At 69.0% G+C, this 57,671-nt stretch carries 46 protein-coding genes (2 of these 46 running past the window's edge); 22 read left to right on the forward strand and 24 right to left on the reverse strand.

What is annotated here, in order from left to right; all coding sequences use genetic code 11:
• The 5 genes from HT102_RS01225 to HT102_RS01245 all read right to left on the reverse strand — a co-directional run.
• Positions 1-384, reverse strand: the 5' portion of a protein-coding gene (locus HT102_RS01225; RefSeq protein ID WP_192037588.1) for a hypothetical protein. The gene continues 642 nt to the left of window position 1, outside the view; the window shows 384 of its 1,026 coding nt (coding positions 1-384); the start codon lies at positions 382-384; the stop codon falls past the left edge of the window.
• 166 nt (positions 385-550) lie between these two features.
• Entirely contained in the window at positions 551-1,798 is a 1,248-nt protein-coding gene (locus HT102_RS01230; protein ID WP_192037589.1) for a saccharopine dehydrogenase family protein, read from the reverse strand.
• A 97-nt stretch (positions 1,799-1,895) separates the two neighbouring features.
• Positions 1,896-2,735, reverse strand: a complete 840-nt coding sequence (locus HT102_RS01235; RefSeq protein ID WP_192037590.1) for an oxidoreductase — start codon at positions 2,733-2,735, stop codon at positions 1,896-1,898.
• Between the two features lie 231 nt (positions 2,736-2,966).
• Positions 2,967-3,590: a hypothetical protein gene (locus tag HT102_RS01240; RefSeq protein WP_192037591.1), complete on the reverse strand. Its 624-nt coding sequence runs from the start codon at positions 3,588-3,590 to the stop codon at positions 2,967-2,969.
• Between the two features lie 28 nt (positions 3,591-3,618).
• Entirely contained in the window at positions 3,619-5,091 is a 1,473-nt protein-coding gene (locus HT102_RS01245; RefSeq protein ID WP_192037592.1) for a wax ester/triacylglycerol synthase domain-containing protein, read from the reverse strand.
• A gap of 276 nt (positions 5,092-5,367) precedes the next feature.
• Between HT102_RS01245 and HT102_RS01250 the strand changes: the two genes are divergently transcribed.
• Positions 5,368-6,351 (forward strand): alpha/beta hydrolase, encoded by a 984-nt coding sequence (locus HT102_RS01250; protein ID WP_408611292.1) that lies wholly within the window; start codon positions 5,368-5,370, stop codon positions 6,349-6,351.
• Between the two features lie 98 nt (positions 6,352-6,449).
• Here the strand turns inward: HT102_RS01250 and HT102_RS01255 are convergent, their stop codons facing one another.
• The 5 genes from HT102_RS01255 to HT102_RS01275 are packed head-to-tail and all read right to left on the reverse strand — an operon-like array spanning position 6,450 to position 20,026.
• A complete protein-coding gene (locus HT102_RS01255; RefSeq protein ID WP_192037594.1) occupies positions 6,450-7,607 on the reverse strand; it encodes a glycosyltransferase in 1,158 nt (385 codons plus the stop codon).
• Positions 7,608-7,609: 2 nt separating this feature from the next.
• On the reverse strand, positions 7,610-8,419 hold the full coding sequence (locus tag HT102_RS01260) for an alpha/beta fold hydrolase (protein ID WP_192037595.1): 810 nt from the start codon (positions 8,417-8,419) through the stop codon (positions 7,610-7,612).
• Positions 8,416-8,766, reverse strand: a complete 351-nt coding sequence (locus tag HT102_RS01265; RefSeq protein WP_192037596.1) for an acyl carrier protein — start codon at positions 8,764-8,766, stop codon at positions 8,416-8,418. Before HT102_RS01265 ends, HT102_RS01260 begins: the two co-directional genes overlap by 4 nt.
• Positions 8,763-13,226, reverse strand: coding sequence for a beta-ketoacyl synthase N-terminal-like domain-containing protein (locus tag HT102_RS01270; protein WP_333473226.1), 4,464 nt, complete (start codon positions 13,224-13,226; stop codon positions 8,763-8,765). Before HT102_RS01270 ends, HT102_RS01265 begins: the two co-directional genes overlap by 4 nt.
• A complete protein-coding gene (locus tag HT102_RS01275) occupies positions 13,220-20,026 on the reverse strand; it encodes an SDR family oxidoreductase (RefSeq protein ID WP_333473227.1) in 6,807 nt (2,268 codons plus the stop codon). Before HT102_RS01275 ends, HT102_RS01270 begins: the two co-directional genes overlap by 7 nt.
• A gap of 447 nt (positions 20,027-20,473) precedes the next feature.
• Here HT102_RS01275 and HT102_RS01280 point away from each other — a divergent pair, with 447 nt between their 5' ends.
• Positions 20,474-20,818, forward strand: a complete 345-nt coding sequence (locus HT102_RS01280; RefSeq protein WP_192037597.1) for a cupin domain-containing protein — start codon at positions 20,474-20,476, stop codon at positions 20,816-20,818.
• Between the two features lie 225 nt (positions 20,819-21,043).
• Here the strand turns inward: HT102_RS01280 and HT102_RS01285 are convergent, their stop codons facing one another.
• On the reverse strand, positions 21,044-21,508 hold the full coding sequence (locus tag HT102_RS01285; protein ID WP_192037598.1) for a DoxX family protein: 465 nt from the start codon (positions 21,506-21,508) through the stop codon (positions 21,044-21,046).
• 267 nt (positions 21,509-21,775) lie between these two features.
• Between HT102_RS01285 and HT102_RS01290 the strand changes: the two genes are divergently transcribed.
• From HT102_RS01290 to HT102_RS01315, 6 genes are all read left to right on the forward strand, one after another.
• Positions 21,776-22,981 (forward strand): lipase family protein, encoded by a 1,206-nt coding sequence (locus tag HT102_RS01290; RefSeq protein ID WP_192037599.1) that lies wholly within the window; start codon positions 21,776-21,778, stop codon positions 22,979-22,981.
• A gap of 465 nt (positions 22,982-23,446) precedes the next feature.
• Entirely contained in the window at positions 23,447-23,845 is a 399-nt protein-coding gene (locus HT102_RS01295; protein WP_192037600.1) for a hypothetical protein, read from the forward strand.
• A gap of 63 nt (positions 23,846-23,908) precedes the next feature.
• On the forward strand, positions 23,909-24,844 hold the full coding sequence (locus HT102_RS01300; RefSeq protein ID WP_192037601.1) for a PKD domain-containing protein: 936 nt from the start codon (positions 23,909-23,911) through the stop codon (positions 24,842-24,844).
• A gap of 96 nt (positions 24,845-24,940) precedes the next feature.
• Positions 24,941-25,384 (forward strand): Fur family transcriptional regulator, encoded by a 444-nt coding sequence (locus tag HT102_RS01305; protein WP_192037602.1) that lies wholly within the window; start codon positions 24,941-24,943, stop codon positions 25,382-25,384.
• An 18-nt stretch (positions 25,385-25,402) separates the two neighbouring features.
• The gene (gene katG / locus HT102_RS01310) at positions 25,403-27,631 is read left to right on the forward strand and encodes a catalase/peroxidase HPI (RefSeq protein ID WP_408611286.1); all 2,229 of its coding nucleotides are present in this window, start codon (positions 25,403-25,405) and stop codon (positions 27,629-27,631) included.
• 119 nt (positions 27,632-27,750) lie between these two features.
• Positions 27,751-28,368 (forward strand): class I SAM-dependent methyltransferase, encoded by a 618-nt coding sequence (locus HT102_RS01315; RefSeq protein WP_192037603.1) that lies wholly within the window; start codon positions 27,751-27,753, stop codon positions 28,366-28,368.
• A gap of 144 nt (positions 28,369-28,512) precedes the next feature.
• Here HT102_RS01315 and HT102_RS01320 read toward each other — a convergent pair whose 3' ends face one another.
• Positions 28,513-29,070: an MOSC domain-containing protein gene (locus tag HT102_RS01320; RefSeq protein WP_192037604.1), complete on the reverse strand. Its 558-nt coding sequence runs from the start codon at positions 29,068-29,070 to the stop codon at positions 28,513-28,515.
• A 131-nt stretch (positions 29,071-29,201) separates the two neighbouring features.
• Between HT102_RS01320 and cysQ the strand changes: the two genes are divergently transcribed.
• The 6 genes from cysQ (at position 29,202) to HT102_RS01350 (ending at position 34,420) form a co-directional block, all read left to right on the forward strand.
• The gene (cysQ, locus tag HT102_RS01325; RefSeq protein ID WP_192037605.1) at positions 29,202-30,035 is read left to right on the forward strand and encodes a 3'(2'),5'-bisphosphate nucleotidase CysQ; all 834 of its coding nucleotides are present in this window, start codon (positions 29,202-29,204) and stop codon (positions 30,033-30,035) included.
• 197 nt (positions 30,036-30,232) lie between these two features.
• Positions 30,233-31,846: a glutamate synthase-related protein gene (locus HT102_RS01330; RefSeq protein WP_192037606.1), complete on the forward strand. Its 1,614-nt coding sequence runs from the start codon at positions 30,233-30,235 to the stop codon at positions 31,844-31,846.
• Between the two features lie 165 nt (positions 31,847-32,011).
• Positions 32,012-32,152, forward strand: a complete 141-nt coding sequence (locus tag HT102_RS01335; RefSeq protein WP_192037607.1) for a hypothetical protein — start codon at positions 32,012-32,014, stop codon at positions 32,150-32,152.
• 121 nt (positions 32,153-32,273) lie between these two features.
• A complete protein-coding gene (locus HT102_RS01340; protein ID WP_192037608.1) occupies positions 32,274-32,813 on the forward strand; it encodes an RNA polymerase sigma factor in 540 nt (179 codons plus the stop codon).
• A gap of 167 nt (positions 32,814-32,980) precedes the next feature.
• Positions 32,981-33,382: a DoxX family protein gene (locus tag HT102_RS01345; RefSeq protein WP_192037609.1), complete on the forward strand. Its 402-nt coding sequence runs from the start codon at positions 32,981-32,983 to the stop codon at positions 33,380-33,382.
• 483 nt (positions 33,383-33,865) lie between these two features.
• The gene (locus HT102_RS01350) at positions 33,866-34,420 is read left to right on the forward strand and encodes a C40 family peptidase (RefSeq protein WP_192037610.1); all 555 of its coding nucleotides are present in this window, start codon (positions 33,866-33,868) and stop codon (positions 34,418-34,420) included.
• 73 nt (positions 34,421-34,493) lie between these two features.
• On the opposite strand, the gene HT102_RS01355 is transcribed toward HT102_RS01350, so the two are convergent.
• Positions 34,494-35,678, reverse strand: a complete 1,185-nt coding sequence (locus HT102_RS01355) for a hypothetical protein (protein ID WP_192037611.1) — start codon at positions 35,676-35,678, stop codon at positions 34,494-34,496.
• Between the two features lie 231 nt (positions 35,679-35,909).
• On the opposite strand from HT102_RS01355, the gene HT102_RS01360 reads away from it, so the two are divergent.
• On the forward strand, positions 35,910-36,968 hold the full coding sequence (locus HT102_RS01360) for a beta-ketoacyl-ACP synthase III (protein WP_192037612.1): 1,059 nt from the start codon (positions 35,910-35,912) through the stop codon (positions 36,966-36,968).
• Here the strand turns inward: HT102_RS01360 and HT102_RS01365 are convergent.
• Positions 36,965-38,167 carry a PrsW family intramembrane metalloprotease gene (locus HT102_RS01365; RefSeq protein WP_225443049.1) on the reverse strand — a complete coding sequence of 401 codons (1,203 nt, stop codon included), beginning with the start codon at positions 38,165-38,167 and terminating at the stop codon, positions 36,965-36,967. The genes HT102_RS01360 and HT102_RS01365 overlap by 4 nt on opposite strands.
• An 81-nt stretch (positions 38,168-38,248) precedes the next feature.
• On the opposite strand from HT102_RS01365, the gene HT102_RS01370 reads away from it, so the two are divergent.
• Both HT102_RS01370 and HT102_RS01375 read left to right on the forward strand, forming a co-directional pair.
• Positions 38,249-38,740: a M15 family metallopeptidase gene (locus HT102_RS01370; RefSeq protein ID WP_192037613.1), complete on the forward strand. Its 492-nt coding sequence runs from the start codon at positions 38,249-38,251 to the stop codon at positions 38,738-38,740.
• Positions 38,741-38,817: 77 nt separating this feature from the next.
• Positions 38,818-39,126 carry a hypothetical protein gene (locus HT102_RS01375; RefSeq protein ID WP_192037614.1) on the forward strand — a complete coding sequence of 103 codons (309 nt, stop codon included), beginning with the start codon at positions 38,818-38,820 and terminating at the stop codon, positions 39,124-39,126.
• A gap of 19 nt (positions 39,127-39,145) precedes the next feature.
• Here HT102_RS01375 and HT102_RS01380 read toward each other — a convergent pair whose 3' ends face one another.
• Complete coding sequence (locus HT102_RS01380; protein ID WP_192037615.1) at positions 39,146-39,871, reverse strand: cupin domain-containing protein; 726 nt, start codon at positions 39,869-39,871, stop codon at positions 39,146-39,148.
• A gap of 232 nt (positions 39,872-40,103) precedes the next feature.
• Between HT102_RS01380 and HT102_RS01385 the strand changes: the two genes are divergently transcribed.
• From HT102_RS01385 to HT102_RS01400, 4 genes are read left to right on the forward strand one after another with little or no spacing between them, the layout of a single operon-like run.
• Positions 40,104-41,936 carry a hypothetical protein gene (locus HT102_RS01385; protein WP_192037616.1) on the forward strand — a complete coding sequence of 611 codons (1,833 nt, stop codon included), beginning with the start codon at positions 40,104-40,106 and terminating at the stop codon, positions 41,934-41,936.
• A 6-nt stretch (positions 41,937-41,942) separates the two neighbouring features.
• On the forward strand, positions 41,943-43,445 hold the full coding sequence (locus HT102_RS01390) for a hypothetical protein (protein WP_192037617.1): 1,503 nt from the start codon (positions 41,943-41,945) through the stop codon (positions 43,443-43,445).
• A gap of 17 nt (positions 43,446-43,462) precedes the next feature.
• The gene (locus tag HT102_RS01395; protein WP_192037618.1) at positions 43,463-44,911 is read left to right on the forward strand and encodes a glycosyltransferase; all 1,449 of its coding nucleotides are present in this window, start codon (positions 43,463-43,465) and stop codon (positions 44,909-44,911) included.
• Between the two features lie 11 nt (positions 44,912-44,922).
• On the forward strand, positions 44,923-46,539 hold the full coding sequence (locus HT102_RS01400) for an ABC transporter (RefSeq protein WP_333473228.1): 1,617 nt from the start codon (positions 44,923-44,925) through the stop codon (positions 46,537-46,539).
• Here the strand turns inward: HT102_RS01400 and HT102_RS01405 are convergent.
• The 3 genes from HT102_RS01405 to HT102_RS01415 form a co-directional block, all read right to left on the reverse strand.
• A complete protein-coding gene (locus tag HT102_RS01405) occupies positions 46,532-47,650 on the reverse strand; it encodes a glycoside hydrolase 5 family protein (protein WP_333473229.1) in 1,119 nt (372 codons plus the stop codon). The two genes, HT102_RS01400 and HT102_RS01405, sit on opposite strands and share 8 nt — an antisense overlap.
• 56 nt (positions 47,651-47,706) lie before the next feature.
• On the reverse strand, positions 47,707-48,042 hold the full coding sequence (locus HT102_RS01410) for a hypothetical protein (RefSeq protein ID WP_192037619.1): 336 nt from the start codon (positions 48,040-48,042) through the stop codon (positions 47,707-47,709).
• Positions 48,043-48,110: 68 nt separating this feature from the next.
• Entirely contained in the window at positions 48,111-49,346 is a 1,236-nt protein-coding gene (locus HT102_RS01415; RefSeq protein ID WP_192037620.1) for an NADH:flavin oxidoreductase/NADH oxidase family protein, read from the reverse strand.
• Between the two features lie 164 nt (positions 49,347-49,510).
• Here HT102_RS01415 and HT102_RS01420 point away from each other — a divergent pair, with 164 nt between their 5' ends.
• The gene (locus HT102_RS01420) at positions 49,511-50,980 is read left to right on the forward strand and encodes a bifunctional phosphatase PAP2/diacylglycerol kinase family protein (protein WP_192037621.1); all 1,470 of its coding nucleotides are present in this window, start codon (positions 49,511-49,513) and stop codon (positions 50,978-50,980) included.
• A 43-nt stretch (positions 50,981-51,023) separates the two neighbouring features.
• On the opposite strand, the gene HT102_RS01425 is transcribed toward HT102_RS01420, so the two are convergent.
• The 6 genes in view from HT102_RS01425 to HT102_RS01450 are tightly spaced (at most 2 nt apart) and all read right to left on the reverse strand, a layout consistent with a single transcriptional unit that may run on beyond the window.
• The gene (locus HT102_RS01425) at positions 51,024-51,524 is read right to left on the reverse strand and encodes a hypothetical protein (RefSeq protein WP_192037622.1); all 501 of its coding nucleotides are present in this window, start codon (positions 51,522-51,524) and stop codon (positions 51,024-51,026) included.
• Complete coding sequence (locus tag HT102_RS01430; RefSeq protein WP_192037623.1) at positions 51,521-52,774, reverse strand: hypothetical protein; 1,254 nt, start codon at positions 52,772-52,774, stop codon at positions 51,521-51,523. The genes HT102_RS01425 and HT102_RS01430 overlap by 4 nt, the downstream gene beginning before the upstream one ends.
• Complete coding sequence (locus tag HT102_RS01435) at positions 52,719-53,528, reverse strand: ABC transporter ATP-binding protein (RefSeq protein WP_192037624.1); 810 nt, start codon at positions 53,526-53,528, stop codon at positions 52,719-52,721. The genes HT102_RS01430 and HT102_RS01435 overlap by 56 nt, the downstream gene beginning before the upstream one ends.
• Entirely contained in the window at positions 53,525-55,156 is a 1,632-nt protein-coding gene (locus HT102_RS01440; RefSeq protein WP_192037625.1) for a dipeptide/oligopeptide/nickel ABC transporter permease/ATP-binding protein, read from the reverse strand. The genes HT102_RS01435 and HT102_RS01440 overlap by 4 nt, the downstream gene beginning before the upstream one ends.
• On the reverse strand, positions 55,140-56,141 hold the full coding sequence (locus tag HT102_RS01445) for an ABC transporter permease (RefSeq protein ID WP_192037626.1): 1,002 nt from the start codon (positions 56,139-56,141) through the stop codon (positions 55,140-55,142). The genes HT102_RS01440 and HT102_RS01445 overlap by 17 nt, the downstream gene beginning before the upstream one ends.
• 2 nt (positions 56,142-56,143) lie before the next feature.
• On the reverse strand, positions 56,144-57,671 hold the 3' portion of the coding sequence (locus HT102_RS01450; protein ID WP_192037627.1) for an ABC transporter substrate-binding protein. It continues 110 nt past the right edge of the window; 1,528 of the gene's 1,638 nt are visible here — the last part of the coding sequence; the start codon falls outside the window, past its right edge; the stop codon is at positions 56,144-56,146.

Consider the following 57,671-nt stretch of genomic DNA (forward strand, 5'->3'; position numbering starts at 1 on the left):
CTTGCCACCCCGGTCGTCGACCGAGATCTCGATCGATCGCCCTGTCGTGTCTCGTAGCGCGATGCGCGCGCGAACCCCCGTGTCGGTTACGTCGAGCACGGCTGGTTCGATCTTGGTGGTCCTCCATTCACCGAGTCCCGCACCGATGCCATATGCCATGCGATCGATGCTTAGTCCGGCTTGGTGATACACGTCGACCTTGCCGTTCTCGCGCCGGCTCATCAGCACGAGGATCCCGGTGCCGTGCTCGGCGTCGTCGAAGTACTGGACCTCGATGCCCTGGTAGACCGGATGATTGTGGATCTCGAAATTCAGCATGGCGGCGATCGTGTCGAGCCGCACGGAGATCGGCCATTGCAGTCCGCTGTCCTGAGAACTTCCCATGACCTCATCATGGTGGTGCGGCTCGGACTCGGACAGGGTCCTTGTTCTCGTGTGCCGGAGCCGAAAGGCCCACGCGGGTCGCGCCGTTCCCCGGTGGTTGGCTACGAAGCTCGGGAAACGGGCTCGGCAGCCGATTCACTGCCTGGGGGCAGCCGCGCCCGCTCGTTCAACCCGTCACCTCGAACCGCATGCCGGCGTGGCGGGTGAGGCGTTCGATGAATCGTTCGTCGAACATGGTGGCGGGTGTCCAGGAGCCGCCTGGCCGTCCGGTCTTGGCGCCGTCCTTGGCGTGGTCGAGGGCGAGGCTGGTGGCGGCCTGGCCGAGTATCTTGCTGCTGGATCCGTAGCCGGGGTCGCCCTCGCCGGTGACGGTGACCCGCAGCATCTCGCCGTTGTCATTGCGGCCGATGAAGCGGATGTCGTAGCGTCCGGCTGCCTGCGCCTCGGGGCTGGGTCCCTCGCCGGGCTTGGGCAGCACGTACCGCTGCAGGAGGCTTCGCGTGGGCTTGATGGCGGCGCTGGCCATGAATGCGCCGAGCCCGGCCACGAGCGCGAGCGCAGCGGCACGGCCTCGGATGCCGGTTCCGGTCAGCATGCCCTCGTTGTAGGTGAACTGGTGGCCGTAGGCCTTGCCGGATAGCGCGTTGGAGCGGTGCACGACGCGCTCGTTGACCGCTGCCATGACGAAGGGTGCAGCCCAGGCGTCGAAGGCGGGGTCGAACTCGGCGGACTTGACCCAGTGCTGCCGCGCGGTGAAGCCATGCTCCGGCGGGCACAGGTAGTAGGGGTTGGTCAGTGCCTTGCGCAATGCGGGATCGGCGGCCGCTTCCTCGACGATGTTGATCATGCTAGCGATGGTCCCGCCGGATGCGCCGCCCTTGAGCGCCTTGACCCGCATCGTGACGTGCGTGGCGGGAGCGCCCCATCGCTCGAGCGCCTGTTGCTGCAGGAAATAGACGCCCATGTCGGAGGGCACTGAGTCGAAGCCGCAGCAGTGGACGAGGCGCGCGCCGGTCCGTTGAGCCGTGGGCTCGTGCTTGTCGATCATCCGCTTGATCCATTGCGTCTCGCCGGTGAGGTCGCCATAGTCGGTGCCTGTTTCCGCGCATGCCTTGAGCAGTGGCTCGCCGTAGAGGGCGTACGGTCCCACGGTCGAGACCACGACCCGCGCCTGGGCGCAGAGCGCGCGCAGCTCGTCCTCGTTCGTGGCGTCGGCGAGGATGATGGGCACGGACTCGCCTGCTGCGCCGAGCGACCGCCTGACGGCCTCGAGCTTTGCTCGCGACCGGCCAGCAATGGCCCACCGGACCGGCTCGGGCTGGCTGGCGAAGTGGTTGGCGAGGTACTGGGTCATGATCGTGCCGACGAAGCTGGTGGCGCCAAACACCACGAGGTCATGGTCCGGGTGGGTCATCGATGAGTCCTTCTCGGGTTGGCTGTCGAGCAGGTGACGGGGCGGCCGCTGTGGTGCCTTTCTACCGGAACCCCGGGCGCGTGCCCACCCCTGGTGATCATTTCGTGCCGGGGACCGGGAACTGGGCGCGCATCGCGAGGTCCCAGAGCTTGTCCGGGGTGATCCGCCGCTGCAGGATGGCCAGGCTGGCGCTGGGAGTGACGGTGTAGCGGGCCCTGGGGCGCTTTCGCTCGATCGCCTTGCGGATGACCTTGGCCACGGAATCTGGCCCGCCCCCGGCGAGCTTGCCGACTCGGCTCGCGTAGACCTCAGCAGTCGCCTCGCCGACGCGCGCGTTGAAGTCACCGTATGGCCCGTCCTCGAGGCCCTGCACCGAGCCGACCGCGGTGCCCGCGAACTCTGTGGTGATCAGTCCGGGCTCGATCAGGACGACCTGGACACCGAATCCTTGGACCTCGAACCTCATCGCATCGGAGATCGCCTCGACCGCGTGCTTCGTCGCGTGATAGATGCCGCCGCCGGGGAAGGTCAGCTTGCCGCCCATGGAGCCGATGTTGATAATCCGCCCCCGGCCAGCTTCGCGCATCCCGGGCAGGACGAGCTGGCTCATCCGGATGAGGCCGAAGACGTTCGTCTCGAACTGCTTGCGGATGTTGTCGAGCGGTATGGTCTCGACGGCGCCCGATTGCGAGTAGCCAGCGTTGTTCACCAGTACTTCGACCGAGCCCTCGTCGCTCTCGACCTTGGCGACCGCGGCGGCCATGGATTGCTCGTCGGTGACATCGAGCGCCAGGGTGCGGCACCCCTTGCTGGCGAGGTCGCGCAGGGTTTCCGGCCGCCTCGCTGTGGCATAGACGGTGTGGCCATGGGCGGCCAGGTCAGCGGCGGTGGCTGCCCCGATCCCGCTCGAGCAGCCAGTGATGAGCACAACGGTCATGGGTTCTCCTTGCTCGGGCGTGAGCGGGACCCGGGCTGGGTTCTCCGTCCTCGGTCCAGTTAACACCAGTTCGCGGTCGAGCAGTGGTCCACATCACAGCCCCATGTGGAACCTGGTGCGCGCGCGGTGCGTCCATATCTGTCGACACCGCCGAAAAGCGCGGTGCATGCCGGTGCTCTTGCCGCGACGAGGATGAACGAGGGGTCGTCGCGGCGAGGCCAGCGGTTGCGCTCACCGCGAGCGTCGCAGCGCCCCGTCGAGGTACGCCGCGATCTCCTCATCAGCGAACAGCCTGCTATCGCGGACGCCGTTCTCGATCAGCTGCAGGTAGGCGGTGCTGGGCTGCCCCACGCCGAGGTCGCGCGCTGTGGTGAGGGTGAGGGCAGGGGTGCCGTCGATGTCGGGCAGCCGGAGGGCGACGTTGTACTTGCCGCGCCAGGGCTCGCCGTGGGAGTGGACGGGCAAGGCCGCGCAGTCGCCAACGCGCATGATGATGATGGCCCAGTCCGGCGTCCAGGAGCAGCCGGTCGCCCCGTTCTCCTCCGCCGCGACGTGGGTGAAATGGTCGAGCTGGATGAGGTAGCCGCGCCCGCAGCTGCCCTGCCCCCTCGGTGCCGGCGCGGGATCAACGAAAGCCACGGCCCCCGTCCAGCGCTGCGAGTGGCCAGCGAAGTAGAGGGCGTGGTCGAGCCAGAGGCACCGGGTATCGAGCGGCGGAACGGTCGTGGGCGCTGGCCGGTGGGGCCCGTAGATGCTGGTCGCGCTCGAGCCGTTGAGGTAGGCGGCGAACCGATCAGCGACAAGGTTCGAGCCGTAGGCGACGTACCAGAGGTGTTCCACGGGGCGAGCTTCCACGGGCCCAGGGTAGGCGGTCCCACCATTCCTAGCTCACGGTTACCGTTCCGGCGTCATCGGACGGGGCTTCGCGGCTCTTCGCGAGCTCGGTGAACGCATCGTGGAGGAGCTGGCGGTAGCGGCGCGGGTCGGGCAGCGAGCTCGCGCCAGCGGAGATCGACACCATGAGCTCGTCGTTGAGGTTGGTCACCTGGTGGGTGAGCGGCGCTCCGCGGTTGAGGCGGGACACGATCTGGGTGCGCACGGCGGGCGCATCGCCGAGGTAGAGGGGGTGCTTGCCGCGGAACGTATTGGTGATCGCGACGTTCGCGGAACGACCCTCCTTGGTGTCCTTGCGGTGCTGGCGCGCGGCAAGCGGCGCGAACATGGTGAGCGCGGCCTGCTCGAGCAGGAACTGGCGACCCGTGCCGACGTTGTTCTTGACCTCGCTCGTCGTGCGGTGGGTGAGCCGGAGGCATTCGATGGGGTCGCTGGCGGTGGTCCACAGGGGGATCGTGCCGCGGGTGATGTTGTTGCCTGCGGTGCGTCCGGCGGCGGCAGGCACGGCGATAGGGATGAAGCATTGCAGCGGCTCGTCGGGAAGCTCGCCGTTCTCCACGAGGTAGGCGCGCAGGGCAGTGGTGACGGCGGCGACGACGACATCGTTGACGGTCGCTCCGGCCACCGCGCGGCGGGCCGCGGCCACGGTGGCGAGCGGCACGGTCAGGAACTCGTGGACTCGCTGTGGCTCGTCGGGATCGGTGTCGATGGACGTGCGCACAGGCGCCTGCTCGGGCCGCGGCTCCACGGGGGCACTGGGCTCCACGGGGGCACTGGGCTCGGTGGCGCCCGCTTCCGCCTCCAGCCCTGCTGCGGGGTCGACGATGCGGTTGGCCTGGCGGACGAGCTGGACGGTGGTGGCCAGCCGAGGCACCAGCCCGGCGAGCGCGCTCAGGAGAATGGGCTGCGGCAGCAGGGAGCGGCGCGCCCGGTATTGCGCCACCGGCTCCTGGGCGCGCCAGTCCTGCGGCTGGGAGGAGAAGAGCTTGCGCTCGATCGCGGCTCGGGCGGTGCCGTCCATCGCCGCATGGTCGGTGCGCAGCACGATCACGATGGAGCCCTGCGGTAGCTCGGGCATGGCGTTGACACCCTCGAGCAGGATCACCTCGAGCGGGACCTCGCCGGCATCGGGCTCGGCGGCGATGGCTTCGAGGGTGGCGATGGTGTCGGCCCAGGTGCCCGCGCCCTGCACGGTCCGCGACGTGACACGGTCCCTGCCGGGCTTAATCGTGTCAGCGACCCAGGCGGGATTGTCGAGCTTGAGCGGTGTGGGCGCGAGCCGCTGATGCAGCAGCGGCTCGTCGCCGATGCGGTTCATGACGTGCTCCGCGAGCTCGTCGCGCGTGGCGGGGGCGGTCGCGGCGGCGCGGGCATCGAAGGCGTACATGGCAACGACGGCGCGACGGAACGACTCGCCGAACAGGTAATAGAACAGTGCCCCGATGCCGTCGATCCGTTCCATTCTGGCTCCCTTCGGCTGGCTCCGGTCCATCCAAGCACACGGCGGCGCGAGCACTGGAGCCCTAGTTCACGACATCGTGCAAAGAACCTGCGCGCCGGAGCGGAACCTGCGCGCCGGAGCGCGCGATTATCGTACGCGCAGGTTGTGGACCACATGGGGCCATGTAAAGTATGGCAGGTCACAGCTATGCATCCGGGGCGTGTGAGCGAGGTTTTTGTGAATGCTGACCTGACGATCCCGCGGGTACCTCGCGTCCGCGTCCCGCGCGCGCTGCGCCTGGCGCTCGCAGCGCTGGCCCCCGCGGTCCTGGCCCCGGCGCTCGTGCTCCCGGTGGCGCTCGTGCCTGCCGCGCACGCAGTTCCCCAACAGGTTGCTCCGGGTTCCCCGGCCTCGATCGTGGCGGTGGAGCAAGTCTCGCCGACGTGGTCGGACATCCTGGTCGATTCCCCCGCGATGGGGCGGACGATCCGGGTGCATGTCCTGCACCCGGCGCATTCGTCGCCACGCCCCAGCTTCTATCTCCTCGACGGCAACGAGGCGAGCGAGGTGCGCAGCGATTGGATCACCAAGACCGACATCGTCGATTTTGCTGCCTCGAAGGACGTCAATGTCGTTCTGCCCGCGGGAGGCGAAGCGTCCTACTACACGGACTGGCAGCGGCCTGATCCCGAGCTCGGCGTGAACATGTGGGAGACGTTCCTGACCGAGGAGCTGCCGCCGTTGATCGACGGCTCCTTCCACGGCAATGGTCGCGATGCGATCGGCGGCATCTCGATGGGCGGTCAGGCGGCGCTGACTCTCGCGTCCCGGCATCCCGGCCAGTACCAGGGCATCGTGGCGATCAGCGCGTGCCCCTTGGTGGCGCAGGCGCCGTACCAGGGTTCGGTTCGGGCGGGCATCGCCTCTCGTGGCGGGAACGCGACGAACATGTGGGGCGAGCGGGATGATCCGGACTGGTTCGCGCATGATCCGTCGATGAATCTCGACGGGCTGCGTGGTACCGATATCTACCTCTACGCTGGCGGCGGGTTGCCGGGCGTGCATGAGCAGGGTTTCGATGAGTCTGTCCAGTCAACGATCCTGGTGGGCGGGCCGATCGAGGCGGGCGCCTCGCTGTGCACGGTCGACTTCGCGGCCCGGCTCGCGGGCGCGGGCATCCCGGCGATGCTGGACCTGCGTCCCACGGGAACCCACTCGTGGCCGTACTGGCAGGATGCGCTGCGCACTGCCTGGCCAACGGTCGAGGCCTCCTTGCAGTAGTTCCCCGCCCGCTCCAACGAGCTCGCGAGTGTGCACGAAACGACAGTTCTAGGCACTAGAGCTGTCGCATTTCGCACACTCGCGCAGCTGAGGAGCCCCTACCCGAGCCCGGCGAGGATGTCCGCGGCGCGCCCCGCTCCCCCGGCCTCGCGGAACGACTTCCCGATGCGGGCGGCAGCAGCCTGGTGGCCGGTGGCGGGGTCGAGCACGGCCTCGAGCGCCTCGGCGATGTGCTGCTCGGTCGCGCGGCGGAATCGCAGCCGCACCCCAGCCCCGGCATCGGCGACCTGCTGGGCGACGACTGGCTGATCATCACGAACCGGAGCGGTCACTAGCGGAAGGCCGTTCCATAGGGATTCGCAAACCGTGTTGTGCCCGGCGTGGCAGATCACCGCATCCATCGCGGGCAGCAAAGCCCGCTGGGGCACGAACTTCCTTATGAGGATGTTGCTGGGCGGGTCCTCGATCACCCCGTCCGGGTCGACGAGAACCGCGCGGTACCGATCCGGGCGCGCGCCGATCGCTGCGGCGGCCTTGCGCAGGAAAGCCGCCCCGGTCGCCCCGTTGACGGTGCCCATGCTGACGAGGATGTTGCGCTGGTCGTTGTCGAGGAAGTCCCAGGGGAAATCGCTGCGCGCCGCGCTAGCCCCATCATCGGCGAGGGCGGGCCCGACCATCCAGCATCGCTCGGCGGCGATGGCAGGCGTGCCCGAGAGCTCGGGAGCGGTGAACGCGAGGATGCCGTGCGGCGAGAAGCGCGGGTCGTGGCCGGTGGCGGGGGCGCCGATCTCGTCACGGAGCTCGTCGAGCAGGCCGAGGACCCAGTCCTTGACCTTGGGCATCGAGCCGAGCGGGTCGGTGAGCTCGGTGGAGGTGGTGGCCGAGGGGATCCAGGTGATGCCCTCGCGGTCGGCGACGAGCGAACCGGCCAGGGCTTGCTGGTCAGCGATGATGACGTCGGGGCGGAAGTGCTCGATGGCAGCGGTGACGTCGGGCGCCATGGCGCGGGCGAGCGGGATGAAGAAGTGCTCCCACAGGAACTTCAGCGCCGCCGGGCCAACGAGGTCACCGCGGTCCTCCAGCGACATCGTCACGCAATCGTAGATGTCCAGGCCGCTGCCGCCGAGCGCATGGATGAAGCGGGCATCCCCGGCCCAGGCGATGTCATGACCCTGCCTCGCGAGCTCGGCGCCGACCGCGAGAGTGGGATTGATGTGGCCGACGAGCGGGGGGACGACGAACAAGTAGCGGCTCACGATCAGGCGCCGATCTGGTGCGCCCCGCCGAGCGTGGCCTGGTGGCCGCCGAACAGCCAGTCGGCGACGAGGGTGCGGGTGAGGGCGGGCTTCTCGACGAGCACGGAGTGTCCCATCCCGTCGAGGATGCGGGCCTCGAACGCGGCGAGCTGCCCGCGCAGCAGCTCTACCTGGTAGGACAGCCCGGTCTGGGTGCCGAACACCCCGAGCACCGGGCAGGTGATGTCAGTCAGGTCCTCGTTGATGAGCTGGCTGGCGGGGATATCCTCGACGATGCTGGTCGTCTGGAGGATCTTGTAGGCGGCCTTCGAGAGCCGCGCGGGGTGCGAGCCATAGTTGGTCGCGATGTGCTCGAACGCGCCGTCGGCGCTGAGTCGCTGCACCGCGTCGTTGAGGCCCTCGTTGATGTGGGTGGCCCATTGCTGCACGGGTGGCTCGGCCTCCATGAAGAGGATGCTGGCGGTGCGCTCGGGGTGGGCGGCGGCGAACCCGAAGGCGATGGTGCCGCCGAACGAGTTGCCAACGAGGTGCACGGGCCAGGTGATGCCGAGCGCGTCGAGCAGCCCATCGAGGTCGTCGACGAAGCGCTCGAGCTGGTATCCGGTGGTCGGCCGGGTGGTGCGCCCGTGGCCACGCAGGTCATACATCACGACGTCGACCCCGAGCTCGGCCAGCGCGGGGCCGACGGTGAAGTAGTAGCTCGCGAGGCTGTCGTAGAGCAGACCGTGCAGCAGGACCACGGTGACGCCCGTGTCGGTGGGCCCCATGCGCTGGACGTGGATGTCGATGTCGCCGACGGTGACCTTGTTCACGCCTGCTCCCCCGCTGGCTGCTCCCCTGGTGCGTGTGCCTCTGTGCTTCTGAGGCTCTCGACGACAAAATCCACGAGCTGCCCGACGGTGACGTGCATGATCTGCTCGAGCTCCATCCCGGCGATGAATTGCGCGAAGTTGACGCGGTCGCCCCAGCGCTCGCGGAGCAGCCCGGACAGGGCCACGAGGTCGATGCTCTCCATCTCGAGATCGTCGTGGAACTCCGTGTCGCGGGTGACGTCGCTGGGGTCGACGTCGAACAGCTCGAGCATCTCGGCCAGCATGCCCACGATCGCGTCGAATACCTCGTCCTCGCTCACGGCGCCGGTGGCTGGGGTGTTGCTCATGGGTTCTGTGTCCCCTCGTCGGTGTGGCTGGTACCGGATTGATCGGTCCAGGCCACCACATAGGTGCGTGGCGGCAAGGGTAGCGGGTTGCGGGTGACCGTCGTGCGCACCGGGTGGTCGATGCCGAGGTGGCGCACGATGAGACTGTCCGGGCTGGCGGTGATGACCTCGAACTGCTTGGGCGCGCCGTCGAGGCCCGTGCGTGCCATCTTGGCCACTGCTTCCTTGGCGGTCCAGAAGCGGGTGAACCACAGCGCCCGATCAGCGCTGCTAGCAAGCGTGTCGAGCAGGCCGCGCTCGTGCTCGGTGAGCGCCGCGTTCTCGGTGGTGGTGTCCCGCTCGAGCACTTCCTCGACATCGACGCCGCACGGGCTGCTCGCGGCGATGGCCACGCCCAGCTCGGCGCAGTGCGCGATCGAGAGGGTGAGTGGCGGCAGCGAGCGGCCGTGAGTGCCAGTCGCGAACGGTGCGCCGCCCGGCTCGTTGCCGATCTCGATCTCCTGCGGGAAGATCCCGGCCGCGGCGGTGCGCCAGAGCAGTTGCCGGATGGCGTCCTTGGCGGCGATGCGCCCGAGCAGCCATTGCCGCTTGCGGCGGGGCGGGACGGCCTCGTACTGGTCGCGCTCGGGGGCACCCAGCATCTTGCGCACCACGAGCTCGCGGGTGGCGAGATCCGGCCACATCTCGGCGACCTCGGCCCACCCCTCCTGATGCAACGTGGCGAGGGTGTTGTGCTCGGGCTCGCAGTCGGTCGCGCGGATGGCGGGGTTGGAGTCGAAGCGGCGATCCTGCCACCCGGTGATCTGCGCCCACACCGCGCCATCGGCGATCATCTGGATGTCGGCGGTGATGAACTGGTGGGTGACCTCGCGGATGAGGATGGTGCATTCGACGATGCTGCCGGGGGCCGGATGGTGGCCGTGGAACTCGATGCGGTCCATGCCGACGGGGAAGACGGTGGAGCGATCGGTCATGGTGGTCTGCACCCAGTAGCCGAGGAGCTGCCCGGCGTTGTCGAGCAGCGCCCCGGGCGCGGCGGGGGCGCGCAGGAGCCCGCGGACGTGCCGGTCCCCGATGGCGGTCAGCTCCGTGACACCCTGGCACTGGGGGCCGTGGAACATCCAGCGGCGGGTGTAGAGCTCGGGGGCCTCGTCGGTGGGAGGCTGCTCGGTGCTGGGGTCGATGTGCCACTTCGCGGGCTGCGCCGGGTACTGGCCATCGAGCGCGATGCGGGCACGGGCATGGCCCTGGAGCGTCACGGTGACCGTCGTGCTGTTCTCCGGCTCGACGATGATGGGCACCGTGGCGGACGGGATGACGGGCAGCCATTTCTGGAAGCGCACGTCGGCCAGGGCCACGGGCACGCGCCCGGGGGCGCTGCTGCTGGCGTGCTCCATCATGTGATGCACCAGCGTGGTGGCGGGCACGACGGGCCAGCGGTCCTCGTCGATGGGCCAGCCCTCGGGCATCTTGAAGAAGCTGTGATCGATCAGGTACGGCATCGCGTCCAGGGACACCTCGAGCGTCGTCCGCGAAGGCCGGGGTGGTTGCTGCGCCGGTGGTTGCTGCTCAGGTGGCTGCGGCATCGGCGGCTGCGGGCGGGGCGCGGCTGGCCGCGCGGCACGAGGAGCGGAAGCGGCCGTCATGAGCTCCTGGGCGACGCGCTGGGTGTCGGCGATGAGCGCGGAGAACTCCGCTCCCCACGCGCTGGCGGCAGGCGCTGCGGGAGGACTGGTGTCGATAGCACCGGCCAGGGGCTGGCGGCGATGGAGAGCGAGGCCAGAGCGTTGTGCCATGGGGATGCTCACCAGGGGGCCGCCCATGGCGATGGCCATGCGGCGGCCTTGCCGCGCGACCGGTGCTTCTGCCCCGGTGCGGTGGCCCTCGACCCACAGCGCGGCGAGCACCCGGTCGAGCTGATCCGCGGCACTGGCCTTCGCGGTGTGCGCGGGGATGGCGAGGTGCTCGCGGTCCTGGAGGATGTCGCCGATGAGCGCGCTGACCTGCCCGGTGCCCATCTGGATGAACACGCTGTTGCCGGCGTCATGCATGCGGGTGATGAGCTCGCGGAAGCGGACGGTCTCCACGAGGTGGCGCAGGTAGATCGCCCGGATCTCGATCGGGGCGGCGGGAAACGGCTCGGTGGTGTTGGCGGACCACACCGGCACGGTGGCGGCGCGGATGGTCAGCGCGTCGAGATCGCGGATGATCGGTTCGAGGAACGGGATCAGCATCGGGGTGTGGAAGCCGGACTGGAACGGCAGGACCTGGCTGATGATGCCCTCGGCGCGGAACTGCTCGACGAGCGCGGTGACGGCCTTGCCCGGGCCGCACACCATGGACTGGTTGGGGGCGTTGTCGTGCGAGAGCACCACTCGAGGGCAGTCGCGCAGTGCCTCGCGCACGCGGGCGGCGGTGGTGCCGATGACGGCGAACTCGACGCCAGGGACGGTGATCGAGGCGGGGTCGAACCGGTCGAGGAATGTGTCGATCTCGGCCTTGTCGAACATGCCGCCCTGAGTCATGGCGGACCATTCGCCCACGCTGTGCCCGGCGAGCGCTCCGGCGGTGACTCCGCGCTCGGCGAGCGCGCGGTGCAGCACCCGGCCGAGCTGGAACACCGCGGCGCCGTGCGCGCCGATCTGCTCGGTGCTCATCGAGTTCCCGCCGAGCTGCATGCCGAGCTCGCGGGCGACCTCGGTGACGTCGGGGGCGAAGTCGGCCTCGAGGCCGGGGAACACCATGGCGACCTTGCCGCCCCCAGGCCCGAGCAGGGGCGCGGGGGTGAACCACATGCTGGAGCGGCCGCGCCACGGGACTCCTCGCGCGACGGCCTTGCGGGCCAGCCCGAGGCGCTTGGGGGTGGGCTCGTCGATGGCGATGCGGGCGGGCCCGGACCCTGTGGCGGGGGTCGCGAGCAGGTCGGCATCGGGCACGTCGAGGGCAGCGGCGAGATCGGCGGCGGTGGGTGCCGCGATGCGCAGGATGCGGCGCGGCTCGCGCACGGTGATCGTGGTGGCGCGGACGGGCGCTTCCTCAAGGATGATGTGGGCGTTGATGCCGCCGAAGCCGAAGGCGTTGACCCCGGCGCGGCGTGCCTGGCCCGAAGCGTGCTGCTGCCACGGCCGGGCCTCGGCGATGGGCGCGAAGCGGGATCCCGCGAGCATCGGGTGGGGCTGCTCGCAGTGCAGCGTCGGCAGGAGGGTGCGGTGGTGCAGGGCCAGCGCTGCCTTGATGATGCCGGCCGCACCGGCGGCAGGCATGGCGTGGCCGATCATCGACTTCACGGTGCCGAGGACAGGTTGGTGCTCGCTGTCGGCGTGGGGGCCGAAGACCTCGGCGAGGGTGCTCAGCTCGGCGGTGTCCCCGGCGACGGTGCCGGTGCCGTGGGCCTCGAGCAGGCCGATCGCCCCGGGCGCGGTGGGGTCGAGCGCTGCGGCCTCCCAGGCGCGCTGCACGGCGGTGACCTGCCCGGAGGGGTCGGGGTTGAACAGGCTCGCGGTGCGCCCGTCGCTGGCCACGCCGGTTCCCGCGATGACGGCGTAGACCCGGTCGCCGTCGCGCTCGGCATCGGCGAGCCGCTTGAGCGCGATGATGCCGGTTCCCTCCCCGATGAGGACGCCATCGGCGCGAGCGTCGAAAGGCCGGATCTGTTGTGCCGGGGAGAGCGCGCCGAGCTGGCTGAACACGCTCCACAAGGTGACGTCGTGGCAGTGGTGCACCCCACCGGCGAGCATCATGTCGCAGCGACCGCTAGCGAGCTCGGCGATGGCCTGATCGACCGCGACGAGGGACGAGGCGCATGCGGCGTCGACGGTGTATGCGGGGCCGCGCAGGTCGAGGCGGTTGGCGATGCGGGAGGCGGAGAGGTTGGGCACGAGGCCGATCGCCGCGTCCGAGGTGGGCGGGCGCAACTGCGCCTGGAAGGCTTCCTTGACCTGCTCGAGCTGATCGCCCGTCAGATCAGGCATGATCTCGCCAAGGGTGCGAACGAGCTGGTGGGCGGTGCGGACCTGCTGGTCGAGGCGCACCAGGCCGGGCGTGAGGTAGCCGCCGCGCCCGAGGACCACGCCGATGCGTGACCGATCGGTGGGCAGCGCGCCCGCGCCGCCGGCGTCGTCGATGGCGTCGGCGGCCACGCGCAGGGCGATGAGCTGGTCGGGCTCGATGTCGTCGACGCTGTTGGGCATGATCCCGAAGCGGGCCGGGTCGATGTCGGCCTCGACGAACCCGCCGCGCCGGCAATAGAAGGCGTCGGCCCGGGGATGATCGCGCGCGCCCGGGTCGTAGAACGTATCGTCCCACCGGTCCGCGGGCACATCGGTGACGCTGTCCACGCCGCGCACGAGGTTGTTCCAGTACTCGGCGAGATTGCCCGCGCCAGGAAAGAGCGCGCCCATGCCGACGATGGCCACCGGCTGGTGGGAGGTCTCGCGATGGGGCACCGCGGCGGTCACCACTCGGAGGCGGTGTAGACGACCGACGGCTCGTTCTCGTCGCCCCAGGCTAGCTCGCGGAGCAGGCTGGTGGTGCCTTCCTCGGGGTCGATCAGGGCGACGCCGCGCTTGGCGTAGGTGCGCATCAGTTCCGGGGTGACCATGCCGTTGTTCTCCCCCGTCGGCGCCCACGGGCCCCAGTGCACGGTGAGCCCGCGGCGCTTGCCGGCGACGGTCCACTTGCGGCCCAGCGTCTCGAGCTCATCGTTGGCGGCGGCGTAGTCGGCCTGGCCCCGGTTGCCGAGCACGGCGGCGATGCTGCCGAAGAACACGAGGAACCGCGGGCCGTTGGCGAGCTCCTCGGCGGCGGTGATCAGCAGCCGGGCCCCCTCGACCTTCGTGGTGAACACGCGCGCGAGCGACTCGGGCGCCTGGTCCGCGATGAGCTTGTCCTCGATGACCCCGGCCGCGTAGACGATGCCGTCGATGCGGCCATGCTCGGCATGGATGCTCGTGACGAGATCGGTGACGGCCGCGGCGTCACGGATGTCGGTGGCGCGGTAGCGGACGGTGGCGCCGAGATCGCGGAGCCGCTGCACGGTGCCGCGGACCTCCCGGGCCGCGAGGATCTGGTTGATCGTGGACTCGATCCCGGCGGGCGAGCGCTGCCCGGCGGCGATGAGGGCGGCGCGCAGCTCCGCCGCAGTAGTGGCCGCCTGGATCAGCGGATCGTCGGGCTCGGTGACGAGCGGGGTGCGGCCCACGAGCTCGATGTGGCAGCGGCTCGCGGCAGCGAGCGTGGTGGCGAAGCGGGCGGTGATGCCGCGGGCTCCCCCGACGAGCAGCACCACGGAGTCCTGGTCGAGCCCGAGCGCGGTGGCCTCGGCGGTGCCATCGCCGCTGGGCCCGGCTCCGGCGGTGGCGACAGCTCCCAGGCTGGTGGGCTGCAGCGCGAGGCCTGACCGGGCGCCGTTCTCGAGCAGGACGACCGGCTGGCCGGGCCCGGCCGCGGTCTCGGTGATCAGCTCGGTGGCGAGCAGCGCGGGATCCGTCTCGGTGGATTCGATGACGGTGGCGTGCATCTCGGGGGACTCGCGGGCGACGGTGCGGAAGAACCCGCGCAGGCCTGCGCCGGGACCTGCGGCGAGGATCCACCGGGGCGAGGCGGCGATGAGCTCCCGCAGCAGCGGGAACGCGTCGGGAAGGGCGGGGGCGGCATCACGCTCGGTGCTCGCGAGGTAGAAGACTCCATCGGCGGGCGTGGCGAGCACGTCGCGGATCTCCGCGAAGGTGGCGGGCACGACGATGGCGGTCGCCTCGTGGGCGCGCAACCGGGTGGCCAGCGCCTCCGCGAGGGCGCCCGCGCCTACGATGAGCACGCGCTGTCCGGCGAGGCTGGGCGCGGCGGGCAGCGGGGCGAGGGGGACGTGGCGCATGAGGAGACGCTGCGGGGCGATCACGAGGGCCGAGGCGTCGGGAGCGGGCGCCTCGGCAGAGCCGGCGCTGGCGGCTACGGTGCTGGCCGGTGCGGAGCTCGCAGGAACGGAGCTGGCAGCCTCCGGTTCGGCATCACCGGGACTTGCGGTATCGGCAGCGCTGTTGAGCTTGGCGAGGAGCAGCCCGGCGATGGCCGCGGCCGTGCGGGCGCGGGAGACTTCCTCGAGCTCGCTGTCGTCTCCGCCGGTCAGTCCGAGCTCGGTGGCGAGTTCCCCGGCGATCTCGGCACGCTTGATCGAATCGACGCTGAGATCAGCCTCGAGGTCGAGGTCCGGCTCGATCATCTCCACGGGGTAGCCGGTGCGGCGCCCGATCACGTCGAACACCTTCGCGAGCACGCTCTCTCCGGTGTGGGCCACCGACTGGGCCGCGGGCGCTGCGGACGCGGACGACCCCACGGGGGCCGGAGCCGGAGCGGCGGCGGCTGGTGCCTGATGGGCCGGGGCGATCTCCGGAGCGGAATAGGCGGGCGCGGCAAGACCGTAGCCGTTGTGCGGCAGGGCAGCCTCTGTCCCGAGGTAGCCGAGCAGCACATCGCGCTGCGCGGCGACCATCTCGCGGCTGTTGCGGAGGAACTCGGTGATGAGCGCTTCTGCTCCGGACGAGGCGTGTGTCATGGGACCTATTCTCACAGGGGTTGCCGGGGCGAGCGCGCCCTCGGGGATGGAACCATCAGCGGTGCGCACCAGGTGCCCGTCCACGGTCCAGCCGGGACGCTTCACTGTTGCCGAGGGGTCGGGCGCCACGGCGCCACGGCCCTCGAACAGCCATTCGGTGCGGAGATCGGCACCGGCGACGGCGAGCCGCGCGAAGCCTTCGAGGAGGCCGCGCAGCCCGGAGCTCTGCCCGTCGTCGAGCGGGATCGCCGCGTGGGGCTGATCGCCGAGGATGGCACCGGTGAGCTTGGTGAGCACTCGTCCGGGCCCGACCTCGATGAAGATCCGCGCCCCGTCGTCGTGCATGGCCTGGATCTGCTCGCGGAACCGCACGGGGGCGCTGATCTGCTCGGCGAGCCCGCGGCGCACCGCATCCGCATCGTCGTCATGCACGGCCGCGGTGGTGTTGGCATACACCGGCACCTCGGCCGCGTAGAGGCGGGTGCTGGCGAGAGTCGCGGCGAACGTAGCGCTGGCCGCGGCGACGACGGGGCTGTGGAACGCGCAGGAGACGTTGAGCCGGGTGACCGACAGCCCCGCCGCCTTGAGCGCGTCCACGGCGGCGTCGATGGCCGCGGTGGGCCCGGAGATGACGTTCTGCTTCGGAGCGTTGTCGTTGGCTATCACGACGTCACCGTCGAGCCCAGCCGCGGACAGGGCCTCGGCAACGTCCTGGGCAGTGGCCGACACCGCAGCCATGGCGCCGCGATCAGCGAGCTTGTCGGCGGCCTCGGCGATGGCGGTGGCGCGGGAGGCACTGAGGTCGAGCAGGGCGTCCGGGTCGATGACCCCGGCGGCAGCGAGCGCCGCGAGCTCCCCGTAGCTGTGGCCGCCCACCATGTCGGGGGTGATGCCCGCTCGGCGCAGCACATCATGGAACGCCATCTCCACCATGCCGAGGGCGGGCTGCGCGACGGTGGTGTCAGTGACCGCGGCACGCTGGCGGTCCGCGGTCTCCTTGGTGAACGCGGCGGGCGGGTAGAGCGCGCGGGCGTAGCGCTCGCCCCGGTGCAGGTGGTGCTGGAGCTCGGGGAACGCGACCATCAGGCCGGCGCCCATGCGGGGCCGCTGGCTGCCCTGGCCGGGGAACAGGAACGCGACCTTGCCGCCGGTGGTGGGCGAGTCGTCGGTGCGCACGTGCACGGCCTTGGTGGGCTCGCCGCTGGCGAGGGCGGTGAGGGTGCGATGCAGCTCGTCGGTATCGGCGGCGACGAACGCGATCCAGGTGGGCTCCCCGCGCACGGCCGCGGCGTCGGCCTTCTTCGCGGCCCCGAAGGCCCAATCGCGGATCGTCCAGTCCGCGCTGCTTGCGGCGTCGATCCGGGCGAGCAGTCCTCGCGCTTCGTCGAGCGCCTTGTCCTGGCTAGTGGAGCGGAAGGTGAACAGCTCGACGGGCCAGTCGTTGCACGCGTGGGCGGGGGCGACGTTGCGGGCGTGGCCGCGCAGCACGGCGTGGAAGTTGGTGCCGCCGAAGCCGAACGCGCTCACACCGGCGATGCGCTCGGAGGGGATCTTCTCCCACGGCAGCGGCTCGGCATTGAACACGAACGGGCTGCTGCCCTCCTGCCATGCTGGGTTGGGGTTGCGCACATGCAGGGTGGGCGGCTTGATGCCGGTGTGGATGGCAAGGGCGACCTTGATGAGCCCGGCAAGTCCGGCGGCGCACTTGGTGTGGCCGATCTGGGACTTGACCGAGCCGAGTGCTACCTGGCCTGCCGCGACGCCGGAATCGGTGAACAGGTTCGTCAGGGTCGTCAGCTCGGTGCGATCGCCGACGACGGTGCCGGTGCCGTGCGCCTCGACGAGGCCGACGGTGCCCGGGGACTCGCCGGCATTGCGGTAAGCGCGCTCGAGCGCAGCGCGCTGCCCCTCGGGGCGGGGCGCGGTCAGGCCGAGGGAGCGGCCATCGCTGGCGCTGCCCACTCCCCTGATGACGGCGTAGACACGGTCGCCGTCGCGCTCGGCATCCGCGAGTCGCTTGAGGACGACGCATCCCGCGCCCTCGCCGAGCGCGATGCCATCGGCGGAGCTGTCGAACGTCGCGGAGCGCCCAGTGGCGGAGAGGGCATGCACCGAGGCGAACATCAAATAGTCATTGATGCCGTTGTGCAGGTCCACGCCACCGCACAGGACAGTGTCCGCGCCGCCGGCGACGAGCTCCTTGCAGGCCGCATCGAGCGCCGCGAGCGAGGAGGCGCACGCCGCGTCCACCGTGTAGTTGGCGCCACCGAGGTTGAGGCGGTTGGCGATACGCCCGCTGATCACGTTCGCGAGCACGCCGGGGAACGAGTCCTCGGTCAAGCGCGGCAGCTGCGCATCGAGCTCGGGCGGCAGGTCCCCGATGTAGGAGGGCAGCACGTTGCGCAGCACACCGGCATTGGACAGGTCACTGCCGGCCTCGGCGCCGAAGATCACGGCGGTGCGCTGCCGGTCGAAGGGGCGGGTGTCATAGCCCGCGTCGCGCAGCGCCTGGTCCGCGACCTCGAGGGCGAGCAACTGGGTGGGCTCGATGCTGCCGAGGGAGCGGGGCGGTATGCCGAAGCGCAGCGGGTCGAACGGGATGGGCGGCAGGAACCCGCCCCACTTCGAGGGGGTCTTGCCCTCGCCGCCGTCGGCGTTGAAGTACACCGCCGGATCCCACCGCGAGACGGGCACCTCGGTGACCGAGTCCACGCCGGCGAGGATGTTGGACCAGAACGTCGAGAGCGTGGGGGCCTGCGGGAACATCGCGGCCATGCCGACGATCGCGATATCGAGCGGCTCGGGCTCGGGCGCATCCTCGACGCTGGTGCCGAGCTCGCTTGCCCGCGTGGTGTACCAGTCCGCGGCACCGGCGGTGAGGGACTCGTGCAGCGCGGCAATGGTGGTGACGGAGTCACGCAGGAGCGCCACGTCCCCCGCCATGAACATGCCGTCGTGGAGCTGCTGCTCCGCGCTCACCTCGACGAGCTGCCCGCCGGAGCGATCGACGCCCTTGCTGGCGACCCGCAGGCGACCGATGTTGAGCTGCTCGAGCTTCTCCCACAGCTCGCGGTCCGGCACGCCCTGCTGCTGCATCTCGAGGCGGGTGCGCGCGAACTCGGCCGCGAAGTGGCTATCGACGCAGCGGGTGGCGTGGCCCGGGGCGGTCTCGAGCAGCACCGTTCGGGTGGCCTCCACGACGTGCTGCTGGAATCCCGGGACGATCGCGCCGGACTCGACGGCCTCCTCGGTGAACAGGTAGGCGGTGCCCGCGAGCAGTCCGACGCGCACGCCGGCCTCGGAGAGCGGGCGGGCGAGCGCGGTCACCATCGCGGCGGAGCGGGAGTCATGGATGCCGCCGGCGAAGAACACCTCGATGCGGGTGGCGGCATCGGGATGAGCGCCGAGGAAACGCTGGAGCTCGCCGATCTGGGCCTGCCACAGCGGAAAGCTGTGCCGGGGGCCGACGTGGCCGCCGCACTCGGCTCCCTCGAAGATGAACTTGCGGGCACCGCCGCCGAGGAACTGCCGCAGCAGGCCGGGCGAGGGAACGTGCAGGAAGGTGCTGATGCCCTCAGCCTCGAGCCGTGAAGCCTGGGCCGGGCGCCCGCCAGCGATGATGGCGTGGCTCGGGCGCGTGGCGAGAACCGCGTCGAGCTGCTCCTCGCGCAGCTGCGCGTCGGCGAAACCAAGGATGCCCACGCCCCAGGGGCGCTCCCCCACTAGATCCTTGGTGGCGGCGAGGATCTCTCGCGAGCGGGCGCCCGAGTTGACGGCGAGGGCGATGAATGGCAACGCGCCACCGTCGGCGACCGCTGCGGCGAACCGGGGGTGATCGCTCACCCTGGTCATCGGGCCCTGCGCCAGCGGCAGGGTCGTGCCCAATGCTTCCGCGAGCGGGGATCCCTCGGCGAGCACCTCGCGGGCCAGGTCCCGGCTGGGTGCCTCGACCGCGGCGGCGATCGAATCCTTCACGGCACGGATCGCGGCCGGCACGGTCTCGAACCGCGACGCGAAGGCTTGCGCGAGGTAGGCATCCTCGCCGACGGGGAGGACCAGGCTGCTACCGTCGCCGCGCCGCAGCGCGCGGCGCACCACGCGGTTGCCGTCCTCGACCACGGATTCCGAGCCGTCGAGCCCGGCGAGCACCCCCCGCTCCTCGGCGGGGATGGTGGACTCGCGCAGCAGGGCGAGCTGCACGTCGAGGACGACGCCCCGTGCCCCGCCCATCACTGCGGCGGCAGCGGTATCGGGACCGATGCCGCCAGCGAGCCACACCGGGATGTCGATCGAGGCATCGGCGGCCACTTGCTGGAGAAGCACGAAGCTGCTGGTGGTGCCCACGGATCCACCGGCCTCGCAGCCGCGCGCGATCACGCCATCGGCACCCGCCTCCTGGGCGGCCCGTGCTTGCTCATGCGATGCCACCTCGACGAGAACGCGCCGGCCCTCGAAGGTGGCGAACCGGTCGAGCGCGTCGAAGGCGAGCACCACGGTCATGGCCTCGGGGGGCAGCGCATCGGCGCCGAGCGCGCAGCGGCCAGCGATGCGAACACCGAATCCACCAGGGATCGCGGCGGCCGCCACGGCGAGCTCACGGCGAGCAAGGGACGAACCAGTCCCGAGGTCAAGAACGCCGAGCGCGCCGACATGGCATGCGGCAGTAACGATTCGTGCATTCGGACGGTCCAGGGGCGTCAGCGCCAACACTTGTTCATCAATTGTGTCGGCGATGCGCATCAATAGCCTCACGAATTCTTCGGGTCAGCACGATGCCTAGTTGCAGGTGCCGCTAGGATCGTTGGGGCTGGTAGCGGGGCTTGGCCCGCTCGGAAAACATCCAGTTCAACTAACATTATGTTAGGAACCGTAAGGAACATCGGTCAAGCCCGCGAGCGTGTGACAAACCACATTCTCCCGGGCAGTGGGACACTGTTCACCATCCGTTCACATGCAGTGTTGCGAGATTGCCTGCGCTAAAGGCCACTGGCGCTAGCGGGCCCCGCGCGCCGGGCTAGCGGGCCCATCCGGGGCCCTGCCGTCGCCGGTGCCCGCGGGCGCCGGACAACCGCGCCGCGCCGTTCTCAAAGGGTGGACACCCTCCGCGTGCGCCGCGTAGTTTCAGACCAGAGCCAGCAGTCAAGCCCAAGGACGGTCATGGCAAATCTGAGGGAACTCGCCGAGTCCCACCTCGCCGCAGCGCGAACGGACAAGCATGGCCGCAGCGCCCTGCTCATCGCCAACGACGGCCCACTCCGGCAGACCGTGATCGCGCTCCGGGAAGGAATCGAACTGGCCGAGCACAATTCGCCGCCCGCCTCGAGCCTCCAGGTACTCGTGGGACGAGTTCGTGTGGTCGTCGACGATGAGCCGCACGGAGAATTCGGCGAGGGGGAATTGTGGATCCTCACCCATGAACGCCATTCGGTGCTCGCCCTCGCCGACAGCGTCTTCCTGCTCACCACGGTCACGAACCAGCAAGGCCAGGATTCATACACCTGATCCGGGCCCGCCAGCCGCCGGGCCCGCGCGGCATCGAGCCCATCCGCCGCCGGGCCCATCCGGTATCGAGCCCACCCGCCGCCGGGCCCGCGCGGCGCAAAAGCACTAGAAACCGGCAAACGCGATGGAAGCAGACCTGGCCATTCGGCTGGATCTATCGCGTTTGCAGCCGAACGGCTTGTTGACCCGCCCCGGACACCGCCGTCGCCTCCAGGCCTGGCGCGTCTAGTCCCGGCGCCTCCGCAGCATTGCGGGCCGCTCCGCCCAGGCCCGCGTGCACCACAACGCCCACACCACGAGCACCGGCTGGAACAGCAAGCGCAGCCCCCGCGCGAGATCGCTCTCCAGGCCGAAAGCATCCGTGCCCGTGACGAACTGCGAGATGTTCCCCGGGAAGATTGCCACGAAGAAGGCCGCGACCACCCAACCAACAAGCACCCGCCAGCGGCCCTGCCGCGCCAGCAGCAACGCGGCGCCCAGCGCGACCTCCACCACGCCCGACGCGATGACCACCAGATCGGCATCCATAGGCACCCACCCAGGCACCTGCGCCAGGAACTCCGACCGCGCCCACGTCAGATGCGAAATGCCCGCGAACAGCAGGAACAAGCCAAGAATCCAGCGACCAACCGTCCGCGCCCAACCACCCGCGCGCGCCCCGGAACGAACCCGACCATGATCATCAGTCATGGAGGTGAGAGTACGCGCGCCGGGGCAGCAGGGCGGGCGACACTGTTCCAGATGCCTCGCCACCGCCTGGCCGCCGTCGGCGCACCCCAGGCCCCAGGCGTATACATCTACCCCAATGGCATACTCCGAAAACTTTTGTGGCCAATTTCGTCAAATCGATAGCTATTCGGCACTAAGTTCGATCTACGTGACCCACATCACAGGAACCCCGCGCGCCAGGCCGGGGACCGCAACGATCACACGGACCGAAGAGCAGGAACCCCACGCATGCGAACCTCCGCTCGCCACACGCTCGCCGCGATTATCTTCGCGCTGCTCGCACTGCTAGTTGCCTCCCCCGCCGCCGCGGCACCGCTCTACCCACCCACCGATCCCGACCCCTTCTACGCCGCCCCCGCAGAGCTATCCCAGGCCGCGCCCGGCGATGTCCTGAAGATCCGACCGCGACCCATCCCGCCCGGCTTCACCGGCGTCGAGACCTGGCAGATCCAGTTCCGCTCCACCGACTCCGCGGGCGCACCGATCGCAGCGACCACAACATTGTTCCTGCCGCACAACCGCATCGACAACGGGCCACTGCTGTCCTTCCAGCACATCATCAACGCGCTGGGCCTGCAGTGCACGCCATCGCGCGCGCTCTACACCAACGACCCGCTCGACGTCATCCGGGAGGCCCCCGCCCTCAACGCTGCCTTCCAGCAAGGCTGGAGCGTCGCCGTCCCCGATCATCTCGGCCCCAAGAGCGCCTACGGCGCCGCGAGGCTCGGCGGCACCATCGCGCTCGACGGCATCCGTGCCGTCCAGCGCGCGACCCAGTTCCAGCTCGCCGAAAGCCCCGTCACCATGGCCGGGTACTCCGGAGGCGGAATGGCCACCGCCTTCGCCGCCGCCCTTGCCCCCAGCTACGCCCCGGAACTGGACATCATCGGGGCCGCAGCGGGCGGAGTACCCATGGACCTGCGCGACCTAGCCAACGCCCTCGGCGACGACCCGCACCCCGCGTTCGGCCTCGCGTTCGCCGCAGCCCTCGGCCTCGAGCGCGAGTACCCCGAGCGATTCCCCGTCTCCACCCAGCTCACCGCCAGCGGACGCGCATTGCAGCACCAGCTCAACGACGGCTGCACCAACGACATCCTCGGCGTCGGCATCAACCGCGGCATCCGCGACATCGCCGTCGACCCCGACCTCGTCGATTCCCCCGAGGCGATCGCGGTCATCGAGGAGAACAGCGTCAGCTCCTACCCCGGCGTCCCCACTGCACCCATGTTCATCTGGCACAGCAGCACCGACCTGCTCGTTCCCATCGATGCCGTTGACCGGACGGTCGCCCGCTACTGCGCCGCGGGAGCCACCGTCGCGCTGCACCGCGTCAACAGCCCCGACCACCTCACCGCGGCCCTCGAAGGCCTCCCCGCCGCCGTGGAATACCTCCGAGCCCGCTACCGCGGAGAACCAGCGCCGTCTACGTGCTAGAGCTGGGGCGTTGCTAAGTCGTTCCTACAGATGATCATTGTTGGGACTCGCCGCACCAACAGCGGCTCAACGCTAGATTATTCGTGTTCACAAGCTTGAACTCGATCGCAGCCTCGGCTGGCGGGATTCGATGAACCGGGGGGGGCTTTGTCTCAGCACAATCAGTGCCGGAATGCGTACCGGGCTGGCGCGGTCGTACTCGTCGCCGTCATGGCGGTCGCGGGTTGCGGCGGGGCGCCCGCGCCACAATCTGACCCAGTTGCGGATGCATTCTCGCAAGCCTCACCGATGCCAACGGCGGAGCCCGAGATCACTACTCGCGCAAGCATTGCCGAAGATGGCGCTACGGTCGGCGGAGAGTTCGGTGGAGTTGTTGTCACAGCTAGGGCGCCTGCTGGTGTCGCGACCAGCGGGACCGAACTTGCTATTGCGCCAGCGAGCAAGCGCCCACCGCTGCCGGCACAGGTGGCGGCCGCCCCCGGGGTGGAGATCACATTGGGAGATGGCCTGCAGCCCCGGCAGCCGATCGAGCTCGCGTTCGATCTGTCGGGCGCTCCGGATCTCGTGGCGCAGCTCAGCGAACCGCGGCGCCCACTCATCGCAGTGGACGATGCCAATGGCGAATCCGATCTGCTGCTGGCCTCCTGGGATCCGGACGCTCAGGTAGTAACGGCGACAACTCCACACTTGAGCAGGTTCACGCTGTTGGTGACGGATCCGGCGAGCGCACTGCGGGAAGGAATCGCGCGAGTCATCGCGGGAAACGATTCAGCAGAGCCTGAGTGCGCGTCCGGCGACAGCGCGATGGTCGGCGAGACAGACGTGACGTTGACTCCTGCGCAGCCCGGCATCGTTCCGGCCTGAATCGAGGCTTCATCTGATGCGGTAGCGATATCCTTCGATTCGGAATCCGAGCACTACTACACCGTGACCTCCGAGCCCGCAGGGAATTTCACCCCCCGAATGCCCGACAACAGCACCGATCTGATCGCAGTCGCCATCCAGGACGCGCGCGGGGATGCGACTCTGCCACCCAAGGGAATGGGCAGGCTCGACCTTCCTGCTTCCACGGTCTCGGGAGCCATCTATCTCACGATCGATCCGGTGGCGCTGCAGTTCGGCACCCTCCTCGCAGCGTTGGATATGTACGGGCTGCGCGGGTCCGCGATCGTTGATGCATTCAAGGATTTGTCCGCGTCGTACGACTGCGCGGGAACGGCGATTCGTTCTGTCGAGGAGCCAGACAAGGAGTCGGTGGACGAGTTCGTGGACGGCCTCGGTGATGTCGCGAACTGCGTCGCTGCCGCAGCAGGCAAGGTCATCGATGCCGACGGAAAGGTGGCCGCACACAAGATCGGCGTCGTCGCATCGTTGCTGACCACTCTGCCTGATCAGCTCAAGGCCAACCTCACCGGGGTATTCTCGCCTTTCTCGGGCAACAGGCGCCTGGTGTATACGATTGAGCCGAAAGTCGTGGAGCAGGTGGCTCCCGAACCCACTGCGGCACCCGAAGCCAGCCCGAGCAGGGTCATCGACCGGATCGACATCGATACCTGGGGCTACGACCGAGTCGGCGAGCACACCTACATCGCGGCCAACAACAACACCAAGAAGCTCGTCATCTACTGGAAATCCTTTGCTGGCGACGAGCAGATCCGGGGCGAGTGCACCTCGAGCGTCACCCTGGTGGGCGCGGGAAGGATGCTCGAGGAGCACGAGTCCAGGTGCGATTCCTACAATCCGGGCACGACTCTCAGGGTCACGGCGCCGGGGACCTACACCGCGACGGTAACGGTGCGCCAGGAAGGGCAGTCGGCTCTCTCCCGGCAGGTGATCGTGACGGTTCTTCCCTTCGGTTCCTAGGCTTCGACGCCTCGTGCGCCCGACCGCAACCGGGGGCTTGCGATCCCACTCCCGCAAACACTTGATTGATTCCAGAAAGTGGTTCACACTTGGGGTGTGAGCACGCGACCGGATTTCGAGCGCTTGTTGCGCGGGGCGGCCCTCCGCGTCACGGCGCCGCGCCTCGCAGTGCTGACGGCGGTGCATGATCACCCGCATTCGGATACCGATTCCATCATCAGCGCGGTTCGCCAGAATCACGGTGCCGTGTCCCACCAGGCCGTGTATGACGTGCTGCGGGCCCTGACATCCGCTGGGTTGCTGCGGCGCATCCAGCCGACGGGGTCGGTGGCGCGGTACGAGACGCGGGTTGGCGACAACCATCATCACCTGGTGTGCCGGAGCTGCGGCGTCATCGCTGATGTTGATTGCGCCACCGGTTCCGCACCGTGCATGACCGCGTCGGATGATCATGGTTTCGAGATCGATGAGACCGAGGTCATCTTCTGGGGCTTGTGCCCCACCTGCTTGGCTTCAGCCCAATCCGAGCAAATCCCTTGACCACTGGAAGGACAAGCCGTGCCTGATCGCCCTGACGGTTTTGATGAGATCAACGACCCCCAGGAGGGGCAGTGCCCGTTCGGGGGCACCAATCCGAAGCACCCTACGGCGGGCGGAGGCAATCGTGATTGGTGGCCGAACCAGCTGAACCTGAAGATCCTCCGCAAGAACACTCCCGCGTCGAACCCGATGGGCGAGGATTTCGATTACGCCGCGGAGTTCAAGACGCTCGACCTCGCCGCGGTGAAGAAGGATATCGCGTCGGTGCTGACCAATTCGCAGGATTGGTGGCCGGCTGATTTCGGGCATTATGGCCCGTTGATGATCCGCATGGCGTGGCACAGCGCGGGCACATACCGCATCAGCGATGGTCGTGGCGGGGCCGGCGGCGGGCAGCAGCGGTTCGCGCCGCTGAACAGCTGGCCCGACAATGGCAACCTCGACAAGGCGCGGCGCCTGCTGTGGCCGGTGAAGCAGAAGTATGGGCGCAAGCTGTCGTGGGCGGACCTGATCGTCCTCACCGGCAACGTGGCTCTGGAGACGATGGGCTTCGATACGTTCGGCTTCGCGGGTGGCCGCGTGGACGAGTGGGAGTCCGATGAGGATGTGTACTGGGGCCCCGAGTCCGAGTGGCTCGATGACAAGCGCTACACGGGCGAGCGCGACCTGGAGGATCCCCTCGCTGCCGTGCAGATGGGCTTGATCTATGTCAACCCGGAGGGCCCGAACGGCAATCCTGATCCGCTGGCCGCTGCGGTCGATATCCGCGAGACCTTTGGTCGCATGGCGATGAACGATGAGGAGACTGTCGCGCTCATCGCGGGCGGGCACACGTTCGGCAAGACCCACGGCGCGGGCGCCCCCGAGCTGGTGGGCCCCGAGCCGGAGGGTGCTCCCATCAATGAGATGGGCCTGGGCTGGCGCAACGCGCACGGCACCGGCAAGGGCAACGATGCCATCACGAGTGGTCTCGAGGGCATCTGGACCAATACCCCCACCAAGTGGGACAACACCTTCTTCGACATCCTCTTCGGCTTCGAGTGGGAGAAGTTCAAGAGCCCGGGCGGGGCGTGGCAGTGGAAGCCGAAGGACGGCGCGGGGGCGAACACGGTGCCCGATCCGCATGATCCGTCGGCCAAGCGCGAGCCCGTCATGCTCACGACGGACCTGTCGCTGCGGTTCGACCCGGTCTATGCGCCGATCTCGAAGCGGTTCCATGAGAACCCTGACGAGTTCGCGGACGCCTTCGCGCGCGCCTGGTTCAAGCTCACCCACCGTGACATGGGTCCCAAGGTCCGCTACCTCGGTCCCGAGGTTCCCGAGGAAGATCTGATCTGGCAGGACCCGGTGCCGCCGGTGACGCACAAGCTGATCGATGCGAAGGACATCGCGTCGCTGAAGAAGCAGATCCTCGGCTCCGACCTCACCGTCGCGGAGCTGGTCTCCACTGCCTGGGCGTCGGCGTCGACATTCCGTGGCGGCGACAAGCGCGGCGGCGCCAACGGTGCTCGCATCCGCCTCGAGCCGCAGCGTGGCTGGGAGGTCAACGAGCCCGAGAAGCTCGCCAAGGTCCTCAGCACGCTCGGCGGTGTCCAGCAGGACTTCAACAACGCCCAGAAGCGGGGCAAGGAAGTCTCGCTTGCCGACCTGATCGTCCTCGGCGGATGCGCCGCGGTGGAGAAGGCAGCCAAGGATGCTGGCCATGACGTCGAGGTGCCGTTCGCCCCTGGGCGCACCGACGCGACCGAGGAGCAGACCGATGCGGATTCGTTCGCGCCGCTCGAGCCGACCGCTGATGGCTTCCGCAACTACATGCGCGACGGCCACCGGCTGCCCGCCGAGTACCTGCTCCTCGATCGGGCCAATCTGCTCACCCTCACTGCCCCCGAGCTGACGGTCCTGATCGGTGGCCTGCGCGTGCTTGGCGCGAACTACCAGCAGTCGCCGCTCGGTGTGCTCACCAGCACCCCGGAGAAGCTCACCAACGACTTCTTCGTCAACCTGCTCGACATGGGCATCGAGTGGAAGGCCACCAGCGAGGACGCGACCACGTTCAACGGCATCGATCGTGCAACCGGCTCCACCAAGTGGACCGGCAGCCGGGCAGACCTCGTGTTCGGCTCCAACTCCGAGCTGCGTGCCGTCGCCGAGGTGTATGCCTGCGACGATGCGCGTGACAAGTTCGTCCGTGACTTCGTCGCCGCGTGGGACAAGGTCATGAACCTCGACCGGTACGAGCTCGTCTGATCCAGTTCGCAGAACCCGCGAGTGTGCAAGAACCGTCAGCAATAAGCGCTGAAGCTGTCGTTCTTCGCACACTCGCGGTCCGCGCGCACGGAGTCCCCTCTTCCCAGTACCCTGGCAGCATGGGCTTCTACGGTGACACGATCCTGCCCCGCATCATCAATGTCGCGTGCGGCACGGCGCTGACCAAGCCGCAGCGCGAGCAAGCCTGTGCCGGGCTCACCGGTGAGGTGGTGGAGATCGGATTCGGCTCCGGCCTCAACATCCCGTTCTATCCCCCATCGGTGTCCCGCGTGATGGCCATCGAGCCCGCCGACACCGCGTGGCACATCGCCCGCAAGCGCGTCGAGCAATCCAGCGTCCCCGTCGAGCGTCACGGTCTCGACGGGCAATCGCTCCCCCTCGATGACGCGAGCTGCGACAGCGCGCTCTCCACCTGGACGCTCTGCACCATCCCCGACGTCACCGCCGCCCTGCACGAGGTGCGCCGCGTCCTCAAGCCTGGTGGCACCTTCCACTTCGTCGAGCATGGCCTCGCCCCCGACGCCAAGGTGCAGGCCTGGCAGCATCGACTCAATCCCCTCCAGCAGAAGCTCTTCGGTGGTTGCAACCTCGATCGGCCCATCGCCCAGCTCATCGAGGACGCTGGATTCACCATCAGCACCATCGATGAGTTCTATGAGAAGGGCTCGCCCAAGTTCCTCGGCGCGCTCTCGCTAGGCGTTGCCACCCGCGCCTGACCACCCGGAGGGCCCCGGCCGGAGCCGCGCGCCGGTGGCCCTGGAACCGCAAACGCGATAGAAACCGCCAAACGCGATAGATCGCCACCTGGGATCTTCGGCTCTTCTATCGCGTTTGCATGGTTGTAGTCCAGTCGACGGTCCTCACCCGAGAGGTTGCGCACGCATCACGGGTTCCGCCGCCCGCGAGGCGTCGAGGGGCACATCGCACGACAGGATCGCGTCGCCGAGCCCGAGCACGCCGCCAGCGAGCACGCCCGCGCGAATGCCGCCCCGGCCCACGAGTGCCTTGCGCATGCCAGGCGCGATCATCGTGTCCATCCAGGCGCACGGATGAGCGGGCCGCCCACCGCGGAACACGACGCTGCCGGCACCGGTCGACAGGGTGAAATCCTCGCCCCGCAATCGATCCAGCTCCACGCCGCGCACGACGATGTTGCGACGCGCTAGCTCGACCGCGGCGGTCGCACCGGCCTGGAGGCATGCGTCATCCCAGGCCTCGGCCGCGAGGAACGTGACGGCGGCCTCGGTGTGCGCGCGGACGTTGAAGAAGCGATCCCCGCGGATGCCCTTGCCCGCGACGCATTCGATGCGGGCGGGCAGCTCGGTGGGCACCTCGGCGGGGCCATCCTTGGGCCGACCGAAGTAGGCGTGCGCGGGCGAGACGAGGAACTGCACGATGCGGATCGGATGGTCGGCCATGGGAGCTCCTCGCGATGCCGGGGCCCGTACTGACGAGCATCCCACCGCGCAGCGCGCCCCGGCAAGCAGCCTCGGAGCTGTCACGCGACGGTGCTAGCGTGGCGATGCCCGCTCTACGCCGAAGGAGACGCATGGCCCACCCCGCCGCTTCCGATCCGGGCGACCTCGTTGCCGCGGTGCTGGCGATCGCCCGCGAGGCCGGGGACAGCATCCTCGACGTCTACCGTGCTGGCTTCGATGTCGATCTCAAGGCCGATGGGTCACCGCTCACCGCCGCTGACCTCGCCTCGCACCACTGCCTCTCCGGCGGCCTGCGCGGGCTCGATGCCAGGGTTCCTGTGCTCTCCGAGGAGGATGGGCTGCCTGCGTTCGCGGTGCGGCAGCAATGGTCGCGGTACTGGTTGATCGACCCGCTGGACGGCACGAAGGAGTTCGTGCAGCGCAATGGCGACTTCACGGTCAACGTCGCCCTGATCGAGATGGGCGCGCCCGTCCTGGGGGTCGTGCATGCGCCAGTCCGCGGCACATCCTGGTTCGCCGCTGCGGGCGCGGGCGCCTGGAAGCAGCAGGTCCACGAGGATCCCGTTCCCATCGCGACCGCGCCGATGAGTGGACGGCCTGCTGGCGCGGCCATGCGCATCGTCGCGAGCCGCAACCACCGGGGTGCCGCCGTCGATGCGTTGCTCGAGCGTCTGCCGCATGCCACGAGCCTCAGCGTCGGTAGCTCGCTCAAGCTCTGCATGGTCGCCGAGGGCGCCGCGGACCTCTACCCGCGGCTCGGGCCCACGTCCGAGTGGGATACTGCGGCCGGGCAGTGCGTCGTCGAGCAGGCCGGCGGCGCGGTCACCACAGTCGACCTCGAGCCGCTGCGCTACAACACCAAGGACGGCATTCTCAATCCGCATTTTGTTGTCGTTGGCGACATGAGCTTCGACTGGGGGCAGTACCTGCCGGGAGCGGAGTGACCGCTGGCCACGCTGATCGGCGGGCAACAGCGGACCGGATGGGGCCGATTCACAGGCGGCGATCGGATGAGCGAGCAGGCCGAGGAAGCAGTGATGGTTGATGGTGTCCTCGCCGCGGGTGGGTGCTGGGTTCCTAGCGAGCACGATCGCTATTGTGATGGGGCCGTGGTTGATGTTGTGTCGGGAAGGTGCGCGCGATGAATGCGTCGAAGGTTGCCGAGCTCGCTGATCTCGCACCAGGAGCACCGGCGTACGCGCTGGTCGCGAACGTTGATCTCGTGGTGATCCGCCACCCCGACGGTGACGATGTCTCGGTGATGCACGGGCGTTGCCAGCATCGCGGTGCGCTGCTGTCGGATGGCTCGGTGCGCGGCGGCCGGCTGGTGTGCGGGCTGCACGGCTCGACCTATGACGCCCGGACCGGGATCAACATTCACTTCAAGGGAGCGGACCTCGCTCGATTCGCCAGCTGGATCGATGACGGCGCGGTGTGGGTGGACGAGGCCGAGGTCGCTGAGTGGGAGGCCCGCAACCCGCAGAAGTTCCGGCGCCACAGCTACCAGGGCCTTTACGCCGACTTCAAGGGCACGCCCGATGAGCCCCGCAATGGGGCGATCCAGCAGCTCGCCGCGCACGGGCTGGAGCGCACCGGGCACCATGGCCAGGTCGAAGCCATGGGAGTTCCTGGCCACACGCTGCCCGCCTGGGATGACCTACAGGTCGTGACCGCGCAGCTCGCCATCGCTCCCCTGCTCGATGACGCTCCCGTGGGCACGGAGGTGACCATAGGGCCAGCGGCGGCGAGGCCGTTGCGGCTCGGCATCCCGATCCTGGTGTCGGACATGAGCTTCGGAGCGCTGTCGGAGGAAGCGAAGACATCGATGGCGCGGGGCGCGGAGCACGCGGGCACGGGGATCTGCTCCGGCGAGGGCGGGATGCTGGCGGAGGAGCAGCAGGCCAATGGCCGTTACTTGTACGAGCTCGCCTCGGGGCGCGTCGGGTACTCGATGGACAAGGTTGCCCGGTGCCAGGCGTTTCACTTCAAGCTCGGCCAGGCCGCGAAAACGGGTACGGGCGGGCACCTGCCCGGCCACAAGGTGAGTGGAAAGATCGCGGAGGTCCGGGGGCTCGCCGAGGGAGAGCCCGCAGTATCGCCCGCGCGGTTTCCCGACCTGACGACGATCGCGGACTTCCAGCAGGTCGCCAGCGAGGTGCGCCATGCCACCGGCGGCATCCCGATCGGGGTGAAGCTCTCGGCCCAGCACATCGAGCGCGATCTCGATGCGGCGGTCGAGATCGGCGTGGACTACGTCATCCTTGATGGCCGCGGCGGGGGCACGGGCGCGGCGCCGCTGCTGTTCCGCGACAATATCTCCGTCCCCACGATCCCGGCGCTGGCTCGTGCGCGCCGTCACCTCGACCGTATCGGCGCGGACGACGTCTCGCTGATCATCACTGGCGGACTGCGGACTCCCGCGGACTTCCTCAAGGCGCTCGCGCTCGGCGCGGACGCGGTGGCGATCGCGAACTCGGCGATGCAGGCGATCGGCTGCCTCGGCATGCGCGCCTGCCACACCAACAATTGCCCGGTGGGCATCGCCACCCAGGATCCGCGCTTGCGGTCCCGGCTGCCGGTCGACGAGGCCGCGCAGCGCCTCGCCCGGTTCCTCGCCGCTTCGGTGGAGCTCATGCAGGTGATGGCACGTGCTTGCGGGCACGATCATCTCAGCAAGCTCGAGCCTGATGATCTTGTCGCGTGGAAGCGCGACATCGCCGATCTTGCCGGTGTCACCTACGGGGGCGCCGGATAATCCACGAGGTGCCGGATAATGCCGCATAAAGGACATCCATGGGGGAACTTTTCGCGGGTCCGCGGCAACCTAGGGGCAGAGGCAGATCGCGTCAGCTAGCTCCACCCACGGGGCGAACGGTCCGCCCGAGGGCCACGAGCCCGCCCCGCCCCAGGAAGGAACCCCATGGCCCCCACCAGCGATCCGCTCGCCGAGCGCCTCGGCATCGATACCGCACCGATCCCCGAGCTGGCCGACGCCGCGTGGTCGCGGATGCTCCAGCTCGCCACCTGCGGCCAGGATTCGGATCCCGCCACCGGAATGTGAGATAGAGCACTTCGTACGAGTGTGACATTTCGCGGTCACAGGGCGATTAAACCCCTGCACCGGGGGGTGCAGCCACGGCCAGGCAGCAGCCTGGTGACTCGAACGCATCCTGGGGGGGATCGTGACAGACAGGGAACTGATCGACCGTGCGCGCCGGGGGGACCAGCGCGCGTTCGCCGAGCTAGTCAGCCAGTACCGGAGCAGGCTGTGGTCGGTCTGCTATCGCATCACCAACGATCGCCAAGACGCCGAGGACGCCCTGCAGAACGCACTGACCGCGGCCTGGCAGAACCTGCACAAGTACCGGGGCGAAGCGTCCTTCGGGACCTGGGCGTATGTGATCGCCGCCAACTCGTCGAAGATGATCGTGCGCGCCCGCCGGGACCTCGCCATCGACCTGCACTCGCTCGACCTCGCTGACGAGCAGGCTGATCATGCCGAGCGGACCGCCGACAGGGACGCGATCAACGCGGCTCTCGCCACGCTCTCCGATGACTTCCGGGCCGTGCTGGTGCTGCGCGAGTACACCGCGATGCCCTACAACGAGCTCGCCGCGCACCTGGGGATCCCTGTGCAAACGGTGCGCTCCCGGCTGAGCCGGGCCCGTGCCCAGCTCGCCCGGGCGCTCGCGCAGACCTACGAGCTCGCCGGTGCCGCCTAGCCCGGCACGCGGTCCGCAGTGGAAGATTTTCCCGGCCTGGGCGGGAAAAGTCTCCACTGCGCGGTGATGCGCCAGCGCGCTTTCACGCCAGCGCGCATTCAGGCCAGCGCGCGTGCATGTCCACCCCGATGGCGCGCGCGGCACCCCGATCGGGCATGCTGGCAGGCATGACCGCTGAGCCCAGTAACGCAGTCCCTTCTCCTCGAGGCCGCGCTGCGGCATTACGGCTCGCGGTGCTGCTCGCTGGCGCCGGCGTGGTGCATTTCGTGGCTCCGCAGTTCTTCGATCGGATCGTGCCGCGCTTCCTCCCCGGCGAGCCGCGCTTGTACACGCAGGCCTCCGGGGTGGCGGAGCTGGGCATAGCGGGCCTGCTGGCGGTACCGCGGTCGCAGCGAATCGGAGCGACCCTCGCCGCGCTGCTGTTCGTGGCGGTGTTCCCGGCGAACGTGCAGATGACGGTCGACTGGTTGCGGTCGAGCCGGTTGTCGCCGTGGATGAAGGCGGGCGCGATCGCCCGGCTGCCGTTGCAGGTCCCTCTGGTCACCGAGGCGTTGAAGGCACGCGCATAGACCCTGGCCGAGGCCGCCTCTCGTTACCGTTCAAGGGCCTTGGGCGAAAATGCGACCATAGTCACATCGCCGGTCCGGGCGGGCTGGCCCGACATGCGGTTTGCGCTGGAAAAAGCTCGCCGATCGCGCCGCGAATGGCGCGGTGGCCGGCTGGGCGAGCGGCGCTGCGGGGGTTGACAGGACTGACCGCGCACGAGCTCCAGTGAAATCGCAGTTCATAGCAGCAAACCCTGGATCCCGCCCGCTAGCTGCCGCTTGCAGGAGCAAGCAGTGTGGCCAATGACACAGCAGGCCGCGCAAAAGCCCAGCTCTAGACGCTGCCGTGTCCATTTCGTAATCTTCTTGTGACCGAACGGAGCGGCGGTCACCCGATCACCACACGGGACAGATCAGTCGCCGACCATCCAAAGACAACGGGTGCCAGATTCACTGCCCGTTGCCCGTGCCTGGCCGCGGCAATCCAACCCCAAGGAGATTCACCTCATGGCTTCCACCACCCTGAAGCGTTCCGCACGTACCGCCATCGTCGCCGGAATGCTCTCCGCCACGGCGGTCGTCCCCGCGATGCAAGCGGCGGCCGACACGATCACGGTGCCCGGGATCGGCGCCATCGAGGTCCCCGCTACCGCCGGACCCGCCATCGATATCGCCGCCCCCGCGGGCAACATCACCGACATCGCGGCCCCCGCCGTCTCGCAGGGCCAGGCCGTCGCCGACGCCGCCCTCACCAAGGTCGGCTCGCCCTACGTGTATGGCGCCTCCGGCCCGAACGCCTTCGACTGCTCCGGGCTCGTCCAGTGGGCCCACGGCCAGGTTGGCAAGCAGGTCCCCCGCACCAGCCAGAGCCAGGCCGCGGGCGGCGCTCCCGTCAGCATCAACAACCTGCAGGCCGGCGACGTCGTCCTCATGTACGGCGGCGCATCGCACGCCGGGATCTACATCGGCAACGGGCAGGTCGTCCACGCGCTCAACTCGTCCTCGCCCGTGAAGGTCGACAACCTCGCGGACTTCCCGTTCCACAGCGCGCGCCGCTACTGAGCAGCACCTCCACCAGCCTGACCTGAGCAGAAGAGCCCGGACAATGATGTCCGGGCTCTTCCTCGTGCGCGGGCTATCCCTCGTCGGCATCCGGCCCGGCGTCCTTGCGCCGCCAGCGCAGGAAGCCCCGCAAGCGCCCGGGCGAGGCGGTGACGAGCTCGGCGGTATTGCGCACCGAATCCTGCGCCGCATCCACCGCCGCATTGATCGCTGTGGTCACTACGGTTCCGGTGATGACGCTGCGAACGGCCAGCGTCGCCGCCGGGCGAGCGCTCGCCTGCACCACATCGACCACGGCGCGGGTGATCGCCGCGTGCAGGATGCGCTCCGCGTCGTCGGCATTGCCACCTTCCCAGGTCACGATGTCGCGCGTCGCGCTCACCGCCGCTCCGGTCAACGCGACCGGGGTGTTCACGATCACCTCGCCCAGCAGCGTCTTGATGATCTCGCCGCGCGCTTGCTCCGCCGCGGCCCGCACCACGGGCCCCACCACTCCCGCGGCCGCGCCCCGGGCCGCGAGCTGCACCGCCTTGATCACGAACTTCTGCGCCGTCCCCGACAAGGGGTTGTTGAACGCCAGGTTCACCGCGCGCGCCATCACGGCATCGTCAGCGTCCGTCGGGGTGAGGCTGGAGAGAGTGCCAGCGCCCTGCAGGATGGTGCTGCGCACGACATCGACCGCGGTATCCACCGAGAGCTCGATCAGCATCGGGATCGCCACATCGACCGTCGCATCGAGGGCGGCATCGACCACTACGCTCAGCGCCGCGCTGGTCGTATCGTTGACCAGCGCCGCCCCCAGCGTTTCCTTCGCTGCGGTCTCGAGCCGCCGCGTCACGGGTGACGACGCGGCCAGCGACCCCACGTTGCCCACGGCCCAGCCAATGGGGCTCGCCGATGCGAGCCAGGCGACCTTCGTTCCAGCCCTGCCCACCGGGCTCGCGACCGTGATCGCCGAGGCCCGCAGCGCGGGCGCCAGCACGGGGCTATCGATGACCATCCCGGCGACTTCCTCGGCGACCTTGCCGACGGAGTCGCCGACCGCCGCCGCTGCAGCGTTCTCCGCCGCCGCCCGGGTCTTGCCGAGCGCGCTCGTGATGGCGCTGTTGATCGCCTCGCTGCCGGCCCCGAGCATCGACGTTGCCGCTATGAGCGGCTGCTTCCGCTCGATATCCGGATTCTCCAGCGCCTGCTTGGCCGCCTCGGCCGCGAGCTGCTCCGGGGTTGCCTTGCGCCGCCACCGCTCCGACACGTTCACCACACGACCTCCGATGCGTGTTGCCGCCGACACCGCATCATAGGCACGGCACGCGCGCCGGGCCGGCCCGAACGGCGGGACCGGCGCTCGCTCGCGAGCATTCGCTCTCCCGCTGGAATTCGGTACCACGGGAGTGATGGGGGCTATATGCCGCGACCAAGTGTTGTGGATAGGCTGTTGCGGATAGGTTTAGTGCCACGAGCGTGGCATCACGGCAAAGGAGCCGAACAAGTGGTCAGCATTGCATCGAGGACCGGACACCAGAACGTCGCCATGCTCGGCATCGGCGCGTACCGGCCCAGGCGGTTGGTGAGCAACGACGAGGTGTGCGAGGTCCTTGATTCCTCGGACGAGTGGATCTACGACCGCAGCGGCATCCGGAACCGTCGTTGGGTGAGCGATGACGAGGATGGCAAGTTCCTGTCGATCACGGCGGCGGAGCGGGCGATCGCCAATAGTGGCGTGGAGCGGTCCGAGATCGGTGCGCTCATCCTCGCGACCAGCACCTGGCCCAACCAGGTGCCCCACGGTGCTCCCGAGGTCGCCTACGAGCTCGGCCTCAACGGGATCGCCGCGTTCGACCTTACCGCCGGATGCAGCGGCTTCGGCTACGGCCTCGCGATCGCCGCGGACCTGATCCGCGCGGGAACCTCGAAGTATGTCGTGGTCATCGGCATGGAGACCATGTCCAAGGGCCTAGACCTCACTGATCGCAGCACTGGCTTCATCTTCGGCGACGGCGCCGGGGCGGTCGTGGTGGGGCCCAGCGAGGAGAACGGCGTCTCCCCCACGGTGTGGGGCAGCGATGGCGAGAACTCGTCGGCGATCTCGCAGAACTACGCGCTCGACGAGTACATGGATCGTGCCAACAACCTGCAGGGCACTGATCCTGCCGTGGAGCAGGTCGGACGAATGACGATCAACATGGAGGGCCCGCGCGTCTTCCGCTGGGCAGCGATCACCTTGCCCAAGGCGCTATCGCGCACCCTCGAGGAGTCGGGCATGTCCGCCGACGACATCGATGTGTTCATCCCGCACCAGGCCAATTCTCGCATCAACGACCTGATGAAGAAGAACCTCGGGCTGCGCGACGACGTTCCCGTTGCCAACGACATCGAGAACACGGGCAACACCTCCGCGGCCTCGATCCCGCTGGCGATCGAGGAGATGCTCGTCACGGGCAAGGCCAAGGGCGGCCAGATCGCCCTGCTCCTTGGGTTCGGCGCGGGGCTGTCCTACGCGGGGCAGGTTGTCACGCTGCCGCCGGCGCCGAGGATCCCGAGTTTCTAGCGGTAGTACGGGTTGCCCTGGGCGACGGAAGCGGCGGCAGTCAGCAGCGCGGTGGGCTGGTTGATCACGCGGGCGCGGGCCGCGCGAAGGCCGTGGACGAGCTCGGGCTCGTAGCGGGCCCGGTAGGCACCGATGGCGCCGCGCTCGATGCGGTCGTAGAGGATGGCGAGCTCGGTCACCACAGCGTGATACTCGCGGACAGCATCGGCAGCCTCGCGGCCGTGGCGCTGCCGCACTGCCGCGCGCCAGTTCTGGCGCCCGACGAGGCACGCGAGGTGGGGCGTCTCGTCGGGCGTGATGAGGTTGGCCGCGACCATCGCGGGAAGCTGCTGGGCAACGACGCGCTGCAGGCGGCGGCGCTGCCAGATCACCAGCACGATGGTGGCGACGAGCGCGGGCAGCATGATGAAGATGTAGACGAGCATGAATCCGTAGCCGCCGAGCAGCAGGGTGGAGCCGTTCCACAGGGCGTGCAGCAGCATCGCGGCGAGCAATCCAATGACGGGAGCGGCGTACTTGACCTCGCTGCGGGCGCTCTGCACCGCCAGCCCCAGTCCGATGCCCAGCATGATGGTGAACAGCGGGTGCGCGAACGGGCTGATCACGCAGCGCAGCACAAAGGTCAGGATGCCACCTTCGATCCCTTCGGTGCTGAGCGCTCCGGAGAGGTAGAAGATGTTCTCGGTGAATGCGAATCCGACACCGACCAGACCCGCATACACGATGCCGTCGACGATGCCGTCGATCTCGCGGCGCCGGAAGGTGAATAGCCACACCAGGAACAGGCCCTTGCAGATCTCCTCGGTGATGGGCGCGGTGACGGCAAGGCTGAACGCGTAGGCGCCGAGATCACTGAGGATCGCCGCCCAGGTGATGCTAAGGACCGTGCCGGAGACAAGGGCGATGAGCACGGCCATGCTCGAGCCCCACATGAACGCGGCGAGCAGCATGCGGCCGGGCTCGGGCTCCCATCGGTCCACCCAGAGGAACAGCGCGGCGAGCGGGATGACCGGCACGAACGCGAGGATCGCGGAGCCCAGGCTGGCCGCACCACCGGCTTGAAGCATGGTGAGCCCGAGGAGCAGCATGGCGATGATCGTCATGATGACAATCACGGCGATGGGGACCAGCGCACGCCTGTTGTGCTCGACGGCCCACGGCAGGTGCGGCCCGGGCCCTGGCGCTTGTGGTGTTGTCATCGTTCCCCCATCGTGTCGGCGGCGCGTTCGCCAGCGCGGATCAGGCTTCCTGATGCTATCGCTACAGCTAGGCTGGCTCCCATGCGGCGATGGCAGCGATGGCGGACAGGCGTGGTGGTAGCGGGCGCGGGGCTGGCCGCGGTGCTGCTCCCCGCGATGGCGGGGGCACAGCCGCTCGCTACTGGATCGGCCGAGGGCACCGACAGGCTCGACCCGCTGCTCGCGCTGGCCTACACGGTGGCCGTGGCCGATGCCCGGGCCGAGGGGGTCGTCATCTCGGTGACCTCGGGCGCCCGATCCGCGGAGCAGCAGCAAGCATTGTGGGAGCAGGGCCTGGCAACCTACGGCAGCCCCGATGAGGCGCGGCGATGGGTGCTTCCGCCTGATGAGTCCACGCATGTCACCGGTGACGCGGTGGATGTCGGCCCGCGGGATGGCGCGGCATGGTTGCAGCGCAATGGCTTCCGCTATGGGTTGTGCCAATCGTTCGTCAATGAGTGGTGGCACTTCGAGCTCGCCACGTTCCCGGGCACGCCGTGCCCGCGACCGCTGCCGGACGCGAGCTGGCGCTAGAGCAGCAGTGAATGCCTGACCCGGGGCGCGCTGGCATAATTGATCATGCAACCCGAAACCTACGGAGAGGCAGCGCGATGACAGAGCGCGGCACGGACCAGTCCTCGAGCACCAATGCCCCGGCCAATCCTCCCAAGGGGATCATCGCGGGCAAGAACATCGCCTACATCCTGATCGCGCTCGCCATCATCGCGGTGCCAGGCGCCCTGGCAGCTGCTGCTGGCGGGATGACGGGCGTGGCCATTGCCCTGGGCGTGATCGCCGTGCTGCTGCTCCTGGTCGGGATCGTGCTGTGGCGGCGCTCGGCCGTGGTGCTGAGCGAGGCACTGCCTGATACCAACGATCGGCAGCGGTCCTCCGAGGGGCGTGGCCCGCTCGGCGACTAGTCGGCATCCTGGTAGCCGGTCACTCGATGATCCGCAGGTCGCGGTAGTCGAACGCGGGGCTGACCACGCACGTGACGAGGGTGTCCTCGGTGGCGTGGGCGGACTGGCGCGCGCCCGCGGGCACGAGCACCTGCGGGCTCGCGTCGCGATGGAGCCGGTGGCTGGTCCCCTCGATGGCTAGGCTGACCGCCCCCGGTCCATGCCAGAGCCACAGCTCCTCGGACGCCACGATGTGCTCACGCGTGCCATGCCCCGCGGGGATGTGGAAAAGGATCGCCGAGGCAAGATCCCGATCGCCGCGCTCGGTGCGGGCCTGCCCGGTGCTCGTCCAGGTGCGCCGGTACCAGCCGCCCTCCGGGTGCGGGGCAAGCTCATGCTGCTCGGCGAGGGCAGGGCGCTGCTCGAACCCTCGATAGGTGCCATCGATGTCCCGGCGGGCATGCAGCACGCGTCGTGCGGCCATGACGTCGAGCGGCCCGTAGATGTGCGGGAACAGCACGTCGGCAGGAACCCCCGGCGGTGGCGCGGGGTCCGCAGCCTCCCAGCGCACGGGCTGGCCGATCCGCTCGGGGTCGAGCTCGAGCGCTACCACCTCGCCGGTCCACTCCCGGTAGAAGGCATTGGCCACAGCGACGAGGGTCTCCACCGAGCCGGTGCAGTGGATGAAGCCTTCCGACTCAAGGGACGGCGGCCGCAGCAGCGTGCCCGCGGGAGGAATATCGGCGCGCTGGATCAGGTGGTACATGCAACCCATTCAACCGGGCATTGCCGGTCCTGCCAATATCGTGTCCCGCAGGATCCTCGCCTCGGGGACAACGCCGCGCATCGCTGATGATCTGGTTTAGTATCAACCTGTCGACTTGTGCCCCGAACCGAGGACTACCATGCCGCCGAGAACCTCCGGGACCCGAACGGCGCTGATCTCCTGCGCGATGGCCGTCGCGCTCGCAGCAGGCAGCACGATGATGCTAGGAGCCGTGCCAGCCAGGGCGGACGCGCGCGTCAGCGCGGCGGATCTCGGATTCGGCGAGGGCATCTCGTTCTTCAGCGATCGCGATGCTGCCGAGCGCACGATCCCGGTGCCCGACGGCATGCGACCAGAGTTCCTCGAGGCGCGAGCAACCATCCCGCCTGACGCCGCGCGCGCCGTCATCGAGGTCCACCACCAGGACAGGATGATCAATCGCACCGAATTCACGCCAGCGGTCCTCGCGGAGTCCCCGGTCATTCGATTGCCACTCGCCGGAGTGGAGGTCATCGATGGCTCGACGACGGTGGAACTGGTCTCGACCGCGATCCCCGAGCGGCTCGATTGCTTCACCTACTGGGACCGCCCGACGATCGCGCTGCAGGACATCAGCGTCCAGTTCGCCGGGGAAGAATCCCCTCCTGAAACGATCTCCGGATTCCTGCCCCCCGTGCTCGATCGCGCAGTGCTGGCCCTGCCGCCGGATCCCACCATTGCCGAGATCGCGGCCGCGACGGAGCTCTCCCTGGCGCTCGCGCACCGCTACCAAGCCCAGGGGACCCGCGTGGAGATCGAGGAGCTGCCCGCGCGCGGGGCAGGCACCGACCTCGACAATGCCTTTCTCGCACGGCGCTTCGTCCTCGAGGAAGCACCGCAGAGCACGATCGTGCTCCAGAACGCCCCCGGCCGGATGCCCACCCTGCGCATGACCGGCAGTGGCCCCGGCCTTGAGACCCAGGCACGTGTCCTCACCAGCACCATCGCCGAGTTCCTCGTCGCGCCCGCCGCGCAGGCATCCGGAGAGATCCCGCACCCTCTAATAGCACCCGAGGCGATGGACTTCCCCGCGCTCGGCCTCGGGGCGCCCCGCGCCACCGCGGTAGGCCGGGTGCGGCTCCCTCTGTTCCTCGACCAGACCCGCATGGGCGGGCCCATCTCGAGCGGGACGCTGCGGCTGCTCGGCACCTACACCCCCCTGTCCGCCTTCCAGGGCGGCCAGATCACCGTGACATCGGGCGACGCGATCCTCGACCATTGGCCCATGGATGAGTCCGGGTCGTTCGACCGGAACATCGAGCTCGGCGGTCCCTCGCTCGATAGGTATGTTCCACTCACCGTCACCGCGGAGATTTCTGGCGCGAGCCTCGAGTGCGGGCTCGAGCAGCCTGTCACGCTGGCGATCGACCCCCGCTCCTCGATGAGCATCACTAGGCCCGACCCGATCGAGCCGACCTTCGCATCCTTGCCGCAGGGCCTGCTGCCGACAACCCATGCCGGACTCGCGACCTTCGATCTCGCGCACGCGCGCAGGCTCATCAGCATCGCCACTGGCCTTCAATCCCTCTCGGCTACTCCTCTGAGCCTGCGAGTAGGCACCATCGAGAAGGCAATGAGCACGAGCGGGCCGCGCCTCGTGATCGGCGCGAGCGATACGGGCCTGCCCCTGCGCAGATCCGGCACCGCCCTGATCGCGGCCGGGCCCGCGGGCCCCGAGGCACGGATCGAGCTCGTTCCCGCCCAGCGCTACGGGTCACTCCAGGTCGCCCTCGACGATGGCCACCTCACGCTGGCGACCGATGGCGACGATGAGGCTATCGATGGCATCGTTGCCTGGCTCGAGAGCGATCCGAACAGATGGTTCGACCTTACCGGGAACGTGCTGGCCGCCGTTGGCGACGACGAGCCACGGTCGCTGTCCATCGGGCTCGAGGAACGACCCGGCGAGAGCGATGGCCTACTTGGTGGCAACGGCCTGCTCCTCGTGCTCGCCGGCATCGGCGCGGCCACGATCGGGCTCCTCGCGGCCCTCGGCCTGCTGGTTCGTCGTCGTTCGCGCCGGTAGGCCTTGATGAGCGTGGAATCCCGGCGGGCAGCACGATCATTGGCGATCATCGCTGCCGCGTTGCTCGCGTTCTGGCCGACCTGGAAGTACATCGTCTCCGCCACCTGGACCGGCGGCGACGTCGGCTACTACCCACTCTTCATCCTCCTCGTGGTCCTCGCGGCGATCGGGATGGCACGGCAGCCCCGCCACACCCTGCCGATCAGTGACCGGCAGGCCAACGCCATCGCCGGCACCCTGGGGATCGCGGTGGCCGCGCTGATCAAGCTGCTCGTGGTCCCCCGCTACGCGGAGCAGTACGCGCTGCTGCAGATCGATCTGCTAGCAGCGCTGGTCTTCGTGCTCTCGGCCACCGTGCTGCTGTTCGGGCTGCGCCAGGTCGGCACGTACTGGCCCTTGTGGCTCGTCCTGATCATCGGCGGGCCCCTGGCCTACCGGTTGCTCGTAAGCCTGCTGGGTGGCGATGCCCGCGCCGCGGGAACAGCCAGCATCCTCGTCTGTTCCTCAGCGATCGCGCTCGGGCTGGGCCACCGGGCCCGAGATCGCGTCGCGATCTATGGGCTGGCTGTCGTGCTGGGCAGCGCTTCGCTCGCCGTGTTGCTCGAGCTCGCTCCTGGGCTCGGGCTCGTCCAGTTCCAGCGGCTTCCCGTCGTGGTCGGCGGTCTCGCGACATGGCTCATCGTTCGCATCCGGCGCCGCGGAGCGATCGCTCGCGCGCCATCGCCGTCCGCGCCGAGCGGTGGGGAATCGTCCTGGCGCTCGGTCACTACGCTTGGTCTTGCTGCCGGGCTCGTCGCCGTGATTCCCTTGCCGGCCTCCGTGCAAGAGGCGGTAGGACGGGGCCCGGATCGCGCTGCTCGCATCACACAGACCGTCCCCGCTGGGTGGGGCGAGGAATCACGCGTGGAGTACACCTGGGTGCGCCGGTACTTCGGCCCCGAGGCAACCTTGGGGAGGCAGCTGCTCCGCGCGGCGCCGGGAAACGCCGAGATCGCGAGCCTGGGCCTGGGCGCGCCCAGCTCTGGCACGATCGCGGCTTTGCTCGACGCGGAAATGTCCGGCAAGGAGGCGCCGACGCCTCGCGTGGCCGTCGATACCTTCTCCCTCCCCAACCGGGTCCAGCTCGACATCTATCCGGTGAGCACGCTTTATGATCTTGGCGGGACCCGCCGCAGCAATCCCGTGATGGTCGATCTGGGACACGGGGTGGCAGGCATGCTGTACACGGTGATCGATGAGCAGCAATACCTCACCCAGACCCGTCTCGTCTTCTCCTGGCAGCGCGGCGAATCGGTACAGCGCGTCGTGCTGACCACCCAGGACAACAGGGAGGCAGGCGCGCGAGTCCCGGAGCCGCAGCCCTCGATGGCGTCGAACCTGACGGTCTTGCTCGAGATCTTCTTCCGCGGCAACGACGCGCTGACGGACTCCGAGCCCGCGCTCAAGGATGCCCGCCTCATCACGACCTTCGCCCGGCAACTCGTCGCGGCGCAGTTCCAAGGCCACTGAGCAGCGAGGCGAGAACCATGTCCCCTGGCCCCGAGCTTCCCATCGACCCCGAGCTCGCCCTGGATGAGGCCATCAACGGACTTGCCTGGCGTGATCCGATGGCGTCCGCCTCGCGCGCGTTCGTGCCGTGGCAGCGCAATACGCTCATCCTCTCAGGCCTCGCGGCGATGGCATTCATCGCTGCCTGGCCGCTGCCCGCGCTCACCGTCATCATGGCCGTGCTCACCACTGCGTATGTCGTGACGATCTCTGACCGGGTGCTGTTGTTCGCCAGGGGCTTGCGGGGGGAGGCGATCGTTCGCGTCACCGATGAGGAGGCCCTCGCGCTGACCGACGAGGAACTGCCCCGCTACACGATCCTCGTGCCCGCCTACAAGGAGCCAGAGGTCGTTGCTCTACTGATCGGAGCCGTCGGCGGCCTCGACTACCCGTCGGCCAAGCTGCAGGTGCTCCTGCTGCTCGAGGCAGACGATCATGGCACGATCGACGCGGCGCACCGCGCGAACCTCGAGAGCACGGTGACGATCATCGAGGTGCCCCCGGCCGAGCCCCGCACCAAGCCGAAGGCATGCAACTACGGCCTGCACTTCGCGACGGGCGAGATCGTCACCATCTACGATGCCGAGGACCACCCGGAACCGCTGCAGCTGCGCCGCGCCGTGGCCGCTTTTCGCCGCCTCGGCGACAACGTCGCCTGCATCCAGGCCAAGCTCAGCTTCCACAATGGCAAGCAGAACCTGCTCACGGGATGGTTCACGGCGGAGTATGGCCTGTGGTTCAGCTTCATCCTCCCTGGGCTGATGAGCAGTCGTTCCCCGATCCCGCTCGGGGGCACCTCCAATCACCTGAAGCGTCGCGTGCTCGAGCACATCGGAGCCTGGGACGCCTTCAACGTCACCGAGGACGCGGACCTCGGCGTCCGCATCGAGACGGCTGGCTATCACACCGCCGTCCTCGAATCGACCACCATGGAGGAGGCCAACAGCGACCCCATCAACTGGATCCGCCAGCGCTCGCGCTGGTACAAGGGCTACCTGCAGACCTGGCTGGTCCACACGCGCAGGCCTGTGGCTCTCTACAGGCAGCTCGGGCTGGTCTCGACGTTCCGGATGACCGTGCTGCTCGCCGGCACGCCGTTGATCGCCATCCTCAATACCGTCTTCTGGATGATGACGCTGACGTGGTTCCTGGGCCAGCCGACCGCGCTGGGCGAGCTCTTTCCGGCACCCATCTACTACCCGGCGATCGCCTGCCTCGTCCTGGGCAACGCCGCCACCTTGTTCATGGGACTGATCAGCATCAGGGAGAACGGCCAGCAGGAATTGCTGGTCCCCGTGCTGACCGTGCCGCTGTACTGGGTGATGATGAGCGTGGCAGCGATCAAGGGTGGCTGGCAGTTGCTGCGCAACCCCTCGTTCTGGGAAAAGACCGCGCATGGCCTGCCTGGCGCCGGGGCATCGACGTGAGGCGCCACAGCGTGGCTGCTCTCGCGAGCGGCGTGCTCTACCTCGCGGTGGGCGCCTGGCTAGCGTTGCACCACCACTACCTCATGGGAGACGCGCTGGCCCGGGTGGCGAGCGCCGAGGCCGTGCTGCACAGCCGCGACCCGCACCTGGCCGCGCTGGGGTTCATCTTCACCCCGCTGCCCGCCATGACGCAGCTCCCCGTCCTGGCGTTCTCGCCGTTGCTGCCCGAGCTCACCCGGTTCGGTCTCTCCGGCATCATCATGTCGGCCCTGTTCATGGCCGGAGCGGTATATCAGCTGTCCGGGATCATCGGTGATCGCGGGATCACTGGGTGGCCCGCGCGCCTGCTGGTCGCAGCGTTCGCCCTGCACCCCATGATCATCATTCACGGGGCCAACGGCATGAGCGAGGCCGCGTTCCTGTTCTTCCTGCTGTGGGCCGTCCGGCTCCTCGCACGCTGGTACCACAGCGACGATCCCAACGCGCTCGCCATCGCGGGGATCGCGCTCGCCGGGGCCTACCTCACCCGGTACGACGCGGTCATCGTAGCGGGCTCGGGCATCCTCGCGGTCTTCCTGGTCAGCCTCACCCGGCGAGGCCTGCGCCTTCCCGCGGCCGCGCTGCTCGATGCGATCATCGTGGGTTTTCCCTTCGCGGTGGCCTTCGCGATGTGGTCGGGGGCGAGCTGGCTGCTCACCGGTGACGCGCTGGCGCAGTTCTCGTCCCAGTACGGCAACACCGCGATCCTCGAGGCGTCCGATGTGCCGACGATCTCCGCCGCCGAGGGACTCGTCTTCTCGCTCGCCGAGATCATGGTGCTCACCCCGGCGCTGCCACTGCTGCTGCCCATCGCTTTCGTGATGTTCCTCGCTCGCCGGGAGCGCGAGCTGATCATTCCCGTCGCGATCGTCGCCTCGGTCCTGGTGTTCCAGGTGATCGCGTTCGCCCAGGGACTGACATTCCCGTTCCTGCGGTTCTATATCTGCGCGATCCCGCTGGCCATCCTTCTAGCCCTTCACCTTCTGCCGCGAGACAGCGTGCCGCGACCACGTCGCCGCGGCAGGTTCGGCGGGCCCCCGGCAGCGCTGCCCCGCTCACGCTCCTGGGGCATCGCTGGGATCCTCCTGGTTTGCGCATCGCTGCCGGTCAGTCTATGGGGCCTGACCGATCGCACCCTAGCGACCCAGCACTACGCATTGACCGCGATCGTTGCACCAGGGGTAGCCGAGCGGCTCGGCATCCAGCATGAGGCGCAAGCGATCATCAGGGCGTTCTCCACGGAACGGAGGATCGCCAGGTTCCTTGATTCGCAGAGCCTGCCCGATGGGTCGGTGATCCTTGATTCGGTCTATGGGTTCGCCATCACCGCCGCCTCCGAGAATCCGAAGCAGTTCGTCGTCCCCTCCGATGGGGACTTCGTGACGATCCTCAATGATCCGGCCGGCAACGATGTGCGCTACATCCTCGCGGTTCCGAACGAGGACCGAGGTGCGACCGACGCGGTGAACCTGCGCTATCCGACGATGTTCGACAACGGCTCGCAGATTGCCACGCTCGAGCTCGAGGCCCCCAACGATGGTGCGAACCAGCCGCCGTGGCGGCTCTACCGCGTCATGCCGACTAGCTGAGCTCGCCGAGCATGTCCCACAAGGGATCACGCGGGCCGATATCCATGGTGCATTGATGGGTGCGCGGATCAGGAACGAACGACCAGAAGAGCGCTCCGGCCGCACCGAGCCGGTGATAGTCCCGGATCTCTGCCTCGACCAGGGCCGCGCGCTCCTCGACCGACCGGCATGAGCCCGCGGACACGCCTATCTCGGCCACGAGCAGCGGCTTGCCGAGGACCCGGGCTTGCATGACCCTCGATTCCACGCTGTCGCGATGCCCTTCGAGCAGTGTCGGATCCTCGATGGAGTAATCGTGAAACTGCAGGACATCGACGTGGCGAGATGAGCTCGGGACCAGGAAGTCCTCGCCAGCCGTCCCGCACTGGTCACCCCCGAGGTAGCCGGCCGTGATCAACCGATCTGGGTCCAGTGCAGCGATGAAGGCGCCTGCCTCATCGAAGAACCGGCGCAGAACTTGTGCTGAATCCGCTGGGCACCGCCTGTTCTCCATCGCGCAGGCGTAATCGATGCACACCGATGGCTCGGGCTCGCCGACGAGTTCCCATGCCGCGATGGCAGGGGAACCGGACCATCGCGACACCAGGCTGCGGGCCCAATGCTCGACTGTCAGCACAGGCATGGGCACGTCCCGCCACCCAGAGGCATACCAGCCATGCTGTTTGAAGAGCTCGCCATCGCACGCGCCATCCTGCCCCGCGAGCACCGGGATCACGAGCTGGTCGTGGGCCTCCGCGGCGCGCAGCACCGCGTCGAGGGCCTCGTAGCTGATCGCGCCGGTCGACTTGTCCACGGCAAAGGACTGGAACGCATTGAACCGGGTCAGCGATCCCTCTGGCAGAGCACTGAAGTAATTGTCGAGATCGACCTCGGCGCCGCAACCCGCGTTGATCGCCCAATCGGTGGCTAGCTGGTAGGCGTTGAACCCCACTGGCCACCACTCGCTGCCATCGAGCAGCAGGGAGCCCGCGGACATCGTCACCCGCGGGGTGCCCGACGGGACCGTGCGCTCCGCGAGCGGCACGCACGCCGCGACCGCTGTGATCGCCAGGGCGCTCGCGACGACCACGATGCGTCGGCATGCGCTGCGCATCCCCAACACTGCCACCACCGTTCGGAACAGGCTATATCCGGATGATAGGCGCCAACGCGATCGCGCGCCGCGCGCTAGACGGCCACGAGGGCGCGGCTACCGCGCCGGTCGCGCAGGGCGGCCCCGGTGGCGTCGATCATGTCGAAGCCATCGGTGATGATGGCGCCGAGCTCGAAGACGACCGCCGCGATCGCACGCGTAATAAGTATAGCGATCTGCCCCACGTGATTGACGGCGGACTCGATGAGCTGCTGCGCCATGCCGAGCACCTCGGTGAGCAGTGTCCCGACCTCGCCCACCACATCGGCGACGAGGGTCGTGGCGATGACCGCGACCTGCCCGACGTGGTTGACGGCGGAGACAACGAGCTCCTGCACGGTGTCCTTGCTTGATTCGACCACACCGACCATGGCGTGCCCTCCCCAGTTCTTCCATGCCCCTCGGGCGGTTTGCGTGGTCCTAGCGTAGCGGCTTCGGGCTAGTACTGGCCGCGGCGCAGGGGGCGGCGCAGGGTGTCGAGGCCGGCGGCGCTGGCGTAGCGGGCGATGCCGACGAGGGGGTGCTGGCGGGCGTCGGGCTCCTTCGCGTCGCCCATGCGCCAGAGCTGGGTGGTGTGCCAGGTGAGCTCGGCGGCGGCGTCGAGCTTGGCCACGCCGATCCGTCGGGGGCGGGTGCTCGATGCGGCCGCGTCGCCGCTGAGGATCCGGGAAGGCAGGTCGGGCTCGAGGACCATCGGCCGACCGAGGCCGACAACGTCGATGTCCCCGCCGGTGATCGCGTCAGCCATGACGCTGCCGGTGCGGAAACCCCCGGTGAGCATGATGGGCATGCTGACCTCCTCGCGGACCTTGCGGGCGAACTCGAGGAAGTATGCCTCGCGGGCCACCGTGGATGCCTTGGGGTTGCCGAGCATCAGCGCGGGTGCCTCGTAGGTGCCGCCGGAGATCTCGAGCAGGTCGACGCTTGCGCGGGCGAGCTCGGCGACGACCGCGAGGGACTCGTCCTCGGTGAAGCCACCGCGCTTGAAGTCCGCGGAGTTGATCTTCACGCTGACGGGCGTGCCGGCGCCCACCTCGGCGCGGACCGCGGCAACGATCTCGAGGAGGAACCGGCGGCGCCGGGCCGGGTCGCCGCCCCACTCGTCCGTGCGCTGGTTGGTCAGCGGAGACAGGAACTGGCTGATGAGGTAGCCGTGGGCGGCGTGGATCTGCACGCCGGTGAAGCCCGCGCGGATGGCGATGCCAGCGGTGGCGGCGTAGCGGCCGATGAGGTCGAGGATCTCCTCGTGCTCGAGGGCGCGGGGCGTGCCGAAGGCCCCGGCCATGCCGGTGACGGGGATGGCGGAGGGCGCGACGGGCGTGTTGCTGAGGTTGCGGGGCACCTGGCGGCCGGGGTGGTTGATCTGCATCCAGGCGTGGGTGCCGCCGGTCTTGGCGGCGGTGGCCCATTCCTGCAGGCGTGGCAGGTGGCGGTCGTCCTCGACGGCGACGTTGCGGGGCTCGCCGAGCGCGCGGCCGTCGACCATGACGTTGCCGGTGATGAGCAGGCCTGCGCCGGACCTCGCCCAGCGGTCGTAGAGGGTAACGAGGCGGTGGTCGGGGCCGTGGGCGCGGGTGCCTAGCTGCTCGCTGAGGGCGGACTTGGCGATGCGGTTGCGCAGCGTGGCGCCGCAGGGCAGGGCGAGGGGCTCGGCAAGGCTGGAGGTGGGTGTCATGGGGGTTCCTCGTTTCCACGATCGCTCGAAGACCATTATTGACCTTCGTTCAACAATGCGGTCCAGGCTACGCCCCGCCACCCCCCTGTTACAAGGATCGCGCCTCGCGAACTGTGGTATCGCAACCACTACCCGCACCGCCCACCAGCCACTAGCGTGGGATCATGCGCCGCATACTCGCCCCGGTGATGACGCTCGACCAAGAGCTCATGGCCCGATCAATCCACAGCCACTCCCCGCGCATCGACGCCACCATGCAGGCCGCTAGCACCATCGCCAACAACGGCAAGCCCTGGTTCGCCATCGCCGCGCTCCTCGCCCGCCAGCCCGGAGCGCCCCGCCGCGCCGCCGTCCGGGGCATCCTCTCCGTCGTCGCGAGCAGCGCGCTCGCCAACGTCGCGTTCAAGCTCACCATCCCGCGCGGCCGTCCCGATCACGCCATGCTGCCTCCGCACCGGCGTCGCATCACACCACCGCGCACCTCGTCCTTCCCCTCCGGCCACGCCGCCATCGCCGCCGCGTTCGCCACCGGCGTCGCGCTCGAGTCGCCTGCTCTCGGGCTCGCCGTAGCGCCCCTCGCCGCCACCGTCGCCTACTCGCGCGTGCACAATGGGGTCCACTGGCCCTCCGACGTCATCGTGGGCAGCCTCGTCGGAATCGGGGTCGCCTTCGCTACCCGCCGATGGTGGGCTCCCCAGCCGCCGCCCGGGCCAGCCCGCACCACCCCGGGGGACGCCCCGGCACTGCCCGACGGCGACGGCCTGCTCATCCTCGCCAACACCGAGTCCGGCAGCACCGACCACGACCAGCGAGCCCTCATCGCCTCGCTCCTCCCCGCCGCCCGCATCCTCGACCTCCCGCTCGGCGGCACCACTAGCAACACCCTCGACAACGTTCGCCACCTCATCGCCGAGCACGAGCCCCTCGCGGTAGGTGCCCTCGGCGGGGATGGCACCGTCCGCACCGTTGCCTCCGCCATCGCCCGCACCGGCCGCCCCCTCGCGGTGTTCGCGGGAGGCACCCTCGACCACTTCGCCCTCGATATCGGCACACCCACGGCCGAGCCCACCGCCCACGCCGTCGCCACCGGCCAATCCCAGCGGCTCGACACCGCCAGTGCCCAGGTCGACGACGACGCCACCTATCTCTTCCTCAATACCGCCAGCCTCGGCACGTACTCCGCCGCGCTCCAGGCCCGCCGGAAATGGGAGAAGCATCTCGGCAAGTGGATCCCCCTCGCCCTCGGCATGATCCGAGCGCTCGCCGCCGCCGACCCCCTCGAGCTCACCCTCAACGGCGAACGCATGCGCGCCCGCACCATCTTCATCGGCAACGGCACCTACCACCCCACCGACCGCATCCCCGTCGCCCGTACCGCCATCACCGGCAGCACCCTCGACATCCGCATCATCCGCGCCGACTACCCCCTCTCCTACACCCGTGCCCTCTACGCCGTCATCACTGGCACGCTCAGGACCAGCCCCATCCACCAGCACCTCACGCTGCCGGAGCTGCACATCACCCTCGCCTCGCGCGCCCCCCTCGCGCTCGACGGCGACCCCATCAGCGAGACCCACCAGCTCCGCATCCGCGCAAACCCCTGCGACCTCACCGTCTACGCCCCGACCACGTAGCGAACGAGCAGCGAGGGGCGCCGCCCGGGCTGCCGCCGTGGCTTCACTGCGCTACGTCGTACACCTCGGTGGCGGGCCTGGCGAGGAGCCGATCGGCCATCTCCTGCTTGAGGACGGTCAAGCGGGATTCCTCTGCCTCGGTCCGGCCTTGCTTGCGCGCGAGGTCGATGAACTCCGGGACCACGAACCCGGCATCGCGCAGGATGACGGTGGTCTCGCGCTCGCGGTAGGCGACGGTGAAGACGTAGCGCTCGAGGAGGTACCCCCGCTCGGGGAGCGCGAGCTCGGGGCGGACATGGTAGCGATCGCCGGTCACAGCGCGGGTGACCATCTCGAAGGCATCGCGCGCGCCCGGCCCGGCGAATGGGGTGTTGATGGTGATCTCGCGGCGCTCGATGCCCGTTCCGTCGTCGAGCTCGAGCAGTGCCCGCTGCAGCGCCTGGTATGCATGCGCGACCCCGCCCGGGAATCCCGGTCCGTGGTACTTCATCAGGTCGTCGAAGGTGTAGGTGAGCGGGTGCCCGTTCTCGGTCACGGTGATCATGCTGGTGCTCCTGCCGTTGTCGTGTGCTGGGCCAGCCACGGGATGAATCCGTCGAGGAATCGTTCAGTGGCTGGCATGAAGTACCCGCCGAAGTGCGATAGCGGGTCGAGCGTCGAGACGATGAGGGTTCCTGCGGTGGAAACGGTATCGATATAGAGCAGGGCCTCGCCGGTGGGCAGCGCCACGAGGGCCTGCGCGCCCTCGGGAGGCTCGAGCACGCCGTGGTAGTGCCAGGTGCAGTCGCGGATGCCCACATGATCGAACAGCGAGTGCTCGGGCTCGGGCGACCAGAGCCCGAGGGAGGCGCCAGGCTCGCGCCACCACCAGTAGTTGGTGGGCCGGTGCTGCCACGTCACGCCGGGCAGGAATCCGGGCAGTGGCTCGCCGCCGCTGAACGCGACGAGGGTTCCGCCCGAGTCGAGGAATCGCAGGAGGTTGGGCGCGGCATCGGCGATGAGGCCGGGGTGCATGCGCTCGGGCAGGATGATGCCTCGGTACCGGGAGAGGTCGGCGGTGGCGAGGTCCGGGAGATAGATCAGCCCTCCGTCGAGATGCTGTGCGTACTTTCCGGTGGTGAGCGCCCGGTGCAGGATCGAGGAGCCGCTGTGCACGGCGGCCAGGCCAGGCTGGCGGGGGCGCCGCTGCTCCCGGGCCTCCGCCGCGGCCCAGTCGAGCACCTGGGTCGTCAATCGGGCGACTGGGCCCTCGAGCCCATCCCCATACCCGACGAGGTCGCAGGTGGCTTGCAGGAGGATCGTCCCGGGCGTGGTCACTCGGTCGATGTAGGTGACGGCCTCGCCGCCCGAGAGCCGGGCGAGCACCTCGGCGCCATCGGGCGGCGCATGCTGCCCGCGCGCGAAGAACCCCGCCACGCCGCGGCGGAAGCACAGGTCCTCGGCACTGATGCCGGCGAACACCGGATGATCCGCGACCTCGGCGATGCGGTAGGCCGCGAGGGAAGGCTTGGCGACGGGCACGAACGGCGCGGCGCCCGGCAACCAGTCGCGGTGCAGGTGCCCGCCGTAGATCAGCACTCCGCCCGCCTCCAGGAACTGGCGGATGCTGCTGCGGTGGCGCGCGAGGTGGTCCTGGTCGATCGTGGACTGCACGATCAGCACGTCATGCTCGGTGAGATCGATGGCTGGGATGTCGTAGCAGTCGAGGTGGGTGATCTCGTAGCCGTTGATGCCCCGGTCAAGAGGCGATAGCTCGGGCTGCTGGTACATCCCCAGCCGGGCGAACCTGGTCACGGTTTCCTCCTTGATGTCGTGTTGCTGCCGTGATGAGGGCGTGGGTGTAGGGATGCTCGGGCGCGATGAGCACCTGGTGCGCGGGGCCCTGCTCCACGATGGCACCGCGGTGCATGACGGCGATGCGGTCACTGATCCGACGAGCCATGGCGAGATCATGGGTGATGTGCAGGACTGCGAGCCCGCGCTCGTCCGCTAGCCGCTTCAGCAGATCGGTCATCCCGGCGCGCAGGGTCGCATCGAGCATCGCGGTCGGCTCGTCGGCGATGAGGACGGCCGGATCGGTGACGAGGGCGCGCGCGAGAGCGACCCGCTGGCGCTGGCCGCCGGAGAGCTGATGCGGGTAGCGCTCGGCGAACTCGCGCGGTGGCAGCCCGACCGCGTCGAGCGCTGCAGCGACACGTCGGGCCCGATCGCCCAAGCGGTGCACCAGGAGTGGCTCGGCGACGATGGAGCGCACCCGGAGGTGGTTCGGCAGCGAGCTGTAGGGATCCTGCAGGATCAGCTGGAGGGGCAGTCGCAGCGCGCGCTGCGCCCGGCGCGGTGCCGCCAGCAGATCGACCCCGTTGACCAGGATGGCGCCCCCGCTCGGCGCTACCAGCCCTGCCACGGCGTGCGCGATCGTTGACTTGCCCGCGCCGGAGCCCCCGACCAGGCTGAGCAGCTCGCCGCGCGCGACCCCAAGCGACACGTCATGGACCGCGGCCCGCTTGCCGTACCGGACGTGCAGTCCCTGCACCTCGAGGACCCTCATGGCACGAGCCCCCCATCGAGGACGGGCACGGACTCGACGAGCTCGCGGGCATGGGGGTGGGTGGGCGCGCCGAGGACCTGCTCCACGGTCCCGGACTCCACGACCGCCCCGTGCTGCATCACCACGATCCGCTCGGCGATGCGATCGATGACGGGCAGATCGTGGCTGATGATCACGATGGTGAGCGCTCGCTCGCGGCGCAGCCGGTCGAGCAGATCGAGGATCTCGGAGGCGGCCATGACGTCGAGCCCGCTGGTTGGCTCGTCAGCGATGATCAGCTCCGGCTCGCCGGCGAGGGCGATCGCGATGACGATGCGTTGCCGCATCCCGCCGGAGAACTCGTGCGGGAAGCTGCGGTACCGGGCTGGATCGATGCCCACGTCTCGCATCAGCGCCCGGGCGCGCTCGCGCGCGGCGGCGGGGGCAAGCCCGCGCATGGCTTCCTCGATCTGGGGCCCGATGCGATGGACGGGATTCAGGGCGCTCATCGCTTCCTGCGGGATGAAGCCGATCCTCGTGCCGAGCAGCGCGCGCAGCTCCTCCTGCGATCGCCGCTCGCCCCGGAAGCCAATCGCCCCGCCATGCAGCTCCGCGCCGGCGGGCAGCAGGCCGATCATGGCGGCGGCAAGCGTGGATTTCCCGCTGCCCGACTCCCCAACGATCCCGACCACCTGTCCTGCTGGCACCACCAGGCTGGCATGGGAGACCACGTCGTGCGGCCCGTAGCGGACGGAGGCTTCCTGCACGACGAGCATTCCCTGCTCGTCGTCAGACACGGCGGCGGGCGCGCTGGCTGCCGCATCGGGCAGCGGGCGCGGGCCTGCGAGCTGGGGCCGGGAGCGCGTCTCGAGGCCTGTGCCGAGCAGCGCGAAGCCCAGCACGATCAGCCCGATCGCGAGCCCGGGCGGGATCACCCACCACAGCCACGCGTCGGTGAGGAAGGCGCTGCGCGAGTGGGCGTGCGACAGCATCGATCCCCAGCTCATCACGCTCACATCGCCGAGCCCGAGGAAGGAGAGCGAGGCCTCCAGCAGGATCGCTGTCTTGATCGCGAGCACGAGCTGCGGGACGATCAGCGGGAACACCCCGGGGATGACATGGCGGCCGAGGATGTAGGCGCCCGGTGCGCCCATCGCCCGCAGCGCCAGGATGTGGTCGCGCTCGCGCAGGGACAGGACCTGCGAGCGCAGCTCACGGGCCATCGGTGCCCACAGCCCGATGGCGATGACCAGGACCTGGGTGTCGAGGCCCGGCCCGGCGAACACGCCGATGACAATGGTCAGGGGCAGCACGGGCAGCGCCAGCACGACATCGACGATCCGCATCAGCAACAGGTCCGGCCATCCGCGCAGGTAGCCCGCGATGACCCCGACTCCCACCCCGATGATGGTTCCCGCGAGAGCTGCCGCGAGGCCAACGAGCAGCGAGGCGCGGGCGCCGTGGATCAGCACGGAGAGCAGATCATGGCCGACGTCGTCGGTGCCGAGCAGGTGCTCGCTCGATGGGCGACCGAATGGCTTCCCCACTCGCTCATCGGGATCGTAGGGAGCGAGGATGGGTGCGGCGAGCGCGACGAACGCAAGGGTGCCGACGATCGCGAGGCCGATACGGCTAGTCGCGGTGCTCATGGACGACCTCCTGGCTCTGCTTGCGGACGCGCGGATCGAGAAGGGGGTAGGTCGCGTCGGCGATGAGGTTGGCACCGATGATGCACAGGGTCGCGACCAGGAAAGCCCCCTGCAGGAGCGGATAGTCGCGGGCGGTGACCGCGTCGTGGATCAGCTTGCCCAGCCCGGGGTAGGAGAACACGGTCTCGACAACGACCGCGCCGGAGATCACGGCACCGAGGGTGAGCGCGAGGTTCGTGTACACGGGCAGCGCCGCGGTGCGCAGCGCATGGTGCAGGGCCACGCGCCGCTCGCTGAGTCCCTTCGCGCGGGCGAGGCGGATGTAGGGCTCGCCCAGCACGGTGATCATGGAGGCCCGTGCTAGGAGGAAGAAAGTTCCTGTGCTCGCGATGGCGAGCGTGGCGGCGGGGAGCACCAGGCGGTGGGCTGCCGCGAGGAGCCAGTCGAGGCCTTCGGCGTTGATCTGGGTCGCCCCGTAGGAGGGGAACCACCCGAGCTGTGCGGCGAAGACGGCGATGAGGATCATGCCGATCCAGAAGCCGGGCATCGAGTCGATGGCCAGCACCGTGATCAGCGTCGCGCGGTCACGCAGCCGCGAGCCCGGGCGCCGCGGCCGCCATGCCGCCCAAGCCCCGAGCAGCGCGCCAAATACCGCGGCGACGAGCACCCCGGTGCCCACGAGCGCGAGCGTCCATGGCAGCTTCTCGAGCAGGACCTCCGTGACCGGGCGGTTCTGGGATACAGACAATCCGAGGTCGCCGGTCAGGATGTTCGCCCAGAACCGCCCGTATTGCACCAGGACCGACTGGTCGAGCCCGTAGAGGGCGCGCAGTTGCTCGAGCACCTCGGGCGGTGGCCCCTCCCCCTCGCCCCCGAACATGTACAGCACGGGGTCGCCCGGGGCGAGCCGCGGCAACGCGAAGTTCAGCGTCACCGCGGCCCACACCACGACGATGTATTGCACCGCGCGCGAGAGTCCACGCATGCCTAGCGCCCGGTACGGACCACGGCGTTCGCGCCGTCAGCGACCGAGGCAGGCAGGAACGACCACTTGTGGATGATGCCGTACCCCGGCGACTCGGCCCAGCCGTTGAACGTGTCCGCGCGGTAGGCCCAGGACTCGTCCGGGTAGTACAGCGGGATGGACGTCGGCTGCCGGTTGAAGAGCTCCTGCATCTCCCCCATCACCGCGAGGCGATCGTCGTGGGTATCGGCGGCCCGCCAGCGCTCATAGATCGCATCCCATTCCGGGTAGGGCAGGTCGGGGGCCTTCCACAGGTAGCCGGACCGGTGCGACATGATGAACTGGTCGGGATCGGCCACGCCGTGCGCGGTGATCGTGTTGATGTACAGGTCGAACTCCCGCGAGCGGAACAGCTCGGTGATCGAGCCGGCATCGATGCCCTGCGGGGTCACCCTCACGCCGATCGCGGCGAAGTCCTCGGCGACGATCTCCGCGGCCCGCACGTCCTGGGGCAGGGCACCATCGACGAGCACGGTGAACTCGAGCGGGCCGTCCGCCGACTCGCGGATCCCGTCGCCATCGGTATCGGAGAACCCGAGCTCGTCGAGCAGGGTGTTCGCCTCGTCGAGGTCGTAGGGCGTGGAGTTGGCCGGGTTGGCGAAGGGGGCATCCGGGTGCGGGTATCCCTTGGTGGCGGCGCGCCCGCGATCAAGCGCGACGACCTCCAGCATCTGCTCCTTGTCCACCGCGCGCGACAGGGCCCGCCTGAACTCCGGGATGTCGAACGGTGCGCGCTCGTAGTTCATCCGGATCTCCGGGAACTGCAGTGGCGCCGTCTTGACCACCCCGAGCGCGGGATCGGCAGTGAACTGCTCGGCCAGCTCGGGTGGCAGCGGGCGCGTCGTGGAATCGATCTCGCCGGTGCGCAACGCGGTGAAGGTCGCTGACTGGTCGGTGATCACGGGCATCACCAGTTCGTCCACGACGGGCTCGCCGGCGAAGTAGTCGTCGTTGGCCTCGAACCGGTATCCGGTGGTGGGGCTGTAGTCCACGAGCTGGAAGGGCCCGGTGCCGATCGGCAGTCCAGCATGGGTCTTGGCCTGATCAGCGGGAATCTCCGACCAGATGTGCTGCGGAACGATCGGCAGGTCAGCGAGGGTGACGGCAGCGAGGGACGGGCACGCGTAGCTGCAGGTGAAGCGCACCGTCCGATCGCTGACGACCTCGACGCTCGTGATGTCGGGGGTGTTGTTGACATGGTGGGTGAACCGCCCAGTGGGCGCTTGATGCATGTAGTCGAAGCTGTATGCCACGTCCTCGGTCGTGAACGGCTCGCCGTCGTGCCAGGTCACGTCCTCGCGGATATCGACTTCCCACGTCGTCGGATCGATACCGCGGACCTCGGTCGCAAGCCAGGGCTGCGGCTCGTCCACGTAGGGCGAGGGCGCGAAGAGCTTGTCGTAAACGAGGCCCGCGAGCTGATCCGTGGCACCCGCGAAGATGTTGATCGGGCCGAGGTCGCGCGGGATCGCGACAGTGAGGCTGGCTGCG

The organism is Lolliginicoccus lacisalsi (assembly GCF_014841105.1).
Lineage (GTDB): Bacteria > Actinomycetota > Actinomycetes > Mycobacteriales > Mycobacteriaceae > Lolliginicoccus > Lolliginicoccus lacisalsi.

Bases quoted from the DNA above. Each gene is read 5' to 3' on its own strand.
- HT102_RS01230 (WP_192037589.1), bottom strand. From the start codon at position 1,798: ATGACCCACCCGGACCATGACCTCGTGGTGTTTGGCGCCACCAGCTTC.
- HT102_RS01235 (WP_192037590.1), bottom strand. From the start codon at position 2,735: ATGACCGTTGTGCTCATCACTGGCTGCTCGAGCGGGATCGGGGCAGCC.
- HT102_RS01245 (WP_192037592.1), bottom strand. From the start codon at position 5,091: ATGGAACGGATCGACGGCATCGGGGCACTGTTCTATTACCTGTTCGGC.
- HT102_RS01265 (WP_192037596.1), bottom strand. From the start codon at position 8,766: ATGAGCAACACCCCAGCCACCGGCGCCGTGAGCGAGGACGAGGTATTC.
- HT102_RS01280 (WP_192037597.1), top strand. From the start codon at position 20,474: ATGGCAAATCTGAGGGAACTCGCCGAGTCCCACCTCGCCGCAGCGCGA.
- HT102_RS01285 (WP_192037598.1), bottom strand. From the start codon at position 21,508: ATGACTGATGATCATGGTCGGGTTCGTTCCGGGGCGCGCGCGGGTGGT.
- HT102_RS01290 (WP_192037599.1), top strand. From the start codon at position 21,776: ATGCGAACCTCCGCTCGCCACACGCTCGCCGCGATTATCTTCGCGCTG.
- HT102_RS01315 (WP_192037603.1), top strand. From the start codon at position 27,751: ATGGGCTTCTACGGTGACACGATCCTGCCCCGCATCATCAATGTCGCG.
- HT102_RS01320 (WP_192037604.1), bottom strand. From the start codon at position 29,070: ATGGCCGACCATCCGATCCGCATCGTGCAGTTCCTCGTCTCGCCCGCG.
- cysQ (WP_192037605.1), top strand. From the start codon at position 29,202: ATGGCCCACCCCGCCGCTTCCGATCCGGGCGACCTCGTTGCCGCGGTG.
- HT102_RS01330 (WP_192037606.1), top strand. From the start codon at position 30,233: ATGAATGCGTCGAAGGTTGCCGAGCTCGCTGATCTCGCACCAGGAGCA.
- HT102_RS01335 (WP_192037607.1), top strand. From the start codon at position 32,012: ATGGCCCCCACCAGCGATCCGCTCGCCGAGCGCCTCGGCATCGATACC.
- HT102_RS01345 (WP_192037609.1), top strand. From the start codon at position 32,981: ATGACCGCTGAGCCCAGTAACGCAGTCCCTTCTCCTCGAGGCCGCGCT.
- HT102_RS01350 (WP_192037610.1), top strand. From the start codon at position 33,866: ATGGCTTCCACCACCCTGAAGCGTTCCGCACGTACCGCCATCGTCGCC.
- HT102_RS01365 (WP_225443049.1), bottom strand. From the start codon at position 38,167: ATGACAACACCACAAGCGCCAGGGCCCGGGCCGCACCTGCCGTGGGCC.
- HT102_RS01370 (WP_192037613.1), top strand. From the start codon at position 38,249: ATGCGGCGATGGCAGCGATGGCGGACAGGCGTGGTGGTAGCGGGCGCG.
- HT102_RS01375 (WP_192037614.1), top strand. From the start codon at position 38,818: ATGACAGAGCGCGGCACGGACCAGTCCTCGAGCACCAATGCCCCGGCC.
- HT102_RS01380 (WP_192037615.1), bottom strand. From the start codon at position 39,871: ATGTACCACCTGATCCAGCGCGCCGATATTCCTCCCGCGGGCACGCTG.
- HT102_RS01390 (WP_192037617.1), top strand. From the start codon at position 41,943: ATGAGCGTGGAATCCCGGCGGGCAGCACGATCATTGGCGATCATCGCT.
- HT102_RS01395 (WP_192037618.1), top strand. From the start codon at position 43,463: ATGTCCCCTGGCCCCGAGCTTCCCATCGACCCCGAGCTCGCCCTGGAT.
- HT102_RS01410 (WP_192037619.1), bottom strand. From the start codon at position 48,042: ATGGTCGGTGTGGTCGAATCAAGCAAGGACACCGTGCAGGAGCTCGTT.
- HT102_RS01415 (WP_192037620.1), bottom strand. From the start codon at position 49,346: ATGACACCCACCTCCAGCCTTGCCGAGCCCCTCGCCCTGCCCTGCGGC.
- HT102_RS01420 (WP_192037621.1), top strand. From the start codon at position 49,511: ATGCGCCGCATACTCGCCCCGGTGATGACGCTCGACCAAGAGCTCATG.
- HT102_RS01425 (WP_192037622.1), bottom strand. From the start codon at position 51,524: ATGATCACCGTGACCGAGAACGGGCACCCGCTCACCTACACCTTCGAC.
- HT102_RS01435 (WP_192037624.1), bottom strand. From the start codon at position 53,528: ATGAGGGTCCTCGAGGTGCAGGGACTGCACGTCCGGTACGGCAAGCGG.
- HT102_RS01440 (WP_192037625.1), bottom strand. From the start codon at position 55,156: ATGAGCACCGCGACTAGCCGTATCGGCCTCGCGATCGTCGGCACCCTT.
- HT102_RS01445 (WP_192037626.1), bottom strand. From the start codon at position 56,141: ATGCGTGGACTCTCGCGCGCGGTGCAATACATCGTCGTGGTGTGGGCC.